Here is a 54,986-nt window from a genome sequence, read left to right as displayed (position 1 = left end):
CGAGCCGCGCCGCCGCCAGGACGCGGCCGTCGGCGTCCCCGCGCCGGCCCAGCTCGTCCAGCGCCTCGCCGAGCAGCCGCGCCGCCTCGTCGAACCGGCCGAGCCGGCGCAGCACGGCGCTGCGGTCGATGCGGGCCCGCGCGGAGTCGGCGGCCAGCGCGTCGAGCCGGTCGGTGAGTTCGGCGTAGTAGCGGTCGGCCGTGTCGTTGGCGTAGAGGGCCGCCGCCCGCTCGGCGGCCTGCCGCAGATAGCCGGTGGCGCGCGGGTCGTCCGCCCGGGTCAGATGGGCGGCCAGCGTGTCCACGGCCTCCGGGCGGCGGCGGAGCACCGCCTCCGCGTACGCCGAGTGCAGCAGCCGGCGCCGGGCTGCCGACAGGCCTTCGTAGCAGGTCAGCCGGACCAGCGGGTGACGGAAGGCGAGCCCGGCGACGGGCCGGCCCTCGGAGACCACCTGGCGCTCCTCGACCACCGAGGCGGCGACGGCCGCCTCCACGGCCTCCGTGGCCTCGGCCGCCGAGAGCCGCGGATGCCCGCCGCGCCGGGCCACGTCGAGGACCTCGGTGAGGGCCGCGTCCTGACCGGCGACGGCGACCGCGTCGACCACCCGGCGGGCCGCGGGCGCGAGCCGGGCCAGCCGCTCGGCCACCAGCTGGCGCACGCCCTCAGGGGCGCCGGCCGGGCCGTCCCCGTCCCGGACCGCACGCGCCAGTTCGAGGGCGAACAGCGGATTGCCGAGGGACAGTTCCCAGACCCGCTCGGGGGCGGGACTCTCGGTGCCCAGGGCGTCGGCCGTCAGTGCCAGACAGGCCTCGCGGGACAGCCGGGGGAGTTCGACCGCGGCCGCGAGCGACTGGCGGAGCAGCAGGTCGAGGACCTGGCGGCGCGGGTCGGCGGCCGGAAGTTCCTCCGGGCGCACAGTGGCGAGAAATCGCCAGGCCCTTCCGGACTCCCCGGCCCGCCGGGCAAGATGGCCGAGGAGCTGGAACGAGCCCGCGTCCCCCGCGTGGAGGTCGTCCAGCACCACCATCACGGGCCGCTCCGCAGCCAGTTCACCGAGCAGCCCCGCCGTCGCCCGGAACAGCCGGTCCCGCTCCTCCTCGGGACTCCGCCCACTCCCGGCGGGCACCCGCCCCAAGGACGGCAGGAGCGCCGCCAGTTCGGGATACTCCGTCCCGGTCCTGGCCCGCTCCGCCGTCGGCCGGCCGGCAAGCCAGCCGTCCAGCGCCTCGGCGAACGGGCCGTACGGCGTGTGCCCCTCCGCGTCGTGGCCCGCCCCCCATAGCACGGCCGTGCCCTCGGCGGCCGCCCGCCGGGCCACCTCCCCGGCCAGCCGGGTCTTGCCGAGCCCGGCCTCCCCGGTGAGCAGCAGTACGGGCGGGGAGCCGGCGGCGAGCAGCCGGGCGAGGAGCTCGTCCCGGCCGCGCAGCGGAGTGCCGGGCGGCCGGCGCACCACGGCCGGCAGCGTGGGCCCCACCGACCGGGAGGCCGGCGGGGTGGTGGCGAGCGCCGCCCGGTGCAGCCGCTCGGTCTCCGGTCCGGGCCGCACGCCGAACTCCGCGTCCAGTGCCTCCCGGCACAGGTGGTACTGGGCGACCGCCCGCCGGCGCAGCCCCTGCCGGACGTACGCCTCGATCAGGAGCCGGTGCGCCTCCTCCTCGGCGGGAGCCGCCACCAGGACCTGCTCGGCCGCCGCCACCGCCTCCTCCGGGCAGTCGGCCGCCAGATGGGCGGCGGCCAGGGCGACCAGGGTGCGTTCCCGCAGGGCGGTCAGCCGCTCGCGGCGGGCCTCCGCCCAGGGCGCGTACCGGTCCTCGGGCAGCAGGTCGCCCGTGAACGCCTCCACGGCGGCCGCGAGTCCGGCGCGCCCGCCGTCGGCGAGCGCCGCCTCCGCGAGGGCCTCGGCCTCGTCGGCGTCGATCCGTACCGTCCGAGGATCGAGGCGCAGCAGCGCGCCCTCGCCCGTCAGATAGGAGGACGCCGCCCGGGGCGCCAGCTCGGGTTCGATCGCCCGGCGGGCCGCGTGGAGCGCCACCCGCAGACTGCCCAGCGCGGCCTGCGGGTCCGCGTCCGGCCAGCAGATCTCCAGCGCCTGCTCACGGTGGAGACGGTGCCCGGGGGAGACCGCGAGCAGCTTCACCAGCGTCCGGGCGCTCGGGCGCGGCCACCGCTCGGAGAGCGGCGGCCCGCCGTCCCGGTCCACCCGGAACCCGCCGAGGAGGTGCACCCGCAGCACCGGAGGTGCGCCCGCTGGTATGTCTGCGCTCATGAGGGCGCCCACTGTAATGGGTGCCCCGTGCACCGGAATGGCGCGGTCCAGAAAACGCGGGGACCCCCGCCCGGCGGTGCGGACGGGGGTCTCGGGCCGGGGGGTCAGCCCGCCGTCAGGCGGCCCGTCACCATGCCGTGCATCGCGTCGTCCTGGAGCAGATAGCGGCCGCCGGACAGTTCGATCGTCCGGTCGAAGCCCGTGTCGTCCTTGCCGAGGCCGACGACCTCGTCCACCCCGTCGCCGTCGAGGTCCGCGACGACCAGGTTCTGCTGCGCGTAGCCGACCAGCTTGGTCAGGTGGTCGGGGTAGTTCCGGCCGGCGGTGAGCACCGCCGGGTCCCACACGTACGTGGCGCCCTCGGTGCCGCCGATGATGAGCCGCCGGCCGCCGGGGCCCGTGGCGAACTCCGCCCGGTGCAGGGTCGGCAGGGTGTAGACCCCGTACTCCTGGCCGTCCTTGGCGAAGGTCCGCAGCGAGGCCGTGCCGGCGAGGACGAGGCCCTCGTCGCCGGTGAACCAGTTGCCGATCGTCCAGGACCCGCCGCCGGTCCCGGTACGGACGACCTTGCCCGTACGGAGGTCGCGGAACTCGAAGTAGGTGCTCCAGAACTGGCCCTCCCGCACGATCCACGAGTACACGACCGCGTGCCCGTCGGCGTACGGGATGCCGGGCGAGGCGTACACCCCGTGGTAGAGCTGCGCCGCGTAGACCTTCGTGTCCACGTCGCCGGTCCACGTCGGGTCCGCCGACCAGAGGACCTCGCCCGTACGGGCGTCGAGCGCCGTCCCGCCGACCCGGCCGGTCCCGTCGAGCGCACCGCGCGTCTGGTACGAGCCGAGGACCTTGCCCTCGGCGACGGCGAGGTCGGAGAAGACCAGGCCGGCCGCGGGCGCGTACTCCCAGAGCTGGTGTCCGTCGCCGGCGTACGCGCGCACCGCGTCCGTCGGCACGAGGATCTCGTCGTCGCCGTTCCCGTCGACGTCCCCGACCGACACGGAGCGGACGAACTGCCCCTTGCCGTCGATGGTCCTGCGGACCCGGCCGGTGGCGGAGTCGACGACCACCGCCGCCGTGTCGGCCGCGACGACCAGCTCGTCACGCCGCCCGTCGCCGTCGGTGTCGGCGATCCGGATGTCGCCCTGCACGGAGCCCGGCAGGGTCGTCCGCCACAGCATCCGGGGCTTCCCGGCGGCGAGCGACGGGCCGTCGTAGGCCCACAGGCCCTGGGACTGGCCGCCGACGACCACGTCCTTGTGCCCGTCGCCGTTCACGTCGGCCGCGAGGCCCGTGCTCAGGTTCGCCTGGAGCGGGATCACGGAGGTCTGGTGCCCGCTGCCGAGCGTGTACGAGCGGATGTTCTGCTCGTTGTCGACGGTCCTGACCCGCCACTCGTCGCCCTCCCGGTACGGCTGGGCGTAGATCGGGGAGGCGTCCGCGCCCTTGTGCTGCCAGCGCACCTTTCCGTCCTGACCGTTGAACGCGGTCAGGGTGCCGAAGCGGGTGCCGCCCGGGTTGGCGGCGGTCTCCTTGCCCTCGGTGGTGAAGTACGAGGCGAGGACCTTGCCGTCGACGATCTTCAGACCGAGCGCGGAGTCGCCGTCCTTGAAGTTGTCCGCGCCGCGCTTCACCGTCTGGGACCACAGCTCGGCCCCGTCGGCGCCGTCCAGGGCGCGGACGGTCGCGGTGTTGACGTACTGGTACTCGTCGAGCGTCGACTCGCTGATCGCGTACTCCGGCGCCTCGTCCCCGCGCAGCTGGCCGATCCGCAGCCCGGTTCCGAGCGCGTTGACCCGGGTGTCGAGGGGGGTGCGGGTGCCGTCGGCCGGGTCGTAGCCGGCGAGTTCGTACCGCACGCCGTCCCGGTAGTCCGCCTGCTCCAGGGCGACCAGACGCCGGCGGACCGGGTCGTAGGCCAGCTGACGGGAGTACAGGTCGTTGTCGGTCCGCCACACGACCGAGCCGTCGGCCGTGTCGAGGACCAGGGTGCGGCCCGTGGCGGGGGCCGTCGCGGTCTTCTTCACGTACCAGGAGACCGCGACGCGGCCGTCCCCGAGGGGAACGGTGGAGCCCCACCGGCCGTTGCGCTGCCCCGTCTCGTACGTCCAGGCCGCCGACGGGGAGAGCCTCGTGCCGTCGTACGAGAAGCGGTAGGCCTGGAGCGACGCGGTGGCGTCCTTCGCCGCGTTGAGGTTGGTCGACGGCTGGTCGCCGACGAGCAGGACGCCGCCGACGAGCGTGACCTGCTGGGCGTCCGCGAAGAGCTTCGACCACAGCGTGCGGCCGGTGGCACCGTCGAGGACGGTGACGAAGGTGCCCGTGCTGAGCGGTGAGCCCGGGGAGGTGAAGGGGCGGTACGGGCTGGTGCCGACATCGGCGGTGAAGACGATGTCCGCGACGCCGTCGCCCGTGAGGTCGCCCTGCGCCCAGCCCCGGTCGGAGGTGTCCGCGAAGGGGCTGTTGGCGTGGAACCCGGTGGTGATCCGCGCCGGGTACGGCTCGGACTGCCAGGGGCGGATGTTCTTGACCTGCCAGTCGGCGTAGAGCGAGGCGTTGTCCCGCTTCCAGACCGTGCGGCCGTCCGCGGCGAGCCGGGTGACGGTGCCGAGGCTGTGCACGGCGAGGAAGTCGCCGTGCCCGCCGTCGAGCTGGGCGGTGTCCGCCTGGCCCCGGTAGGTCTCCAGGGCCGAGGCCGCGGTGAGGCTCACACCCGAGGCCGACGTGTCCTGCGTCTCGGCCGCCGCGGCCGCGGTGGGCTGCTCGGTCTGCGGGGTGACGTCGAGGGGCTCCGGGGCCTCGGCGCGCCGCTCCAGGGCGTCGGCCTGGGCGTCGGTGAGGATGCGGGCGCCGTCGGGGGTGACGGGTTCGCCGGCCGCGATGGCGGTGGTCGCGGGGAGCGCGGTGAGGGCGAGGCCCGCCGCGACGAGGGCGGAGGCGAGGCGTACGCCGCGCCGGGAACGGTGGGTCATCACGCCGCCTTCGGGAAGATGCGGAGGGCCGAACGGTCCGTCAGGACCGGCTCGCTGAAGGAGTACTGCAGGGCGTCCGTCCCGGCCTGGTTCTCGATGCCGACGGTCGCGCCGCCGCCGGCCTCCAGGGAGTCGGTGCCGATCGACTGGTACTGGAGGACGATCGCGCCGGTCGCCTCCTCGAAGACGGCCTCGAAGGTGACGCGCTTGGTGGTGTCGGCGGCGAAGGCCGCGTTCTCCCAGAGGATCGTGAACCTGCGCTGCCCGGCGGTCCCGCTGGTCCCGGTCCTGACCGCCGACTTGGCGTCCAGGGTCAGGTCGTCCCAGTAGGCGGCGAGGATGCCGTTCGGCTGGCCCGGGGACGGCAGCGCGGTGTTGGCGTAGTCGCCGAGCCGCGGGGCCAGGAAGTTGACCAGGCCGTTGGTGGTGACGCTCGCCTGGTCGTAGGTGACGCCGTAGAAGGAGACGGGGAACGGCAGGGCGATCGTCTTCGCGTTCTCGTCGCCGGAGAGCGCGAGCTTCGTCGACGCGGTGCTCCAGGCGTACGGGGCGGGCAGGCAGCCGTTGCCGGAGGCGTCGGTACGGGCGGGCAGCGCGGCCGTCACGTTCTCGTCGCCGTCCACCGTGAGGACGCTCGTGGAGACGCCGTTGCACAGGACGGGCGCGGCCGGGGTCGCGGTGAGGGTGAAGGAGCCCTCGGCGACGGCCGGGAAGCGGAAGGCGCCGGAGGCGTCGGTGACGACGGCGGCGAGCGGCGCGTCCGTGAAGCGGACGGTGGCGCCCTTCAGGGGCTTGCCGGTGACGTCGAGGACGGTGCCGGTGACGGCGTGCGTGGGGACCGCGTCCAGGGCGAGGTCGTGGGAGAGGGCCTGGCCCGTGGTGACGGTGAGGCCGTTCTCGGTGAGGTTCCGGTAGCCGTACCCGCCGGCGGTGAGGGTGTACGTGCCGGCGGGGAGCGTCAGCCGGTAGGCGCCGGCCGCGTCGGTGGTCACCGTGCGCCGGGTCCCCTCGGCGGCCGCCGTGACCGTGACTCCGGCGAGCGGGGCGCCGGTGGCCCGGTCGGTGGCCGTGCCGGTGACGGTGGCCGCGCTGTGCGGGGCGCGGTCGACGGCGGCGAGGATGTCCAGCTTGCCCTCGCCCCACACGTTGTTGGCGGCCGCGGTGCCGCCGCAGTGGGTGTCGTCGACGTCACGGGCGGAGCCGTTCAGAGCCGCCCGGGTGGCCTCGATGTCGCCGATGAGGGAGGGCGCCGAGGACCAGAGCAGGGCGACGGCGCCCGCGACGTGCGGGGTCGCCATCGACGTACCGGAGATCGCGCGGTAGAGGCCGCCGGGCCAGGAGGAGCGGACGTTCACGCCCGGGGCCGAGATGTTCGGCTTCATCGAGCCGTCGACGAGGGAGGGGCCGAAACCGGAGAAGTCGGCGATCTTCCCGTTCGCGTCGTAGGCGCCGACGCCGTAGGCCGGGGCCTGGGCGCCGGGGGCCTCGGTGGTGGAGCAGCTGACGCCGTTGCCGGCGTTGCCCGCCGCGAAGGCCTCGAAGATCCCGGCGGCGTTCCAGGAGGTGATGATGTCCTGGTAGAAGGTGGTGTTCCCGCCGCCCCAGGAGTTGTTGACGATGTCCGGGGCCAGGTCCGGGCGCGGGTTCTGCCCGTTGCGGTCGGTCGGCGCCAGGATCCACTGGCCCGACTTGAGGAGCGAGGAGTCGGAGCAGCTGCGGGCCTCGCAGCCCTTGGCCGCGATCCACTTCGCGCCGGGGGCGACGCCGATGCCGCCCGCGCCGGCGATGGTGCCCATGGTGTGGGTGCCGTGGCCGTTGTTGTCGCAGGGCGTGCCGCCGGTGCACTGGCCGGTCGGGTCGTACCAGTTGTAGTCGTGGCTGAAGGTGCCGTCGCCGAGGTTGCCCCGGTAGTTGCCCTTCAGGGCGGGGTGGTCGAACTGCACGCCCGAGTCGACGTTCGCGACGACGATGCCCTCGCCGCGGTTGTCGTACTGCGACCAGACCTGGTCGGCCTTGATGTCCTTGACGCCCCACTCGGGCGTCACGGCCTCCTCGGCGGCCGTGGAGGCCTGCTCGACGGCGTCGAGCGTGTAGTGCCGCTCCTGGCGGAGGGCCGCCACGTCGGGGCGGGCGGCGAGCTGCTCGACGAGGGCCTTGCCGCCGGTGACCTTGACGGCGTTGGCGATCCAGTACGACTCGTAGCCGACCCTGGCCCGGTCGAGGAAGCGCGTGAGCGGGGCCTGGCTGCGGCCGGCCTCGGCGCGCAGGGCCTCGAAGGCGGTCCGGGCCTTGTTCTCGTGGCCGTGCTGGGCGCGGGCCCGGGAGAGGTCGGCGCGCTCGGCGAGGACCACGAAGAACGTCGCCTCGCCGCCCGCGTCGACGGTCGCGGTGACCGCGGGGTCGACGGTGGCGTGGGGGGCGGGTGCGGAGGTCGGTGTGGACGCCGGTGCCGCCGTCGCGGCGGGCGCCGCGAGGAGGGCCGCGGCGGTGGCGGCGGCCGCGGCCCAGGCGGTGGTTCCGCGCCGGAGGGGGGACCGGAGCGGCGAGCGGGGCGGGTGCATGTGGGTGGCTCCTCCATCGCTGGTACGGGGGAAGCCGGCGCCCCGCCGCCTCCAGGGCCCGGGGGCGGCGGGGCGGGCTCGGTCGGCGACGCTAGGGGCGGGGCGTTACTGGGGAATTACTGGGGCCCCGCGCCGTTGTGGGCCGCGCTTCCGACCCGTTGTGGGCAGGCGTTCCGCAAGGGGCGATGGGGGTCCCCCCTGCTCGAGCGAAGCCGAGAGCTTGGGGGAGGGTGGGCACAACGGAACGGCGCCCTTGCCGGCGCCTGAGGCTCCCGCGCCTGGACCCGCACCCCGTGTGCGCCGTCCCGGGTGGTGCGGGTCCAGGCCCGGAACGCGGAGGCGCCGCTGGAGCGCGCCGTCCCGTGTGCCCACCCGTCCCTCCCTCTAGAACTTCGTCCTGGGGGGACCCCCATGCGGGACGATTGCCCACACGGGCGGTGGCGACCGCCCCGTCGCGGGCGCGGGCCCACACGGGCGGTGGCGACGGCCCCGTCGCGGGCGCGGGCCCACACGGGCGGTGGCGACCGCCCCGTCGCGGGCGCGGGTCCACACGGCAACGGACCGGCGCTCCGCCCAGCACGGGCGCGGCCCCGGGCCGGCCGTGAGGCGGCGCACCCCGGCGGACCCTGGCGCCGGAAAACTAACAGCGCTAGTTTGGGGCGGACGAGGAAGCCGCCACGTGAGGAGAGACAGCGGATGAAGGCCCACGACGCGATGTACATCGGCGGGGAGTGGCGTCCCGCCTCCTCCACGGAGACCATCCCGGTGATCAACCCGGCGGACGAGCAGGTCATCGGCCACGTCCCGGCCGGCACCGCCGAGGACGTCGACGCCGCCGTCCGCGCCGCCCGCGCCGCGCTCCCCGGCTGGGCCGCGACCCCGCCCGCCGAGCGCGGGGCCCGGATCGCCGCGCTGCGTGACGCGCTCGCGGCCCGCGCGGAGGAGATCGCCGCCACCGTCACCGCCGAGCTCGGCGCCCCGCCGCAGCTCGCCGCCGCCGTCCATGCCGGACTGCCGATCGCGGTCGCCGGCTCGTACGCCGAACTCGCCGCCACCCACCCCTTCGAGGAGAAGGTCGGCAACTCCACCGTCTACGCCGAGCCCGTCGGCGTCGTCGCCGCGATCACCCCCTGGAACTACCCGCTCCACCAGATCGTCGCCAAGGTCGCCCCGGCCCTCGCCGCCGGCTGCACCACCGTCCTCAAGCCCGCCGAGGACACCCCGCTCACCGCCCAGCTCTTCGCGGAGGCCGTCCACGAGGCCGCCCTGCCCGCCGGCGTCTTCAACCTGGTCACCGGTCTCGGCCCGGTCGCCGGACAGGCGCTCGCCGAGCACCCGGACGTGGACCTCGTCTCCTTCACCGGCTCCACGGCGGTGGGCAGGAGGATCGGCGCGCTCGCGGGCGGCGCGGTCAAGCGGGTCGCCCTCGAACTCGGCGGCAAGTCCGCCAACGTGATCCTGCCGAGCGCCGACCTCCCCAGGGCCGTCGCCGTCGGCATCGCCAACGTCATGTCCAACTCCGGCCAGACGTGCAGCGCCTGGACCCGGATGCTGATCCCCGCCGACCGGTACGAGGAGGCGGTGGCGCTCGCCGCCGAGGCCGTCGCCAAGTACGTCCCCGGCGAGCGGGTCGGCCCCCTCGTCAACGCCAAGCAGCAGCAGCGCGTGCGCGGCTACATCGAGAAGGGGATCGAGGAGGGCGCCCGGCTCGTCGCCGGCGGCCCGGAGGCCCCGCGCGAGACCGGCTACTACGTCTCGCCGACCGTCTTCGCCGACGTCACGCCCGAGATGACCATCGCGCAGGAGGAGATCTTCGGCCCGGTGGTCTCGCTCCTCCGGTACGAGGACGAGGACGAGGCCCTCGCCATCGCCAACGGCACCGTCTACGGCCTCGCCGGAGCCGTCTGGGGCGAGCAGTCCGAGGCCATCGCCTTCGCGCGCCGCATGGACACCGGCCAGGTCGACATCAACGGCGGCCGCTTCAACCCGCTGGCCCCCTTCGGCGGGTACAAGCAGTCCGGTGTCGGCCGGGAGCTCGGCGCGCACGGCCTCGCCGAGTACCTCCAGACCAAGTCCCTGCAGTTCTGACAGTCCTGAGCGCAGAAGGAGCGAACAGCGTGATCCGCGCCGCCGTCCTGCCCGCCGTGGGCTCTCCGCTGGAGATCACCGGCATCGAACTCCCCGAGCCCGGACCCGGCCAGGTCCGGGTCCGGCTCGCCGCCGCCGGGGTCTGCCACTCCGACCTCTCCCTCTCCAACGGCACCATGCGCGTGCCCGTCCCGGCCGTCCTCGGCCACGAGGGCGCGGGCACGGTGGTCTCCGTCGGGGAAGGCGTCACGCACGTCGCCCCGGGCGACGGCGTCGTCCTCAACTGGGCGCCGTCCTGCGGCAGCTGCCACCCCTGCTCGCTCGGCGAGGTCTGGCTCTGCGCGAACGCCCTGACCGGCACCGCGAACATCCACGCCCGCACCGAGGACGGCACCGAGCTCCACCCCGGGCTCAACGTCGCCGCCTTCGCCGAGGAGACGGTCGTCGCCGCGAACTGCGTCCTGCCCGTCCCCGACGGCGTGCCGCTCACCGACGCGGCCCTGCTCGGCTGCGCCGTCCTCACCGGCTGGGGCGCGGTCCACCACTCGGCCCGGGTCCGGAAGAACGAGACCGTCGCCGTCTTCGGCGTCGGCGGGGTGGGACTCGCGACGCTCCAGGCCGCCCGGATCGCGGGTGCCTCGACGATCGTCGCCGTGGACGTGTCCCCGGAGAAGGAGGCGCTCGCGAGGGCGGCGGGCGCCACCGAGTACGTCGTGGCCTCCGAGACCACGGCCAAGGACATCCGGAAGCTGACCGGGGGCCACGGCGTCGACGTGGCCGTCGAGTGCGTCGGCCGCGCCGTCACCATCCGGACCGCCTGGGAGTCCACCCGGCGCGGCGGCCGCACCACGGTCGTCGGCATCGGAGGCAAGGACCAGCAGGTCACGTTCAACGCCCTGGAACTCTTCCACTGGGGCCGCACCCTGGCCGGCTGCGTCTACGGCAACTCGAACCCGGCCGAGGACCTGCCGGTGCTCGCCGGGCACATCCGGGCCGGCCGGCTCGACCTCGGCGCGCTGGTCACCGAGCGGATCACCCTGGACGGCATCCCGGGCGCCTTCGAGAACATGCTCGCGGGCAAGGGCGGCCGCGCGCTGGTCGTCTTCCCCTGACGGAACGCGGAAGCCCGTACCGGCGAGGCATGCCGGTACGGGCTTGCGCACGTCACAGATCCAGGACGAGACGCGTGCCGCGCGAGCGCCCCACGCAGATCATCATCGTCGTCCCCGAGGCCTTCTCGTCCTCGCCGAGGACGGAGTCGTGGTGCTCGGGCGTCCCGGCGATCACCTTCGTCTCACAGGTGCCGCACCAGCCCTCCTCACAGGAGTACGCGACACCCGGCACCACCTCCCGGACGGTGTCGAGCAGGCTCCGCCCGGCCTCCACGCGCAGCACCCGCCCGGTCCGCCGGAGCTCGACCTCGAAACCGCCCTCGCCGGGCGACTCCCCGACAGCCTCCGCCGCCCCGAACCGCTCCACATGCAGCGGTCCGTCCCACCGCTCCTGCACCGCCCGCAGCAGCCCCTCGGGGCCGCAGCAGTACACGGCCGTCCCGGCGGGCTGTCCGGCCAGGACGGCGTCCAGGTCGGGCAGCCCCTCCGTGTCCTGCGGGACGAGCGTGACCCCCGGGAGCGCGGAGAGCTCCTCGCGGTACGCCATGGAGGCCAGGCTGCGCCCGCCGTACAGCAGCGACCACGAGCCCGTGGGCAGGGAGCGGACCATCGGAAGCAGCGGGGTGATGCCGATGCCGCCCGCGACGAAGAGATACCGCTCGGCGGGCACCAGCGGGAACCGGTTGAGCGGGCCCCGCACCCCCAGCACCGTGCCCTCGCCGACCGCGGTGTGGAGCTCCTCGGAGCCTCCCCGGCCCGCCGGTTCGCGCAGCACCCCGATCCGGTACGTGCCGCGGTCCGCCGGGTCGCCGCAGAGCGAGTAGTGCCGGACCGTCCCGGACGGCAGCGTCACCTCCAGGTGCGCGCCGGGCTCCCAGGGCGGGAGTTCGGCGCCCGTGGGATCCGCCAGGAGCAGCCCCCGTACGCCCTCGGCCTCCTCGACGACCGACCGGACCGTCAGCCGACCCGTGGGCACAGACATGGCATCACCTCGAAGCTCGTGACGGCGGAAGCAGCGGCTCGGGCCAGACCCGGCACAGCGCCGCGTACAGCACGGCGGCGACCACGAAGGACGCCGGCAGGCTCAGGTCCACCCCGGCCGTGAGACCCGTCAAAGGGCCCGTGTACAGCGGGTTGTTGACCCACAGGACGCCCACGACGGAGCCGACCGCGAAGGCCGCGACCGCTCTCGGGTTGACCCCGCCCGCGTACCAGTACCGACCGCCGCCGCCCGTGGCGAACGCCCGCAGCGCCTCCGCGTCGTACCGGCCCCGGTGGAACACGTACCCGACGGAGAGCACCGCCGCCCACGGGGCCACGACCGTGAGCAGCAGCGTCACGAAGGCCGACATGGCGTCCATGGCGTCGTAGACCACCGCCCCCAGGTACAGCACGGCCGCCGCGAGCAGCGCGACCACGGTGGTCACGGCGGCCCGCGAGGAGCGCCAGAACACCGAGTTGGCGGAGAGCCCGGCCGCGTACAGACAGAGCCCGGCCTGCGGCAGGGTGCCCGCGAAGCCGAAGACGACCACCGCCACCGCGAACCAGCCCGGCACCGCGTCCGTCAGGCCCTGCAGCCACGGCTCGTCGGGCACGGGGAACAGCGTCGTCACGTACGCGCCGGTGAGCAGCGCCGCGAGACTGCTGAGGAACATCGAGATGCCGCTCGCCCGCACGACCCGGCCGGTGGGGGTGGTGGCCGGCATGTAGCGGGTGTAGTCGCCCTGGAACGTGGCGTACGACAGGGGCACGGTCGCGGACGCGGTCGCCGCGAGCAGCCAGGTGTGCAGGGTGCTGTCGAGGGCGAGGGGCCCACCGGCGTACCCCGCGTCGAACCGCGGGGCGAGCACGAGGGCGGTGCCGAGCAGGACCGCCCCGCCGGTGACCGCGGTGATCCGGTACGTGCGGACCAGCGTCTCGTGGCCCCGCACGGCGACCAGCGCGACCGCCGCCGCCGTCACGAACATCGCGACGGTCAGCGCGCCGGGACCCGTCGGCGTGGACAGCAGCCGGTGCCCCGCGACCATCACGGCCGTGCCGCCCGTCCACACCGCGATCGCGAAGAAGCCGAGCGCCGTCACCACCGTGATGAGGTTGCCGACGACCCTGCCCCGCACGCCGAAGTGCGCCCCGCTCGCCACCGGGTCGTTGGTGCCGGTGCGGACGCCGAACCGGGCGAGCGGCGCGAGCAGCGCCGTCCCGACCGCGACGCCGGCCGCGATCGCGCTCGCCGAGGCCCACCAGCCCAGACCGAAGACCACGGGCAGCGCGCCCAGCACCACCGTGCCGAACGAGAACTGCGCGGAGGGCCAGATCCAGCCGAAGTCGCCCGGCGTCGAGGTGCGCTCGGCCTCCGGCACCGGCGCGATGCCGTCGTGGTCGACCGCCGCACGGGGCGGCGTCACGGTGGACGCCGCCCCGGTCGGTGTGGTGGTCATGAGGCGCCCCCGGCGAAATCCTCGGGACCGTCCTGCCCGGGCAGCACGTCGACCACCCGGAGGGCGGCGCAGGCCGCCCCCGAGGTGCGCTCGCCGCTGGTCAGGTCGAAGGTCGTGTGGTGCAGGGGGCAGGTGATCCGCAGCCTGTCCCCGTCGACCCTGCCGTACTTGAGCCGGCCCCCGCGGTGGGGGCAGACGGCGGCCGCGAGGACCTTGCGGCCGCCGACCTCGACCAGGACCAGGTCCTCGGTCACCTGGCGGACGACGGGCTCGCCGGAGCCCCGCCGCCCGGCGGGCACGGCCGTCATGCGACGGTCTCCCGCGCCCGCGCGATCGCCGTCTCCTGGGCCTCGCCGACGATGTCGGAGGCCAGCCGCACACCCGCCCAGATCTTCGCGAAGTCCGGCTCTTCGAGCGCGCGGATCGCCGTCCGCATGTGGTTGCTGTGGTACGAGTCGATGTACAGGTGCTCGGTGTAGTAGGCGTCGTGGACGATCCCGAGCCGGCGCGCCGCGCGGGCGAAGCTCTGGAAGGCGTACAGGACGCTGGTCTCGAAGTAGGCGTAGGCCCCCAGGAAGTACTGCGGGGACGGAGCCCGGCTCGCCAGCCAGTGGAACATGTTGACGTACGCGTAGCACTCCGGCGACGTGTCGTCGAGGTAGTCGTCGAGGTCCAGGCTCATGCCGAGCTCGGTGAGCAGGTCCCGGTAGAGCTGGGAGTGCGCCTGCTCTTCGTTGCCGCAGCCGAGTTCGTCGATGAGGACCCGGAAGACCGCCATCGCCGAGCGGTACGGCAGCCGGGGGACGACCGGGAGCAGCGACTCGGACTCGGTGAGCCCGTCGAGCGCGAACTCCCGCACGATCACCTTGAACTGGTCGAGCGTGGCGTGTTCGGCGAGGAAGGTCGCGCTCTCGGGGAGCGCGGCCTCCTCCTCGGCGAGGAACTCCTTGAGCGCCTGGAGCAGTTCGCCGGCCGAGCCGAAGTTCGGCGCGGAGGCCTCGTAGGCGCGTGCCTTCGGCAGGATCCACCGCTCCTCGATCGCGGTCATCGAGCCGTAGTCGCCGAGGTTGGGCACCCGCCGGTAGAGGGCGTGGAGTTCGCGCTGGGCGGTCGCGGCCGGGGCCGCGATCGAGTGCGCGGCCACCGGGACGGAGGAGGCGGTGGGGGAGGCGGGGGTGGTGCTCATGCCGCCTTCGCCTCCTCGTGGGTGGTGGGGGAGCTGATCACGCCGCGCTGGTGGAGTTCCTTCTTGACCCAGCGGTACCAGTCGTCCTTGAAGACGCCGTACTTCTCGCAGACGGTGTTGATCTCGGCCTGGCGGTCCGGGGTCGGGTCGACGAGCATCGCGTTGCACAGACCCGGTTCGAGGTTGGCCAGCGGGCCGATGAAGCCCTGGATGCCACGGGCGTCGACGAGGAGGTTCTCCCAGCCCTCGAAGACCGGGATGCCGGTGCCGGCCTCGGCCATCCGGCGGGTGAAGGCGGCGTCGCCGCTCGATTCCTTGATGCCGACGATCCCGGGGATCTCCTTGCAGATCCGGATCAGGGTCTCGAACTCGATGCGATTGCCCGACAGCGCCTCCTCGTTGTAGAGGAAGATCGGTATGTCGAGGGCCGCGCGGATCGCCCGGTAGTGCTCGACGATCTGGTCCTGCGTCACGTCGGCGCCGAAGGGCGTGGTGACGACGACGGCGTCGGCGCCGATCTCGGCGGCCGTGCGGGCCCGGTCGACCACCGAGGCGGTGTCGGGGAGCTGGATCCCGGCGAGCACCGGCAGGCCGCCGGCGTGCTTGACGGTGTACGTGACGACGTCCTGCCACTGCCGGGCGTCGAGCTTCCAGCCCTCGCCGGAGGTCAGGGCCGGCATGAGGCCCGTGACCTCGGCCCGGATGTGGTCGAGGAGCCGGACGACGCTCTGCTCGTCGACGGTGCCGTGCTCGTCGAGGGGGGTGATCAGCGGGACGACGGTCCCGGAGTAGGTGTCAGGCATGAGTGGAGTGCCCTTCGGAATGTGTTCAGAGGGTGTCGGAGTCGACCGTCAGCACCAGCGAGCGCCGGTAGAGGTCCTCCAGGTACGCGGGGAACGAGGGCTCCGCGCCGGCGCCGAGCGGGACGACGGGCAGACCGTCGGCCGCCTTGAGCAGCCGGGGGCTCGCCGTGTGCAGCACGCCCCCTCGGCCGATGACCTGGGCGAGCAGCAGGCGCTCGTGCGCGGGCAGTCCGTCGAGCGCCGGGTCGGTGAAGGCGCGCCGGACGTCGGCCTCGTCGTACGGGATCCGGTCGATGGCCAGGTCGGTGTGGAGGACGTCCATGAACGGGTAGTAGTCGTCCTGGACGCCCCGCTCGTATCCCCACACGAGGTCGTCGCAGCGGCCGACCTGCTCCCAGTTCATGACGACCCGGCCGGCCTCCCCGGCGGCGAGCCGGGCCGCGAAGAAGGACTTGGCGGCGACGCGGACGGTGTCGTCCTTGCTGTGCATGCCCATGAAGAGGGTGGCGTCGATGAACACCGTGGGGGCGTGCTCGACGGCCTCGGGGGCGGCGTCAGCCGGCATAGCGCTCGAGCACCTTCCGCATCCGCTCCATCGCGCCGGCGAACACCTCGGGCTCGCGGGCCAGGGCGAGGCGGACGAAGCGCTCGCCCTTCTCCTTGGTGTTCCAGTAGAAGAAGGTGCCGGGCAGGACGTACACCTCCTCGTCGAAGAGGACGGCCTGGAGCTGGGTGGCGGTCAGGTTCTCGTCCGTGATGCGGAACCAGGCGACGCTGGTGCCGACGACCGGCTCCTGGAACTCCAGGATGGTGCCGCTGAGGGCGGCGCGGGCGGCCTCGCCGTTGGTCCTGATGATGTCGCGGACCGAGGCGAAGCCGTCCTCGATGGAGTCCTCGACGTACTGCGTGACCATGTTGAGGACGAAGGGCGACACGTTCAGGAGGACGCTGGTGTGGAGGTTGTAGACCTCCTCCTGGATGTCCCGGCTGGCGGTGATCATGGCGCACTTGGCGTCCTGGATCGGCCAGGTCTTGCCGGTGTCCTCCATGACCATGTAGGTGACGCCGGACTCCTCCAGGAGCTTGTAGATGTCGACGCGGCCGATGCCCTCGTCGCACAGCGCGAAGGAGGCGAAGCAGAAGTCCATCACCAGGACCTTGTCGTGGTCCACGCAGTAGCGCACGACCTCGGCGAAGCCCTCCAGCTTCTCGGCGAGCAGGGTGAACCCGGTCGGGTTGTTGGGGTCGACCAGGTAGATCGCGTCCGCGTCGATCGACTCGGCCAGGCGCTCGTAGATGGTGTCCTTGTCGTGCAGCACCGACTCGTCGACGGGTCCGAGCGGCACCTGCATGTTGCGCAGCAGGTCGACCAGGTTGTCGAAGCAGGGCTCCACCAGCTGCACGGACATGCCGCGCTGCTTGAGGAACATGCCGGCCACCATCGTGGAGACGCTGGCCGAGTACGAAAGGAGCGTGCGGTCCATCGCCCGGGCGGTGGGCTGCTGGTGCAGGCGGAAGAAGGCGTCGATGAACTGGCGCTCGAAGTGGGCCTGCTGCTTCGACTCGGACTCGTGCCAGAGCTCGGGAAGCCGCGAGACGATCCGCTCCTGCGAGGCGGACTGACGCTGGTGGGTGTGGGCGTCGGCCAGGTTGAACCGGGTCTTCAGGGCCTCGATCTCGTGCTGCGTGAGGTCGACGAAGGTGCTGACGTCTGCCTTGTCGGTCAACGACATGAAGAACTCCTGATGTCGATACGAAACCCGTCCGGAATTCCGGCGGCGCAATCGACTGTAGGAGGTTCGAGCGGCCTTGCGAATAACGGCCGGGTCACGCAATTAATAATCACCGCGATGTTCTGCGGAAGGAAAAAGGGAACGACGGCCAGGCATTCCTCGAATAGGAATGCCTGACCGTCGTTCCTTTTATGCGGCCGCTTTCGGCGGCTTGTCGGACTATTCGGTGGCGGCCCGCAGCAGGATGTCCTCGTACACCTTCGGGTCGTCCGAGGCGATGACCGGCCAGCCGATGCCGTACGAGCCCTCCCAGCCCACGTCGATGCCGGGGTTGGCGTGGTCGGAGCCGTCGGGCAGGAACAGGTGGGGGCTGCAGTTCACGCGGTCGCTCTTCGACAGCGCCGCCTGGTCGGCCAGGGACCGGCGGGCACGCCCGTCGTCCAGCGCCTCGGTGAGGGCGTCGACGTCGACGGCGCCCGTCTCCGCGGCCACGTCCAGGATCACCTTGCGGTGGCTGATGCAGCGGGACTCGGCCCAGAAGGCCCGGCGGAGCCCCAGGTCGAGCTGCTCGGAGGCGTTCAGGCTCTGCTCCTTCGCGGCGAGCACCGCCTCCAGGGCGGGCAGCGTCGTCGAGGGGTACAGCCAGTCCTTGGCCTGCCACAGCTGCCAGCCGGCGGCCGGCTCCAGGCTGGCCATCCGGGCGACCTCGCTGTCCGTGCCGGGGCGCGGGCTCGGGGCGTCGTTCAGGAGTTCCAGGGGGAAGGCGCGCAGGTCGAAGGAGACCTGCTCCTCCAGGCCGAGGCGGGCCCGGGTGGTGTGCAGCCGGTGGATGGCGATGTGCGCGAAGGAACACCAGATGTCGGAGAAGACGGTGACGACTCCGCGCGGCGGGGTCAGATCGGCGGTGGTCGGGTCGGACATGGTTCTCCTCGGTTCGGGGGCGCGGGCCGGAGGGTGCTCAGCCGGCGGTGGACTCGTGGGCGTCCAGTGCCGCCTCGAGGTCGAGGTCGGCGCCGGGCAGCCAGGCGGGCAGGGACGGGATGCGGGCCATCGCGTCGAAGAGACGGGGTACGGCGGCCTCCTCGACGGTCGGCCCGTGCGCGCTGAGCAGCCGCGCGGGGCGCAGGGCGGCCAGCTCGTGCACGGGGCGGAGGAACTTCGCCTCGTCGACCAGGGCGGTCCACGGGGCGATAGCACGGTTCAGTACCTCGAAGCCGTGGAAGAATTCCTCCTCGGAAAGCTCGGTGAAGTCCTGGCGAATTTCTTCGACGACGGTGCCGAAGCTGTCGGAGCTGTAGAGCGTGCCATCGGAATGGTCGAACACGGCGAGGGTGCCGGGTGAATCGAAGGTGGGTGGCCGGTGAAAACTCAGCTCGCGATCTCCGACTTTCACGCGACTTCCCGGGTTCGCGGTCACCACCCGATCCTGCGGAATGCTGAACTCTTCCGATATTCGCGTCACTGATATCGCGTTGGCGAGCACCTTCGCGTGCGGCGCCTCCGCCAGGATGCGGGCGAGGGAGCCCGTGTGGTCGCGGTCGTCGTGGGTGACGACGACCCAGCGCAGGTCGGCCGGGTCGATCAGCGACCAGAGGGAGTCCAGGAAGCCCTCACGGTCGACGGGCATGCCGGTGTCCACGAGGAGCGGCTGTCCGGACCGTACGAGGAAGGCGTTCACCGGCTGGTCGCCGAGACCGGGGATGGGCAGGGCCGAGGGGAGGACGTGGATGTCCGGCCCGGCGGTGTAGGACGTCTTCACGAGCAGCCTTTCATGAGGCACCGAGCGGGCCGGGGGGTCCCCCGGGCGGGGCCCGGGGGAGGCGCCGGCCCCGGTCAGACGAGCTGGATGGTCAGGGAGCCGGCGATCAGCAGGGCGAGGCCCAGGGCGCGCGGCTTGGTCAGGGAGCGCTGCGGGAGCTTGAACAGGCCCTTGTGGTCGATCAGCGCCGAGGTCAGCTGCTGGCCGGTCACGGTCAGGGCGATGGTCACGGCCGCGCCGATGGTGGGGATGAGCAGGAAGGTGCCGGTGACGTACGCGGCGGCGCAGGCGCCACCGAGCCAGCCCCACCAGGGCATCTTCTTCAGCGGGGCGATCTTGGGCTTCGGGGTCTTGCGGGTCGCGTAGAGCACGAGCAGGACGACGGCGATGGTGAAGGTCGCCACGGCGAAGCTGATCACGGCGACGGTGATGGGCTCCTTGAGCTGGGCGCGCAGCTGGGCGTTGACCGCGCCCTGCACCGGCAGCACACCGCCCGCGACGATGCCGAGGGCGAGCCAGCCGATGCGGCCGGCGCTCGACATCTTGGGGGCGCCGGGAGGGGCCGCGGCCTTCATGCCCCGGATGATCACGACGATGCCCGCGAGGACGGCGAGGGCGCCGAGGACGATGCCGACGCTCAGGTCCTTCTGCTTCAGGCCGAGGAGGCCGAAGAGGTCGAGGGCGAGCGAGGCGAACATCTGGCCGGTGACGAAGAGTCCGACGGCGGCGAGGGCGCCGAGCCGTGGGAACAGCAGGATGCCGCTGGTGATGTAGAGCGGGCTGGCCAGACCACCGAGGAGCTGCCAGGGCTCCACGTCGGGCAGCTTGCCGAGCGCGCCGAGCGCGCCGGCCGCCACCGCGAGCACGACGAGCAGGGTGGTCGCGACGCCGAGCTGGATGGTGGAGGCGCCGTACGGGGTGCCGACGGCCGAGTTGAGCTGGAGGTTCACCGAGGCCTGGACGGCCAGGAGGCAGCCGACCAGCAGGGCCGCGGCGAGGAGCGCGGTGTGCATCTGGATCTCCCTGGGGCGGGATGGCGAGCGGATAAGTGGACACTGAGTCCGTTTAGCATGCCACGGAAGATGGCAAACGGACAAGGTGTCCACTTAGCCCCGGGGGAAGTAAGGTCTGATCCATGAGCGAGGAAGAGCAGCGAGGTCGGGGAGCCGCCTCCGTGCACCGGGTCGGCGGACTCCTCGGTGATCTTCAGGCCGCGGACGAGCAGCCGGTCGCGCCGCGCAGACGCGCGGACGCGGAGCGCAACCGTGCCCAGATCCTGACCGCGGCCGAGCGGCTCTTCGCCGAGCAGGACCCGCGGTCGGTCACCATGGACCGGATCGCCAAGGCCGCGGGCGTGGGCCGCGCCACGCTCTACCGGAGCTTCCCCGATCCGTCCTCGGTCGCCGTGGCGCTGCTCGACGAGCACGAGCGCCGGCTGCAGGGGCAGCTCATCTACGGGCCGCCGCCGCTGGGCCCCGGCGCGCCGGCGGGGGAGCGGCTCGCCGCGTTCTACCTCGCGATGCTGGATCTGCTCGAACGGCATCTGCCGCTGGCCCTGGGGGCGGAGACCGGCCCCGCGCGGTTCCGGACGGGCGCCTACGGCTTCTGGCGCGTCCACGTCCGGACGCTGCTGGTCGACCACGGGGTCGAGGACCCCGACCCCCTGATCGACATCGCGCTCAGTCCGCTGTCGCCCGAGCTCTTCCAGTTCCAGCGGCATCAACTCGGGCTGTCGGCCGAGCGCATCGGGCGTTCACTGACGGCGTTCGCCCGTCAGCTGCTGGAGTCAGGAGGCGGTCGCTGACCGCCCCTTCGAGGTCGTCTTCGGCGCGGGCGTCGAGATCGCCTGCGAGGCCGCCTGTGACGTCGTCCGGGCCGTCTGCGCGGACGGGTGCACGAGCCCCGGCAGGATCAACTCCCAGATGCGGCCCAGCCGTTCCTCGGCCGGCTGGTGCAGGCGGGCCGGGGGGTACGGGCCGGCCGGGTTGTGCTCGGCGGGCGCGGGCCAGAGCTCGTCGGCCGGCGCGCTCGGGACGCGCATCTCCAGCTCCACGCCGGTGATCACGTAACCGATCAGCGCCGCGACGGCCGTCGCGTCCACGCCGGGCCGCAGGGCCTTCTCCGCCGCCGCGAACCGCGCGAGCCGGCCCACCTCGCGCCGCCAGGGGCACTCCTGCCCGGGCCCGGGGTCCGTCGACTGCAGCTCGCGGGCGAGCCGTTCACCGGCGCGCGCCATGGAGTCGGTCTCGAAGAGCCGGATGAGCGCATGGGTGGTGATGACCAGCTTGTCGATGGCGGTGCCGCCGACGCCGTCCATGGATAAGCACGCCGACTCGACCGTGACCCGGGTGACCGCGCGGGCCCGCCCGCGCACCGCGGTCGCCAGGTCCGACTTGGTCGCGAAGTGGAAGACCAGGGCGCCGGTCGTCACCCGGGCCTCTCCGGCGATCCGGGCCAGGGAGGCCCGTTCGTAGCCCACTCTGTCGAAGACTCGCGCGGCTGACGACAGGATCTCCTGTCTCGTCCGTTCCGCCCGCTGCTGAATCGCCATAGCTCCCCCGTGGGCTTGCGAGAAGGGGCCGGAGCGGTCTGTTCCGGCCCGCGCCTGTGACCGACTCGAAACTATCCGGCCGAGGGGCGGCGAAACGTGTCTTCTTGTTCGTCAGGCCGGAACTGGGGCTTGACGTCCGTCTTCCCCCCAGGTCGCGGGCGCCCGTCCCGCACGGATCGCCCGCGAACTGACCGGAACCGGGGGTATGCCCTGTCAGGTGGATTCAGCCGTTCCGGCGGTCACGGAAGCCCGCGCCCGGGAGCGGGATACGGCCACGCCCGCGAGGCACAGCGCACCCCCGCCGAGCGTGAGCAGGCCCGGCAGTTCACCCAGGAACACCCACGCGAGGATCACGACGAGGGCGGGCACGGCGTACGTGGTGGCGCCCATCCGTCCCGCGGTCGTACGGGCCAGGGCGTAGGCCCAGGTCGTGAACGCGAGCGCCGTCGGGAACACGCCCAGGTAGACCATGTTCAGGGTCGCCGACAGCGGCGCCCGCCCCGCCTCCTCGACCAGCTGCCCCGCGAACGGCAGACAGACCGCCGCCCCCACCAGGCACCCGAAGGCCGTCACCTGGAGCGCGCTGCCGTGCGCGAGCGCCGGCTTCTGGGCGACGACCCCGCCCGCGTACGCCATCGCCGCGAGCAGGCAGAGGACCACCCCGAGCACCGAGGCGTGCCCGCCGGAGCCGCCGCCGGACATCGACAGGCCGACGGTCACCGCCCCCGCGAAGGAGACCGCCATGCCGGCGAGCAGCCGGGGCGGCAGCGACTCCTTGAGGAACCGCGCGCCGAGCAGGGCGATCAGGACCGGCCCTATGTTCACGACCATCGCCGCCGTGCCCGCGTCGACCTCCTGCTCGCCCCAGTTCAGGACCACCATGTACACCCCGAACCAGAGCAGACCCGAGACCAGGATCCCCGGCCAGGCCGCCCGCGGCGGCAGCCCCTCGCGCCGCACCAGGAGCACGGCCCCGAGGACCAGCGACCCGGCGAGCAGCCGGCCGAGCGCGAGCGCGCCGGGGGAGTAGGCCGCCCCGGCGCTGCGGATGGAGACGAAGGCGGAGGCCCACAGGACGACGGTGACACCGGCGGCGGCGAGCGCGAGCCGGGAGGATTGCTTCTGCATGCCCCGACCGTAGGGCGCGAACCCTTCGGCGCTCACCGCAATATCGCGGGGTGGGGACGGGGACGAGTCAGGGACTTCCACCGCAGGACGCCAAAGAATGCCGGGGCATTCCCCGAAAAACCCTTACCGCAGCGCCGCCGCCGCGATGCCGAGCCCCGCCGCGAGGGCCGTCTCGCCCTCCGCCGTCACCTTCACCGCCCGCTCCGACCCGATCCGTACGCACCACCCGGCGTCGAGCGCGTGCCGGCACAGCGCGGCGCCCGCGATCCCCGCGAGGTGCGGGCGGCGCTCCGTCCAGTCGAGGCAGCCGCGCGCGACGGGCCGCCGCCCCTTCCGTACGAGGGCGATGCCCTGCTCGTCGAACCAGGCGAGGCCCCCGTCCGTGAGCGCGAACCCGGTGTCCTGGCGGAGCAGTCCGCGCTCCGTCATCGCCTCGGTGATCGCGATGCCGAGCCGTCCCGCGAGGTGGTCGTAGCAGGTCCGGCCGCGCGCCATCGCCTGCCCCGCGCTCGCGGCCCGCAGCGAGCGCGGCGGCACGGGCACCTCGGGCTCGGAGCGGGCGGCCAGGTCCTCGACGAGGTGCGCGATCCCGGGGTCCGCGAGGCGTACGTACCGGTGTCTGCCCTGCCGTTCCTCGGCGAGCACCCCGCCCGCGACGAGCTTGCCGAGGTGCTCGCTGGCGGTGGAGGGCGCCACCCCGGCGTGCCGGGCGAGCTCCCCGGCGGTCCAGGCCCGCCCGTCGAGCAGGGCGAGCAGGAAAGCGGCGCGGCTCTCGTCCGCGAAGAGCGCCGCGAGCGCGGCGAGATCACTGGCTGCCATACGGCAAGCCTGCCCCACTCACGCTTCGGCGCCGGCCGAACTGTGAGCAGTCCTCGCGGGGGTCGCCTCGTACTGGAGCCGCAGCCCGTCGAGCAGCGCCCGCAGGCCCGTCTCGAAGGCGCCCTCGTCGACCTTCTGGCGGTGTTCCGCGAGGAGGTGGGCCTGGCCGAGGTGGGGGTAGTCGGCCGGGTCGTAGGCCGTCTCGTCGTCGACGAAGCCGCGCGCGAAGGAGCCGAGGGCGGAGCCGGTGACGAAGTACCGCATCAGCGCGCCGATGGAGGTCGCCTGGGCCGGCGGCCAGCCCGCGCGGACCATCGCGCCGAAGACCGCGTCGGCGACCTTCAGGCCCGCCGGGCGGCGGCCGGGCCCCTGGGCGAGGACCGGGACGATGTGCGGGTGGTCGGCGAGGGCGGCGCGGTAGGAGACGGCCCAGTCGTGCAGCGCGGTCCGCCAGTCCCGGCCGTCGTCCTCCGCGAACATCGACAGGTCGATCTTCGCGCTCACCGCGTCCGCGACCGCGTCGAGGATCTCGTCCTTCGTCCGGAAGTGGTTGTAGAGCGAGGGTCCGCTCACCCCGAGTTCCGCGGCGAGCCGCCGGGTGGAGAGCGCGGCGAGCCCTTCCGCGTCCACGAGCGCGCTCGCCGTCTCGACGATGCGTTCTCGGCTGAGCAGGGGCTTGCGCGGTCGGGCCATGGCGCACATAGTAGGCCCGCGCACAGAAAACTAGCAGTGGTAATTAAATGGCCGAGTGGGGTGGCACCGCATGAATCTGGAACTGAGCGAGGAGCAGGAGGCCGTACGGCGGCTCGCCGAGGACTTCGTGGCACGCGAGGTCACCCCGCACGCGACCGCGTGGGACCGCGCCGAGGAGGTCGACCGGGGCATCGTCGAGAAGCTCGGCGCCGTCGGCTTCCTCGGGCTCACCATCCCGGAGGAGTACGGCGGGTCCGGCGGCGACCACCTCGCGTACTGCCTCGTCACCGAGGAGCTGGGGCGCGGGGACTCCTCCGTGCGCGGCATCGTCTCCGTCTCCCTCGGCCTGGTCGCCAAGACCATCGCCTCCTGGGGCAGCGAGGAGCAGAAGCGGGAGTGGCTGCCCCGGCTCGCGGCCGGCGAGGCGCTCGGCTGCTTCGGGCTGACCGAGCCCGGCACCGGCTCCGACGCGGGGAACCTGGCCACCCGCGCCGTGCGGGACGGCGACGCGTACGTCGTCAACGGCAGCAAGATGTTCATCACCAACGGCACCTGGGCCGACGTCGTCCTGCTCTTCGCCCGCACGAACGACACCCCCGGCCACAAGGGCGTCTCGGCCTTCCTCGTCCCCACCGACACCCCCGGCCTCACCCGCCGCCCCGTCCACGGCAAGCTCGGGCTGCGCGGTCAGGCCACCGCCGAACTGGTCCTCGAGGACGTCCGCGTCCCCGCCGCCGCCCTGCTCGGCCCCGAGGGCAAGGGCTTCGCCGTCGCCATGTCCGCCCTCGCCAAGGGGCGCATGTCGGTCGCCGCCGGCTGCGTCGGGATCGCCCAGGCCGCCCTCGACGCCGCCGTGCGGTACGCGGGGGAGCGCGAGCAGTTCGGAAAGCCCATCGCCTCGTACCAGCTGGTCCAGGAGCTCCTCAGCGACATCGCCGTCGACGTGGACGCCGCCCGGCTGCTCACCTGGCGGGTCGCCGACCTCGTCGACCGCGGCCAGGAGTTCGCCACCGCCGCCTCCCAGGCCAAGCTGTTCGCCTCCGAGGCCGCCGTCCGCGCCGCGAACAACGCCCTCCAGGTCTTCGGCGGCTACGGCTACATCGACGAGTACCCGGTCGGGAAGCTGGTCCGCGACGCCCGCGTCATGACCCTGTACGAGGGCACCAGCCAGATCCAGAAGCTCATCATCGGCCGGGCGCTGACAGGGGTCTCGGCCTTCTGAGTACCTCGCTGAGTACGCGGACGGATGTGGCGCCCGCCACATCCGTCCGATGCTGTGCGGCATGAGCGACACACCGGTCAAGCAGCAGAACACCGCCGCCTACTACATGCAGGCCGTCATCTCCTTCGGGATCGCGATCGCGGCCGTGGCCATCGGGATCTACCAGCTCGACGCCAGCGGCTGGGTGCGCGCCTTCCTCGCGATCTCCGTCCTCTACCTCACGACCTCGGCCTTCACCCTCGCCAAGGTCGTCCGCGACCGCCAGGAGGCCGGCCAGATCGTCAGCCGGGTCGACCAGGCCCGCCTGGAGAAGCTCCTGGCCGAGCACGATCCCTTCCAGAAGCTGGGATGAGCACCCGAAGGATCTAAGCGCTTGCTCACCCTCGTTGTATGGTGTTCGTCCTGACGGGGTCCGAGAAGGAGTGTGGGATGAGCGCGGCGGAGGAGACGCCCGGGGCCGAGGACATGCCCTGGGGCGAGGTCACGCCCGAGGCGGCCCGGCGGCTGCTCGTGGCCGCCGTCGAGGCGTTCGCCGAGCGCGGCTACCACGCCACCACCACCCGCGACATCGCGGGCCGCGCCGGCATGAGCCCCGCCGCGCTCTACATCCACTACAAGACCAAGGAAGAGCTGCTCCACCGGATCAGCCGCATCGGCCACGACAAGGCCCTGGAGATCCTCCGGGCCGCGGCCGACGGCGACGGCACCGCCGCCGAGCGGCTCGCCGACGCCGTGCGCTCCTTCGTCCGCTGGCACGCCGAGCGCCACACGACCGCGCGCGTCGTCCAGTACGAGCTCGACGCCCTCGGCCCCGAGCACCGCGCCGAGATCATCGAGCTGCGCCGCGAGTCCGACGCGACCGTGCGCCGCATGCTCGAAGAGGGCGCGGCGGCGGGCGAGTTCGACGTGCTCGACGTGTCCGGCACCGCGGTCGCCGTGCTCTCCCTCTGCATCGACGTCTCGCGCTGGTTCAACACCGAGGGCCGCCGGACGGCCGACGAGATCGGCGTGCTCTACGCCGACCTCGTCCTCCGGATGGTCGGCGCTCAGAAGTAGTAGCGGGAGACCGACTCGGCGACGCAGACCGGCTTCTCGGAGCCCTCGCGCTCCACGGTCACCGCCGCCGTCACCTGAACGCCGCCGCCCGCCTCCTCGACCTTCGTCAGGACGGCGGTGGCGCGCAGCCGCGAGCCCACCGGGACCGGAGCGGGGAAACGCACCTTCTCCGTCCCGTAGTTGAGGCCCATCTTCATGCCCTCGACCCGCAGGACCTGCGGGACGAACAGCGGCAGCAGCGACAGGGTCAGATAACCGTGCGCGATCGTCGAGCCGAACGGGCCGTCGGCGGCGCGCTCCGGGTCCACGTGGATCCACTGGTGGTCCCCGGTCGCCTCCGCGAAGAGGTCGATCCGCTTCTGGTCGATCTCCAGCCAGTCGCTGTGCCCCAGCTGCTCCCCGACCCCCGCGCGCAGCTCCTCGGCGGAGGTGAAGATCCTCGGCTCGGCCATGTTCCTCGTCCCTTCTGGTACGGCATACCCAATGGTCGGTATCCAAGCGCTTGCTCAGCATGTGGGGTGCGGGGGCCGCTGTCAACGGCCGCAGGCGGTGGACCAGTAGGGTTCGACGGGTGCCGCAGATTCCAGAGAAGATCCACGAACTCACCGTCGGCCAGCTCTCCGCCCGTAGCGGGGCCGCGGTCTCCGCCCTGCACTTCTACGAGGCGAAGGGCCTCATCAGCAGCCGCCGCACCAGCGGCAACCAGCGCCGCTACGGCCGCGACACGCTCCGCCGGGTCGCCTTCGTCCGCGCCGCGCAGCGGGTCGGCATCCCGCTGGCCACGATCCGGGAGGCACTGGCGCAGCTCCCCGAGGAGCGCACCCCGACGAACGAGGACTGGGCCCGGCTCTCCGGGGCCTGGCGCACCGAACTCGACGAGCGCATCAAGCAGCTCGGCCGGCTCCGCGACCATCTGACGGACTGCATCGGCTGCGGGTGTCTCTCCCTGGAGACCTGCGTGCTGTCCAACCCGGACGACCGCTTCGGCGAGCAGATGGCGGGCTCCCGCCTGCTCCCGGTCCGCCGCCCGGCGGAAGACGCCACCGACTAGTTACGCGAGGGCCGCCGCGACCAGTTCGGCGTTGGAGCGCGCCCGGGTGCCGTCCGGCAGGAACAGGGTGTCCTCCAGACCGATCCGCGCATGGAGGCCCAGGCGGCGGGCGAGCCCCAGCACCGGCCAGGCGCCGTCGTCCACGCCGTGCAGGAGGACGGGGACCCCGGGAGGCACGGCGAGCTCCGCGAGCAGGGCGCGGGCGGCGTCGAGGGGATCACCGTGAGGGCTCGTCACCTGCGAGAGGGGGTCGGGACCGGTGGCCCTCGCGACGAGGTCGGGGCTCGGGGCCTTCGGCTCGGGGCCGGTGGCCCTCGCGACGAGGTCGGGGCCGGTCACCTTCGCCAGGACCCGCTCCACCTCCCGCGCCAGCGGCGAGCCCGCGAACCCGTCAGGGCCCGCCGTGCCGGACCACAGCGCCGCCTCCACCCCGATCCCGCGCTCCAGCAGGGCCCTCGCCACCTCCTCCGCGCCCGGCTCGTGCCAGTCGACCGACACCAGACCGGGAAGCACCGTCCAGGAGCGGATCCGCTCGACCCGGCGGTCCGGGTCCGGCTCGGCGGACGCCGCCGTCGTGACCCGCACCCGAGTGTCCACCGTCGCCCCGATCGCCGTCAGGACCGGACCGAGCACCAGGGGCGAGAGCGACGTGCCCCCACACGGTGTGCGGGGATGCGCCCGCACCTCCCGGGCCCCCGCCGCCACCGACCGCGCCGCGGACTCCGCCAGGGACTCCGGCGTCATCGGCACGGCCGCCGAGTCCCCGGGCCCCCGCGAGCCGTTGAGACACACCTGGAGCACCGCGCGTGCGGCGCTCACGCCGCCGAGGCCAGCGGCCGGCGCCGGTCCCCGCGCGCCCGGGCCAGCGCCCCCGGGGTCAGCACCGCCCGCGGGACGCTCACCCCGCAGTCCCCGCAGACCGGACCGAGCCACGGCTCGTACGGGTCACCCGGCCCCGGCCACTCGATCCGTGGCCCCGCGCACACCGGGCACGCCTCGCCCGGCCCGCGCTCCAGGGCGCCGATCAGCCGCCGCAGCACCTCGGGCAGCGGGTCCGAGGGGTGCACCGCCGGGTCGCCGCAGCGGACCACGCCGTTGCCGCCCCAGACCCGCCGGTGCCAGTCGTCGAGCGCGCCGAGCCCGCGCAGCCCCTCGCTCTTCTCGCGCCGCCGCCGGGCGGCGAACCGCTCCTCGTACGCGAGCCACACGACCCGCGCCTCCTCCAGCTCGTCGAGCGCCGCGACGAGGCGCCCGGGGTCGAGCTCCCGGTCCTCGGGACCGAACCTGTGCCGACGGCACAGATGGTCCCAGGTCGCGCGGTGCCCGTAGGGCGCGAACCTCTCCAGGCACTTGCGCAGTGAGTATCTGCGCAGCGCCGTGTCGCACCCCGGATCGCGCACCTGTCTCGCGAGACTCCGGAAACCGGCCATCCCTCGCCACCTCCGCCGCTGGTCCTTCCGCGCTATCAGAGGGACGAACGGGAACCCCGCCGTGTTCCATCGAAATTCCGATGGCAGCCATCAACGGGGTGGAAGAGACGTCCGTCACCCGGCGGAACCAGCGCGTCCGGTGGGTTCTACCGGCCCGCCCGGGCCGCCGAGACCACGAGCCGGGCCAGTTCGGCACGGAGGATGTCGCTGTGCGAGCGGACCACCTCGGCCGCGTCCACACTCACGCATCCGGAGTCCGGCACCCCGTCGCGCAGGGCCTCCGCGAGGCTCAGCCGCACGGCCCCGGGCACGGCCTGGACGCCGTCGTGCCCGATCGCGCCCCAGCGCGGATCGTCCGCGCCGAGCAGCCCCGCCGTCGCTCCGGCCAGCGACTCGGAGTCGTTCGCGAGCCGGGACGCCAGCGGGTACATCACCCCGAGCGCCGAGTCGTGCCGCGAGTAGCAGGCCACCACCGGCCCCCGCACCCGGAGCTGGAGGTCCCGCAGTGAACCCGACCGCCCGGGGTCGTGCGGCAGGCGCGAGGCGAACGCGTAGTGCGAGAAGGCACCCTGAAGCAGGGTCACGGAGGCGACGGGCCGGGCCCCGCCGGGGAGTCCCCGCAGCGCGTACGCGACGAGCCGCGCGCCCATGCTGTGGCCCACGAGGTGGACCCGGAGCCCGGGGGCGGCGCGCGCGACCTCGCCGAGCAGCGGCCCGAGCCCGTGCTCGCCGACCTTCCCGGCCCGCTTCTTCATCACGTAGTACGTTGCCTGCCGCAGCGCCTCCTTGGCGCCCTTCCAGTACTTCTTCAGGCCCACGCCGAAGCTCTCCACCGGGACCCCGTCGGCGGATTCGACGGCCTCGGTGAACAGGGCGCACACCGCCACCGGGTCCGCGACCAGGAACTCCGGCACCGGTTCCACGACGGCCAGGGACTCCAGGGCCTCCGGCCCCACAGCCACGGACTCCGCGCGCACGGGCTCCACGCCCACGTCCGTCAGCTCCCGCAGCAGCGCCCCGAACTCCTCGAACGCCGCCTCCGACTCCGGCGCCGCGGCGAGGAGCTCCGTGAGCCGCGCGATGACCGGCTCCTTCTCCGGGAGCACCGTCACCAGGGCCCGGTAGTCGGGCACCGGCTCGTCCGTGAACATCATCGAGGGCCAGACGAGCCCCGCGTACCCCGCCTCCACCCCGGGCGCGAGCAGCCCGGGGAAGGGCGCGAAGAAGTCGGAGCAGAGCCGGGTGGCGCCGGACGGGGAGTTGTTCCACCCGTGCGCGAACACCACCAGGTCGCCGACGCCCTGCCGGGCGAGCGCGGCGAGTTCCGAGGCCTGCCCCGGTGGCCCGTCGCCGTCCTTGTCGAAGGTGATCTCCCGGTACGGCTCCACACTCATCCCGGTCACGGCCAGACCCGTCCCTCCACGTCGAGGGGGCCGCAGCGCCGAGTGCGCCCCGTGCGCGGGCGGCGGCTCCTCAGCAAGGATGCCCGCGCGCGGCCCCGTCCAGACCTCCGACGGAGAGTCAGCGCAGCCGCGCCGCCGAGACCCGGGGGAAGTGGATCAGCAGGTCGTACGCGGTGGAGAGCCGTACGGGCACGACGTCGCCCGGCCAGGGGTGCACCGTCCCGATCTGCCGGAACGGCCGGGGGGAGGCCAGCCAGTCGCGCGCCGCCGGAGTCGTACGCCCGAGGTCCAGATAGAAGGGGGCGGAGGCGACCCGGTCCAGGGTGTGGGCGCTGCTGTCGGGGCCGAGCGGGCCGACCGTGAAGGGGCGGAGCGGCTCGCCGGGGGCGCCGGTGTCGTGGGCGTTGAAGGAGCCCTGCCCGAAGGAGGTGCCCACGCTCACGTAGTCCCGGCCGAGGGCGTCCCGCAGGAACGCGCCCTGGAGCCGCGGGTACTGCTCCGGGTTCGGCGTCTCGTAGCCGACGTGCCCGTTGTGCGCGGAGAGCACCATCCGGTCGCCGGTCCGCCGCTGCCACCACACGGTGTTCTCGGCCATGACGCGGTCGCGGTAGAGCATCGCGGCGGCGAGCCCCTCCGGCGTCGCCAGGTCGTGGGCGTACTCGGTGCCGACCTGGGCGATCGCGCGCGCGTGCTGCACCGCCCACAGGTGCGCCTCCCGCGCCCCGGGACCCTTGCCCGGGCTCTGCCGCTCCAGGAGGGCGAGGGCGCGGTTCACCTCGCCGGCCATCCGCTGACGCTCTGCGCGCGGCCGCTCCATGTACCCCTTCATCCAGGCCTCCACCTCGCCGGTGGGCCGGGAGTCCCGGTACAGCTCGCGGAAGCGGGGGAGGAGTTCCGGCTGGACGCGGGCGACGTGGGAGGTGACGGTGTCGAAGAGGTTCGGTCCCGCGTAGCCGAGGTCGTTCCCCACGAAGCGCACCGGGCGATCGGGGTGAAGCCGGTTGTACCCCCGCATCCACCGGAAGAGGTCGAGGTACTCCTCGGTGTTCCACAGGCGGTACGACTCCTGGAACTCGTCGCGCATGATCGCCCGGATGTCGCCCCTGCCGGTGCGGACCCACTCGTCGACGAGGAGCCCGGTGGACCAGGGGGCCTCCAGGGCGAAGGCGGTGAAGCCCTTGGACTCCACGAGGTGGGCGAAGACCTGGTGCTTGGCCTCGAAGAACTCCGCCGAGCTGTGGGTGGCCTCACCGATGCCGACGACCTTGGCCGGGCCGATCATCCGGTCGAGGGGGCGCAGATCGGTCAGGGGCCGGGCGGAGCGGGCGAGTTCCCGCGCGGGATCGGGTGCGGGCGGGGCGGTGGCGGCGCCCGCCGCGGGAGCGAGGGCGCCCAGGCAGGCGGCGAGCAGGAGGCCGACGAGCGGCAGCCGGCGCGAACGGCGTCGTAAGGAGGGGTTCATGGGTCCAGCGTGGTCGGCGGGACGCCCGGGGGGACATCCCGCCCGCACCCGTCTCGTACGGGGGCCAACCCCCCTCAGCGGTACAGCAGATACTCCTCGCGCACCGCACGGAAGGCCGTCAGGTCCGTCTCCCACGCCCCGACGACCTCGTCGACACCCGCGCCGGCATCGATGAGGGTGCGCACCCGGGTCGAACCGGTCAGCTTGTCGATCCAGTTGTCCGCCCGCCAGGCGAAGCCGGACCAGGAGCTCCGTGCGGTGATCAGGAGCCCGATGCCCGTCCGTACCGGGTCGAAGGACTCCCGGTCGTCGACGTGCAGCTGCACTCCGCCGACCGTCTTCCCCTGGAACTTGGAGAAGGTCGGGGCGAAGTACGCCTCGCGGAACCGGACCCCGGGCAGACCGAGGGCGTTCGCCGCCTCCGCCCACCGCCGGTCGATCCCCTCGGCGCCGAGCAGTTCGAAGGGGCGGGTGGTGCCCCGGCCCTCGGAGAGGTTCGTGCCCTCGAAGAGGCAGGTGCCGGAGTAGACGAGCGCGGTCTCCGGCGTCGGCATGTTCGGGCTGGGCGGCACCCACGGCAACCCGGTCGCGTCGAAGAACTCCGCCCGCCGCCACCCCGTCGTCCGTACGGTCTCCAGGGCGACGGGCGCCGCCAGGAACTCGCCGTTGAACAGCGCGGCCAGCTCCGCCACCGTCATGCCGTGCGCCTGCGCGATCGGCTCCCGGCCGACGAAGGTCGCGAACGCCCGGTCCAGGACGGGCCCGAGCGCCACCCGCCCGGTCACCGGGTTCGGCCGGTCCAGGACGACGAACCGCTTCCCGGCGAGGGCGGCGGCCGCCATGCAGTCGTACAGCGTCCAGATGTACGTGTAGAACCGGGCGCCCACGTCCTGGATGTCGAAGACGACCGTGTCCACCCCGGAGGCGGTGAAGACGTCCGCGAGCGGCCGCCCGCTCTTCAGGTACGTGTCGTAGACGGGCAGTCCGGTCGCGGGGTCGTCGTACCGGCCCTCGGAGCCGCCCGCCTGCGCGGTGCCCCGGAAGCCGTGCTCGGGGCCGAAGACGGCGACCAGGTCCACCCGCTCGTCGGCGTGCATCACGTCCACGATGTGACGCGCGTCGGGCGTGATGCCGGTCGGGTTGGTGACGATGCCGACCCGCTCGCCCGCGAGGAGCGCGTACCCGTCGGCCGCGAGCCGCTCGAAGCCGGTCCGCACCCGGCCGTGGCCCCCGGCGGCGGACGCGGGGGTGGCGGCGCCGGCCGTCACCGCCCCGAGGGCGCCGCCCCCGGCGGCCAGCAGACTCCGTCGCGACAGGCTCATGCGGGTCCTCCTCGCAGTGACATGGGCACGCACGCTAGCGCTCCTGACCGCCCCGGGGAACGAGGCGTGCGGAACGGGTCTTCCGCCCGTCCATACCGACCGGTTAGTCTGTCCGGGTCCTGACAGCTGACCAGCACGGCCGAGAGGTGCGTCCATGACCGCGGACACGAACGGACTCCGGGACGCCGGCGTCGTCGTCACCGGAGCGGGCGGCGGCATCGGCGCCGCCCTCGCACGCCGCTTCGCCGCCGAGGGCGCCCGGGTCGTCGTCAACGACCTCGACCCCGGGCGCACCAAGGCCGTCGCCGAGGAGATCGGCGCCCTCGCCGTCCCCGGCGACGCCTCCGCCGTCGTCGACGCGGCCCGTGAGGCCCTCGGCGGCACCGTCGACATCTGGTGCGCCAACGCCGGACTCTCCTCGCCCGGCGACGCCTTCGCCGACGAGGACGTCTGGGCCGCCGCCTGGGACGTCAACGTCATGGCCCACGTCCGCGCGGCCCGCGCCCTCCTCCCGGACTGGCTGGAACGCGGCAGCGGCCGCTTCGTCTCCACCGTCTCCGCCGCCGGACTGCTCACCATGATCGGCGCCGCGCCGTACAGCGTCTCCAAGCACGGCGCCTACGCCTTCGCCGAATGGCTCTCCCTCACCTACCGCCACCGCGGCCTGAAGGTCCACGCGATCTGCCCCCAGGGCGTGCGTACGGACATGCTCACCGCCGCCGGATCCGCCGGCGAGCTCGTCCTCGCCCCCACGGCCATCGAGCCCGAGGCCGTCGCCGACGCCCTGCTCGACGCCATCGCGGCCGACCGCTTCCTCGTCCTGCCCCACCCCGAGGTCGCCGGCTACTACCGCAATCGCGCCACCGACCCCGAACGGTGGCTGACCACGATGAACCACGTCCAGCAGACCTGGGAGACGGACACCCGTCAGCCGTAGTCCCGGGCAGATGGGAAGATCTACGCACGGGAACGCGTTCCCGTGACCGAAAACGATCAGCGAGGAAGGCGGCGGAGCATGGCCAGGACGACCGACGGGAGCGGCACCCCCGTCCCGCAGCGACTCCTCGCCGCCGCCACCCGGCTCTTCGCCGAGCAGGGCTACGACCGCACCTCCGTCCAGGAGATCGTCGAGGCCGCCGGGGTCACCAAGGGCGCGCTCTACCACTACTTCGGCTCCAAGGAGGACCTCCTCCAGGAGGTCTACTCCCGTGTCCTGCGCCTCCAGCAGGAGCGCCTCGACGCCTTCGCGGACGCCGACGAGCCCATCGGGGACCGGCTGCGCGCCGCCGCCGCCGACGTCGTCGTCACCACCATCGAGAACCTCGACGACGCCGCCATCTTCTTCCGCTCCATGCACCACCTGAGCCCCGAGAAGAACAAGCAGGTGCGGTCCGAGCGGCGCCACTACCACGAGCGGTTCCGGGCCCTGATCGAGGAAGGCCAGCGGGCGGGCGTCTTCTCCTCCGCCACGCCCGCCGACCTCGTCGTGGACTACCACTTCGGCTCCGTGCACCACCTGTCCACCTGGTACCGCCCGGACGGCCCGCTGACCCCGCAGCAGGTGGCCGACCACCTCGCCGACCTCCTGCTGCGGGCCCTGCGCCCGTAGGCTCCGGCCTAGAGGTACTTCTTCAGCTCCCGTCGCGCCAGCGACCGCTGGTGCACCTCGTCCGGCCCGTCCGCGAGCTTCAGCGTCCGCGCCGCCGCCCACAGTTCGGCCAGCGGGAAGTCCTGCGAGACACCGCCCGCCCCGTGCGCCTGCACCGCCTTGTCGATGATGTCGACGACGGCGCGCGGGGTCGCGATCTTGATGGCCTGGATCTCGGTGTGCGCGCCCCGGTTGCCGACGGTGTCCATCAGCCAGGCCGTCTTGAGGACGAGGAGCCGCAGCTGCTCGATGGTCACCCGGGCGTCGGCGATCCAGTTCTGCACGACGCCCTGCTGGGCGAGCGGCTTGCCGAAGGCCGTACGGGAGACGGCGCGCCGGCACATCAGCTCGACCGCCCGCTCGGCCATGCCGATGAGCCGCATGCAGTGGTGGATGCGGCCGGGGCCGAGCCGGGCCTGCGCGATGGCGAAGCCGCCGCCCTCCTCGCCGACGATGTTCGCGGCCGGGACGCGGACCCCGTCGAAGATCACCTCGGCGTGGCCGCCGTGGTAGTGGTCCTCGTACCCGTACACCTGCATCGCGCGCCGGACCTCGACGCCCGGGGTGTCGCGCGGGACGAGGATCATCGACTGCTGGCGGCGGGGGTCGGGCCCGTCGGGGTCGGTCTTGCCCATGACGATGAAGATCCTGCAGTCGGGGTTCATCGCCCCGGAGATGTACCACTTGCGGCCGTCGACGACGTACGAGTCCCCGTCCCGCCGGATCCGGGTCTCGATGTTCGTCGCGTCGGAGGAGGCGACCTCCGGCTCGGTCATCGCGAAGGCCGAGCGGATCTCGCCGGCGAGGAGCGGCTCCAGCCACTGCTTCTTCTGCGTCTCGTCGCCGAACTGGGCGAGCAGCTCCATGTTCCCGGTGTCCGGGGCCGCGCAGTTGAGGGCCGTCGGGGCGAGCTGGGGGCTGCGGCCGGTGATCTCGGCGAGCGGCGCGTACTGGAGGTTGGTCAGCCCGGCCCCGTACTCCGCATCGGGAAGGAAGAGGTTCCACAGTCCCTGCCGCTTGGCCTCGGCCTTGAGCTCCTCCACGACCGGTGGGGTGTCCCACGGGGAGGCGAGCCGGGCGCGCTGCTCCTCGGCGACGGCCTCGGCCGGGTAGACGTGCTCGTCCATGAAGGCGAGCAGCTTCTCGCGCAGCTCGACCGTGCGGGCGTCGTAGGCGAAGTCCATGGTGGTTCAGCCCTCCTGAAGGGTGGTCAGGCCGTGTTCGATGAAGACGGGGACGAGTTCGCCGATGCGGTCGAAGCCGGCGCCGACCGTCTGCCCGAGGGTCCAGCGGTAGTGGATGCCCTCCAGGATCACGGCGAGCTTGAACCAGGCGAAGGCCGTGTACCAGGCGAGTCCTGAGGTGTCGCGGCCCGAGCGGGCGGCGTAGCGCTCGACCAGCTCGGCGGGGCTCGGATGTCCGGGGGCCGTGGCGGTCGTGGAGACGGGGGAGTCCGGCACGTCGAGCGGCGTGCTGTACATGACGAGGAGGCCGAGGTCGGTGAGCGGATCGCCGAGCGTGGACATCTCCCAGTCGAGCACGGCCCGGATCCGGTCGTCCTCGCCGACCAGGACGTTGTCGAGGCGGTAGTCGCCGTGGATCACGGTCGGCGGGGGAGAGGCGGGCAGCGCCCGCCCGAGGGCGGCGTGCAGCTCGTCGATGCCGGGCAGCTCGCGGCCGCGCGAGGCGTCGAGCTGCTTGCCCCACCGGCGCAGCTGCCGGTCCAGGAAGCCCTCGGGGCGCCCGAAGTCGCCGAGACCGACGGCCTCCGGGTCGACGGCGTGCAGGTCGACGAGCGTGTCGACGAGGCCGAGGACGGCCGCGCGGGTGCGCTCGGGGCCGAGCGGGGCGAGCTGGCGGGCCGAGCGGTACGGCGTCCCGTCGACGAACTCCATGACGTAGAACGGGGCGCCGAGCACGGACTCGTCCTCACAGAGCAGCACGGTCCCGGGGACGGGCACGCCCGTCCCGGCCAGGGCGCTGATGACGCGGTGCTCGCGCCGCATGTCGTGGGCCGTGGCGAGGACGTGGCCGAGCGGGGGGCGGCGGACCACCCAGCGGCCGCTGCCGTCGCTCACGACGTACGTCAGGTTCGACCGGCCGCCCTCGATCAACCGGGCTTCGAGGGGGCCGGACACAAGGCCGGGCCGCTCGCGGTCGAGGAATCGGCGCAGCTGCTCGGGGTCGAGTCCTGGCGGCGGGGCGGAGCTCATACGTGCGTACCTCCGGATCGGCTTCGGTCGGCGTTCATGATGACCGACCAGTCGGTATGTCGTCCAGGGGGTACGGGGAAAGGCGCGGTCGGCCCCCTGGCTCCGGGTCGCATCCATGAATACAGTCCACATATGGACGCGAAGCTGATCGTCGACGAAGTCCGGCTGACCCCGATCCTCATCTCCGACCCGCCCCTCCTCAACAACCAGGGCGTCCACCAGCCCTACACGCCCCGGCTCGTGGTGGAGGTCGTCACCAGGGGAGGGGTGAGCGGCCTGGGCGAGACGTACGGGGACACGGTCTATCTGGACCTCGCCCGCCCCCTGGCCGAGGCGCTCCCGGGTCGCTCGATCACGGATGTGAACAGCCTCTTCGCGCTGGCGGAGGAGGCCGGGGGCGCGCCGCACTCCGACACCGACGAGGGAGTCGACGCGAGCGGCCTGCGCGGGGTCCGTACCGCCGAGAAGCTCCGCCTCTCCGTCGTCTCCGCCTTCGAGACCGCCTGCCTCGACGCGCTCGGCAAGACCCTCGGCCTGCCCGTCCACGCCCTCCTCGGCGGCAAGGTCCGGGACGAGGTCGAGTACAGCGCGTACCTCTTCCACAAATGGGCCGGTACGGACGAGTGGGGCGCGGCCCTCGACCCGGCCGGCATCGTGGCCCAGGCACGCCGCTTCGACCGCGCGTACGGCTTCCGCTCCTTCAAGCTCAAGGGCGGGGTCTTCGCGCCCGAGCGGGAGATCGCCGCGATCCGGGCGCTCGCCGAGGCGTTCCCCGGCCGGCCGCTGCGCCTCGACCCCAACGGCGCCTGGTCCGTGGAGACCTCGCTCGCCGTCGCGCGCGAGCTCGAGGACGTCCTGGAGTACCTGGAGGACCCGGCGAGCGGCACGGCGGAGATGGCGGCGGTCGCCGCCGGGACGGACGTTCCGCTCGCCACCAACATGTGCGTGACCACCTTCGAGGAGGTCCCGGAGGCCTTCGCCAAGGGGGCGGTACGGATCGTCCTGTGCGACCACCACTACTGGGGCGGGCTCCACCGCACCCGCGAACTGGCCGCGCTCTGCCGGACGTACGGGGTCGGGCTCTCCATGCACTCCAACACCCACCTGGGCATCAGCCTGGCGGCGATGACCCAGGTGGCGGCGACTCTGCCGGGCCTGCACCACGCGTGCGACACCCACTACCCGTGGCAGACGGAGGACGTGGTGACGCGGCGCCCGGTCTTCCAGGAGGGTCGCGTCAGGGTCTCCGACGGGCCGGGACTGGGGGTGGAGCTGGACCGTGGTGCCCTGTCGGCCCTCCACCGGCGCTGGCTGGAGGACGACGGGACGCACCGCGACAGGGACGACACGGCGGCGATGCGAGCCACCAACCCCACCTGGACCAGAGACCACTGGTAGCCCCCGCCCCGTGTGGGACCCGCGCCCGCGCCCGGGCGGCGCCCCGGTCCGCCGCCGTGTGGGCAATCGTCCCGCTGGGGCGATGGGGGTCCCCCCTGCTCGAGCGAAGCCGAGAGCTTGGGGGAGGGTGGGCACACGGGACGGCGCCCTCAGCGGCGCCTCCGCGTTCCGCGCCTGGACCCGCGCCCCCTGTGCACCGAGCTGGTGGTGCGGGTTCAGGCTCGGGAGCCTCTGGCGCCGGCAAGGGCGCCGTCCGTTGTGCCCACCCGTTCCGCCCTGGGGGCACCTCCCGGACGAAGTCTGGGGGAGGAACGATTGCCCACAACGGGGCGGAAGGCCCGCCGCAACGGGGCCCTACGCGTGGCAAGCCACCGGCACCCCGCCGTTCATCACCGCCATGTCCCCGAAAACGGCCACAGGATCCAGCGGCGACCCCTCCGGCAGCCCCGCCAGCTCCGCGTACGCCCGGTGCAGGTTCGCCACCAGCCGCTCGCTCTCCCGCCACGCGGCGAACTCCCCGAGGTCCGCCGCCCGGGCGGTCTCCAGGGGCGTGTCCCCCTTCGCGTACCCCTCGGCCGCGAGCGCCGCCACCCACCGCAGGTACCGCTCCGTGGTGTCGTACGCCGAGGGGTCGGTGACCCGCCCGTGCCCCGGCACGACCGTCGGCGCGTCGAGGGACCGCAGCAGGTCGAGCGCGCGCAGCGAACCGGAGAGGGAGCCCATCGGCAGGAACGGCGTCCCGCCGTGGAAGACCAGGTCACCGGTGAAGACGACGCCCTGCTCGGGGAGATGGACGATCGAGTCGCCGGTGGTGTGCGCGGCGCCCGGGTGGAGCAGTCGCACCTCGATGCCGCCGACGTACAGGGTGAGCCGCTCGCTGTAGGTGACGGACGGCGGCAGGATGTCGACGCGCCCGAAGTCGGTCTGCGGCCACAGCAGATGGAGCTGGTGTCCGGCCGCGAGCTGCTCGGACCGGCAGTTCTCGTGGCCGACGATCCGCGCCTCGGGACGGAACACCCCGTTGCCGTAGGTGTGGTCGCCGTGGTGGTGGGTGGAGACGATGGTCCGCGGCAGCGGCAGCCCCTCGGCGAGCACCGCCTCGCGCAGCAGCAGGGCCCGGCGCTCGGTGGCGGCGGTGTCGACGAGCAGCGACTCCTCGGCGTCGCCGAGGAACCCGGCGTTGTTCAGGCACCAGCCGCCGTCGGGCTGGACGAAGGCGTGCACGTGCGGAGCGAGCGTGACCACATAGGGATCGGTGGCAGACAAAGGGATTCCCCCGGATGAGAGCCCGACTGGACAGGGGAAGAGTGCCAGCCGCCGCCCACCACTGAAAACCCGGAACGGCTCACTCCTCCTCGTCCCACCCCTGCGCCGCGACGAACGCGTCCCCGTACTCGGCCGACCACCGCCCCAGCGCCTCGAGCGGCCCGAGCAGCGAACGCCCCAGTGCCGTCAGCGCGTACTCGACCCGGGGCGGGGTCTCCTCGTACGACCGCCGTTCCACCAGGGCGTACCCCTCGAGGCGCCGCAGCGTCTGAGTCAGCACCTTCGCGCTGATCCCGCCGATCGCCGTCCGCAGCTCCCCGGGCCGGCGCGGCCCGTCCGCGAGCGCGTACAGGACGACCCCGTTCCAGGTGTTCGCCAGCAGGTCGAAGCCGAGCCGCGCCCGGCAGTCCGCGAGGACCCGGTCGGTAACCATGTGGTAAGTCGCCCCCTGTCTATGGTCGTTCACGACAGCACGCACAACGCTACGTGAGGGAGGACGCCCATGCGGGTGGGAGTACTGGGTACGGGAGCGATGGCACGGGCGCTCGGCGGAAGGTGGGCCGCGGCGGGCCACGAGGTGCTCGTCGGCGGCCGGGACGCGCGACGGACGGCGGCGCTCGCCGCGAGCAGCGGGGCCCGTGCCGGCACCCTCGCCGAGGCGGCCCGCTTCGGGGAGGCGACCCTGCTGGCCCTGCCGTACGACGCCGTCCTGCCGGCCCTCGAAGCGGCGGGCCCCGTCGGTTCGTTCGCCGGCCGGATCCTGATCGACTGCACCAACGCGGTGGGCCCCGGCCCGGTCCTCACCACCGGCGAGGGCCCCGGCGCCGCCCGTACCCTCGCCGCCGCGACCGGCGCCCGGGTGGTCAAGGCCTTCAACCACGTCACGCCCGCCGTGTGGAGCCGTACCCCGCCCGTCTTCGCGGACGGCCCGGTCGCCGTCCCGCTCTGCGGGGACGACGAGGAGGCCCTCGCGCTCGTCGCCGGTCTCGCAGCCGACCTGGGCTGCGCCCCCTTCGTCGCGGGCCCGCTGGCCCACGCGGACCTCCTGGAGGCGACGACGGCCTTCCTCATCGGCCTGTGGACCTCGGGGCGCGACCCGCGGGAGATGCTCCCGCCGCCGGCGGCCCTCGGCGGCTGACGGCCCCCCGGCTTGCGGGCCGGCCCCGTCGCACCGAGGGTCGGGGATATGAAGGCGATCAGCTACAGCCGGTACGGCGGTCCCGAGGTCCTGGAGTACGGCGAGCTTCCCGAGCCCAAGGTCGGACCGGACGGGGTCCTGATCCAGGTGCGGGCGGCCTCCGTCAACCCGGTCGACTGGAAGTGCCAGGCCGGATACCTCGACGGCCTGATGGACGCGGTCTTCCCGGTCGTCCCCGGCTGGGACGTCTCCGGTGTCGTCGTCCGGCTCGGTCTCTGCGTCCCCGAGTTCGCCGTGGGTGACGAGGTCATGGGGTACGTCCGCGAGGACTTCCTCTCCCGTGGCACCTTCGCCGAGTACGTCGCCGCCCCCGTCCGCACCCTCGCCCGCAAGCCCCGCACCTTCGGCTTCGAGGAGGCCGCGGCCCTCCCGCTCGTCGGCCTCACCGCGTACCAGGCGCTCCACCGGGCCCTCGCGGTACGGCCCGGGGACACCGTCCTCGTCCACGCGGCGGCCGGCGGGGTCGGCTCGGTGGCCGTGCAGATCGCCCGCCACCTCGGCTGCCGGGTCATCGGCGCGGCCAGGGACGCGGGCCAGGAGCGGGTGGCGGAGCTCGGCGCCGAACCCGTCCGCTTCGACGAGGAGACCTTCACCGACCAGGTCCGCGCCCTCGCCCCGCAGGGCGTGGACGCCGTCCTCGACACCATCGGCGGGCCGTTCCTGAAGCTCTCCGCCCGGCTCCTCGCCCCGCGGGGCCGCCTGGCGTCGATCGCCGACGGCGAGGTCCTCGCCCTGGGCGGCACCTACTTCTGGACCCGCCCGGACGCGGCCGACCTCGCGGCCCTCGCCGACCTGGCCGACGCGGGCGTCCTCACCGTACGGGTGGCCAGGTCCTTCCCCCTGGAACAGGCGGCCGAGGCCCAGCGCGCCAACGCGGCGGGCGGCCTCAACGGCAAGGTCGTGGTGACCGTCCCGTAGCAGCGTCGCGCCTCACCAGATCACCGCCGCCCCCAGGACGGCGAGCGCGATCGTGCACCCCGCAGCGAGCAGCGCGGCCCGGTGGGAGAGCGGCAGCGGCCGCGCCGCGCCCAGGGAACGGATCCGCCGGTGGGCCACCACCAGGAACGCCACCCACACCAGGGACGACAGCGCGAGCCCGGTCAGCTCCCTCGCCGTGACCTCGTCGCTGACGGTCAGCTTCACGGCGAGGACCGCGACGACCGTGCACGACAGAGTCGTACGCCGCCACGCGAGCCGGGTCCGCTCCGGCTGGAGCCCGGGATCCCGGGTCTCGGCGGCCTGGCTCACCGCCCGGCCCAGCCGAAGACGACGAGCACCACCATCGCCAGCGCCACCCCGGCCACCGCGAGGCTGAGCACCGCGGGGAACCGGGAGGCCGGCAGGTCCTCGCCGCGCCGCATCGCCCGCTCGCAGCGCACCCAGTGGTTCACCGCCCGCAGGGCGCACAGCACACCGGCGGCGAGCAGCGCGAGCGCGAGCCCGACGCGCACGCCCCAGCGCAGGTCCGGCAGGAACTGGTCGACGGCGAAGCCGCCACCCACCAGGGCGAGTGCGGTCCGGATCCAGGCGAGGAAGGTCCGCTCGTTGGCGAGGGAGAAGCGGTAGTCGGGGGTCTCGCCCTCGTCCCGGATCCGCTGCGGCGCGAACCACAGCCGCAGACTCTGCACGAATTCCCTCACCCGTGCACCCTAACGGCCGGATGATCGGACCGCCGGACAGCGGCTCCCGCGCCGGAGGGTCGGCCCGCCGTCTACCCGCTCAGGGCCCGCAGCGGCCGGACCGTCAGGCCGCCGTATGCCCGCTCCGGGCCCGCAGCGGCCGTGCGGTCAGCCCGCCGTCTACCCGCTCAGGGCCCGCAGCAGCCGGACCGTCAGGCCGCCGTCTACCCGCTCCGGGCCCGCAGCAGCCGGACCGTCAGGCCGCCGTATGCCCGCTCCGGGCCCGCAGCGGCCGCACGGTCGGCCCGCCGTCTACCCGCTCAGGGCCCGCAGCGGCCGGACCGTCAGCCCTCCGTGCGCCCGCTCCGGGCCCGCAGCAGCTCGTACGCGGCGAGGCCGTCCGGCACCCACTCCCAGGTGCCGAGGCGTTCCTCCAGCTCCCCGTCCGTCAGGAACGTGTGCCAGGCGACCTCCTCCACCTGCGGGTCGACCGGCAGGTCGCAGCGGACCTCGTAGACCGCCGACCACCACTTCCCGTCCCCGTCCCCGGCGTCGAACAGGAACGTCAGGACCGGCTCCGGCCGGGGGAGTCCGGAGACCCCGAGCTCCTCCTCGGCCTCGCGCAGCGCGGCCTCGTCGTAGGTCTCGCCAGCGCCGACGACACCGCCGACGAACATGTCGTACAGCGAGGGGTACGACAGCTTCGTCGCCGTCCTGCGGTGCACGAAGGTCCGGCCCTCGGCGTCCCTGACCCGGATGAAGACGCAGCGATGGGTCAGGCCCCGCGCGTGCACCTCGGCGCGCGGGGCCTGACCGATCACCCGGTCGTTGTCGTCGACGACGTCCACGATCTCTTCAGCGCTCATGCGCCCATGAAATCACCGCGGCACGGGGCACAGGACGGGTCTCACTGCCCCATGACGTACTTGACGGTCGGACCGGTCGTCCAGCCGCCGTCCACGGCGAGCTCCGCGCCCGTCACGTACGAGGCGGCGTCCGAAAGGAGGAAGACGACCGCGCCCGCGATCTCGTCGGCCTCGCCGACCCGGCCCATCGGCGTGTTCGGGTACTTGCCCTCGCCGCGCTCGATGCCGACGGAGGCCGTCATCGGGGTGTAGGTCATGCCGGGGTGGACGGAGTTGACGCGGATCTTCGCCGTGCCGAGCTCGACCGCGCCGATCTTCGTCAGGCCGCGCACGCCCCACTTCGAGGCGCCGTACCCGGCGGTCAGCGCCAGGCCCATCAGGCCCGCCGCCGAGGAGATGTTGACGATCGAGCCGCCGCCGGCCTCCTTCATCGCCGGGATCGCGGCCTTCATGCCGATGAAGACACCGGTCAGGTTGATGTCGAGGACCCTGCGGAAGTGCTCGACGGACTCGGTCTCCAGGAACGCGCCGGTGGAGATGCCGGCGTTGTTCACCAGACCGTGCAGCCCGCCGAACTCGGCCACCGCGAAGGCGACGGCCGCCGCCCACTCCTCCTCGGAGGTCACGTCGTGGTGGAGGAACCGGGCCCGCTCGCCGAGCGCCTCGGCGGTGGCCTTGCCGTCCTCGTCGAGGACGTCGGTGATCACGACGTTCGCGCCGGAGGCCACGGCAAGCCGGGCGGCCTCGGCGCCCAGGCCGCGGGCGCCGCCAGTGATGAGCACGGTCTTGCCGGTGAGGTCGTTCATGAGAGAGGTCCCTTCGGGGTCTTCGGGGTGCTGTTCAGACGCTCCGGGGCTGTGCGGCCCGGAGAAGCGCGGTGGTGGTCTCGACGAGGTCGGCGAGGAAGAGGGGCTCGTCCGTGAGCGGCTCGGTGCCGTCGAGGTACTGCCGGGCTCGGTCGGCCATGGCCGCGCCCACCACGGTCAGCGCCAGGTCGAGGCGCTCCAGGAGCAGCGGCTCGGGGAGCCCACCGGAGGCGAGGCGGTCCGCGATCCGCTCGATGAGGCGCCAGTAGACGGTGCCGGCGAGCGTGGGGTGGGGCGTGCGGGTGCGGACGCCGCTCTCGTGGCTGAGCTGCGCGGAGATCCGCAGGCAGCGGCGGCCACGGTCGGTGCGCAGCTCGCTGGCCTCGGCGGTGACGAGGGCGGCGATCAGCTGCTTCAGGTCGTCGCCCGCCTCCTCGAACAGCGGGGCCAGCACCCCTTCCGTACGGATCTGACGGCCGGCCATGACCGCGTCGAGCAGTCCGGCGCGCGAGCCGAAGTGGTACTGCACCGCCGAGGGGTTGGCCTGTCCGGCCAGCGCCACGACGTCCCGCAGCTGCGCCCCGTCGACGCCCTGTGCGGCGAAGAGCTCCTCCGCCGCGCGGATCAGTTTCTCCCGGGTCTCGGTGCCTGACGTCCTTGCCATGCGGTCATATTAATGCTCGGCATTAGAAAACGGAAAGGCCGCGACCGGGCCCGGACGGTTGACTCGATACATCCGTGTATCCAAGATGCGGTCCATGTCCTACGACGCTGACGTGATCGTGATCGGGGCGGGCCTCGCCGGCCTCGTCGCCACAGCCGAACTGGTCGATGCCGGCCGCACCGTGATCCTCCTCGACCAGGAACCCGAGCCGTCCCTCGGCGGCCAGGCCCACTGGTCCTTCGGCGGCCTGTTCCTCGTCGACTCGCCCGAGCAGCGCAGGATGCGCGTCAAGGACAGCCATGCCCTCGCCCTCCAGGACTGGTTCGGCACCGCGGGCTTCGACCGCAGCGAGGACCACTGGCCGAGGAAGTGGGCCGAGGCGTACGTCGACTTCGCCGCGGGCGAGAAGCGCGCCTGGCTCCACGCGCGCGGGGTGCGCTTCTTCCCCGTCGTCGGCTGGGCCGAGCGCGGCGGCTACGACGCCAACGGCCACGGCAACTCCGTACCCCGCTTCCACATCACCTGGGGCACGGGACCCGGCCTCGTCGCCCCCTTCGAGCGCAAGGTCTGCGAGGGCGCCGCCCGCGGCCTCGTCGACCTCCGCTTCCGCCACCGCGTCACCGGCCTCGGCCGCACCGCCGGAGCCGTCGACACGGTCTCCGGCGAGATCCTGGCCCCCTCCACGGCGGCCCGCGGCACCGCGTCGAGCCGCGAGGTCACGGGCGCCTTCGAACTCCGGGCCCAGGCCGTGATCGTCACCTCCGGCGGCATCGGCGGCAACCACGACCTCGTCCGCGCGCAGTGGCCCGCCCGGCTCGGCACCCCGCCGGCCAAACTGCTCTCCGGCGTCCCCGCCCACGTGGACGGACTGATGCTCGGCGTCGCCGAGAAGGCGGGCGCCCGCCACATCAACCGCGACCGGATGTGGCACTACACCGAGGGCATCGAGAACTGGAACCCCATCTGGGCCCGCCACGGCATCCGCATCCTGCCCGGCCCGTCCAGCCTCTGGCTCGACGCCACGGGCAAGCGGCTCCCCGTCCCGCTCTTCCCCGGCTTCGACACCCTGGGCACCCTCGAACACATCATGCGGACCGGACACGACCACACCTGGTTCGTCCTCGACAAGCGCATCATCGGCAAGGAGTTCGCGCTCTCCGGCTCCGAACAGAACCCCGACCTCACCGGCAAGTCCGTCCGCGACGTCCTCGGCCGCGCCCGCGCCGACGTACCCGCCCCCGTGCAGGCCTTCATGGACCACGGCGTCGACTTCGTCGTCGAGAACGACCTCTCCGCCCTCGTCCGCGGCATGAACGCGCTCACCGGCGAACCCCTCATCGACGAGGCCGCGCTGCGCCGCGAGATCACCGCACGCGACCGGGAGATCGCCAACCCCTTCACCAAGGACCTCCAGGTCACGGCGATCCGGGGCGCCCGCAGGTACCTGGGCGACAAACTGATCCGCACGGCGCCCCCGCACCGCATCCTCGACCCGAAGGCGGGCCCGCTGATCGCCGTGCGCCTCAACATCCTCACCCGCAAGTCCCTCGGCGGCCTGGAGACCGACCTCGACTCCCGGGTCCTGACGGAGGGCGGCGAACCGCTGGACGGCCTGTACGCGGCGGGCGAGGCGGCGGGCTTCGGCGGCGGCGGAGTCCACGGCTACCGCTCCCTCGAAGGCACCTTCCTCGGCGGCTGCATCTTCTCGGGCCGCGCGGCGGGCCGGGCGGCGGCGAAGGCGGTGAACTGACGGACCCCGCCCGGCGCGACGTACAGCTCCCACGCGAGCGGTGTGGTACGGGTCACACGCCGAGACCTTCGTGTCGCGGGGCGCCCCCCGGCCCAGGATGAGGCCATGGAGATAGGCATCGCACTGCCCCAGTACGGCACCCACGCCCGCGCGGACCGCATCGCGGCCTTCGCGCGGGACGCCGAGGACGCCGGGTTCGACTCGTTCTGGGTCGGCGACCGCGCCCTGACCCCGGTCGCCCCCAGCGACCTCTATCCGGGCCACACCCCGGAGAACCCGTACCCCCGCCAGTACAAGACCTTCCTGGACCCGCTGACCGTGCTCACCGTCGCCGCCGGCGCGACCGCCCGCGCCCGGCTCGGCATGAGCACCCTCAACGGCCCCTGGTACCCGCCGGCCCTCCTCGCCCGCTCGCTGACCTCGCTCGACCAGGTCAGCGGCGGACGCCTGGACGTCGGTCTCGGCATCGGCTGGCTGCGCGACGAGTACACCGCCGTCGGCGCCGACTTCGGCCGGCGCGGCGCCCTCCTCGACGAGCTGCTCGACGTCCTGCACGGCTTCTGGACCCAGGAGGAGTTCGGCCACGAGGGACCCCGCTGGACGATCCCGGCCTCGTACGTGGGCCTCCGCCCCGTCCAGCCGGCCGGACCGCCCGTCTACCTCGGCGGCTTCAGCCCGGCCGCCCTGCGCCGGGTCGGCCGCCGGGCCGCCGGCTGGGTCGGCGCCGTCCTGCCGCCCGGGGCGGCCGAGGGCCTGTGGGACGTGGCCCGGCGCGCCGCCGAGGAGGCGGGCCGCGACCCGGAGGCGCTGCGCCGGCAGATCCGCCACAACCCCGCCCCGGGCGCCACGGCGGACGCGATCGCCGCCGTGCTCGAGGGCGTCCGTGACACCGGCGCCGACGGCTGCTTCGTCGACCTCCAGCAGTCGGTCGACTCGCCCGACGAGGCCCTGGAGCTCGGAGCGAAGGTCCTGGACCTGTTGCGGGGCTGAGCACGACGGAGGGGCCCCGGACGTTCCGGGGCCCCTCCGCGCGTACGGGACCGGCTAGATCACCAGCGACAGCAGCAGCACGAACACGATGCCGACGACCGAGATGATCGTCTCCATCACCGACCAGGTCTTGATCGTCTGGCCGACGTTCATGCCGAAGTACTCCTTCACCAGCCAGAAACCGGCGTCGTTGACGTGGCTGAAGAAGAGCGAACCGGCGCCGATGGCGAGGACGAGGAGCGACATCTCACCGGTGGACATGCCCTCGGCGAGCGGGGCCACCAGGCCGGCCGCCGAGATCGTCGCCACCGTGGCCGAGCCGGTCGCGAGCCGGATCGCGACCGCGATCAGCCAGGCGAGCAGCAGGGCCGGGATCGACCAGTCCTTCGAGAAGTCGAGGATCATCTGACCGACGCCGATGTCGATCAGGGTCTGCTTGAAGCCGCCGCCCGCGCCGACGATCAACAGGATGCCGGCGATCGGCGCCAGGGACTTCTCGACGGTCGAGTTCAGCCGCTCCTTGGTGAAGCCGGCCGCGCGGCCCAGCGTGAACATGCCGACTATGACGGCCGCGAGCAGGGCGATCAGCGGGGAGCCGATGACGTCGGTGACCTTCTGCACGCCGTTCTCGGGGTCGTCGACCACGATGTCGACGAGCGCCTTGACCAGCATCAGGACGACGGGCAGCAGGATGGTCGCGACCGTGGCGCCGAAACCGGGGCGCTTCTCCAGGTCCTCGGAGGGACGCGGCGGGATCATCTTCTCCGGGGCCTGGATGTCCACCCAGCGGGCGGCGTACTTGGAGAAGAGCGGACCCGCGATGATCACGGTGGGGATGGCGACGACCAGGCCGAGCGCGAGGGTCACGCCCAGGTTGGCGCCGATCGCGTCGATCGCGACGAGCGGGCCGGGGTGCGGCGGGATGAGGCCGTGCATCACGGACAGGCCGGCCAGGGCCGGGATGCCGATCCGCATCAGCGAGTAGTTGCCGCGCTTGGCGACCATGAGCACGACCGGGATCAGCAGCACGATGCCGACCTCGAAGAAGAGCGGCAGACCGATCACGGAGGCGATCAGGACCATCGCCCACGGCATGGCCTTCTTGCCGGTCTTCGCCAGGATCGTGTCCACGATCTGGTCGGCGCCGCCGGAGTCGGCGAGCAGCTTGCCGAGGATCGCGCCGAGCGCGATGAGCACGCCCACGCCGGCCACGGTGTTGCCGAGTCCGGTGCTGAACGACTTGATGGTGTCCGCGAGCGGGGCACCCGCGAACGCGCCGAGCGCCAGCGACCCGATGGTCAGGGCCAGGAACGCGTGCAGCTTGAACTTGGTGATGAGCAGGACGATGACGGCGATGCCGGCGAGCACGGCGATCCCGAGCTGGGCGTTGCCTGCCGAGGTGATCGGTTCGGCGGCGTCCGCTGCCAGAACCTCGACGCTGAGACTGGTCACGGTGGTGTCCTTCGTACGGGCAGGAAGGGGGACGGGGATGCGGGGGTACGGGCGAGAGGTCAGCCGGCCACGCCGCGCAGGGCGGCGACGGCGCGGGCGGTGATCTCCTCCGGGGTGCCGGAGACGTCGACGGCGACGCCGGCCTCGTCCTCCTGCAGCGGCTGCAGGGCGGCGAACTGGGAGTCGAGGAGCGCCGTGGGCATGAAATGGCCCTTGCGTGCGGCCATCCGCCCCTCGATCAGCTCCCGGTCACCGGTCAGATGCAGGAAGACGACCCCGGGCGCGGCCGCACGCAGCCGGTCCCGGTAGATCCGCTTGAGCGCGGAGCTGCTCACGACCCCGCCGAGTCCGGCCCGGCCGTGCGCCCACTCCCCGATGGCGTCGAGCCACGGCCCCCGGTCCGAGTCGTCCAGCGGGACGCCGGCCGACATCTTGGCGACGTTGGCCGCCGGGTGGAAGTCGTCGCCCTCGGCATACGGCAGACCGAGCGCCTCCGCGACCAGCGGACCGATCGTGGTCTTGCCGGTCCCGGCGACGCCCATCACGACGACGACCGGGGGAGCGGAGAGGGGGGTGGTGCTCATGGGGGGTGCCTCGCTGTCTTCTTCGACATCGATTCGGTGAATCCGTCGCGCTCATGAAACCCATTGGGTACGACGTATTCAAGAGTCTGTGACGTAAAAGTCGTACTTTTAATTCCCGGGTGTGATCACACGCGCCCGCGCGCATAGGCTGATCGGCATGACGACACCGGCCCAGGGGCTCCACTCACACGTCCTGGCCACCCTGGGTCTCGCGATCACCGCCGGGGAGTACCCGCCCGGCACCGTGCTGCGCACCGACGAGCTCGCCCAGCGCTTCGACGTCTCCCGGACCGTCGTCCGCGAGGTCGTCCGGGTCCTGGAGTCCATGCACCTCGTCGAGTCCCGCCGCCGGGTCGGCGTGACCGTGCTCCCCACGGCCAGCTGGAACGTGTACGACCCCCAGGTCATCCGCTGGCGGCTCGCCGGCGCCGACCGCCCCCGCCAGCTCCGCTCGCTCACCGTGCTGCGCTCGGCCGTCGAACCGGTCGCCGCGGGCCTGGCCGCCCTGAACGCCACCCCCGAGCAGTGCCGCGAGCTCACCGAGCAGGCCCTCGGCATGGTCGCCACCTCACGCGGCCGGCGCCTGGAGGAGTACCTCGTCCACGACATCGCCTTCCACCGGGTCGTGCTCAACGCCTCGGGGAACGAGATGTTCGCCCGCCTCGGCGACGTCGTCGCCGAGGTCCTCACCGGCCGCACCCACCACCACGTGATGTTCGAGGATCCCGACCCGGCCGCCGTCACCCTCCACGTCCAGGTCGCCGAGGCGGTACGCGAGCGGGACGCGGCCCGCGCCGAGGAGCTCACCCGTCAGATCGCCGTCGGCGCACTGCAGGAACTGGACGTCCTCGCTCCGTGAGTGGCCGTAAACCCCCCGTTACTTTCCGGTAAGTTCTGCGTAAAGCTCTGAACTAGCTCAAATCTGGGCTTTCAGTGACATGCGCCACAGTCAGTCGGCCTCGTTGCCGTGAGGATGTCCGCTGGCCGTGCCGGGGACACCTCCCCTTCATGGGGACACCCCCCACCAGGTACGGCCGGGCCCGCACAGCTCCCCCTCACGAAGGCGAACAACTCCATGACTGACCGCGTCACCGCGGCCGAGCCGCTGTCCGCCGCTCCGGCGAACCCGGCCGCCGCCCCCCACGTCGACGCAGGCGACGCCGGCTACCGCAAGGACCTCAAGTCCCGGCACATCAACATGATCGCCATCGGCGGCGCCATCGGCACCGGCCTCTTCCTGGGCGCCGGCGGCCGCATGCACAACGCCGGACCGTCGCTCTTCATCGCGTACGCGGTCTGCGGCCTCTTCGCCTTCTTCGTCGTGCGCGCGCTCGGCGAGCTCGTGCTCTACCGCCCGTCCTCCGGCGCCTTCGTCTCGTACGCCCGGGAGTTCATGGGCGAGAAGGGTGCCTACACGGCCGGCTGGCTCTACTTCCTCAACTGGTCGACCACCGCCGTCGCCGACATCACCGCGGCCGCCACCTACGCCCACTTCTGGGCCATGTTCAGCGACATCCCGCAGTGGGTCCTCGCGCTGATCGCCCTCGCGGTCGTCCTCGCCGCCAACCTCATCTCCGTGAAGTACTTCGGCGAGATGGAGTTCTGGTTCGCGATCATCAAGGTCGCCGCCCTGGTCGCCTTCATGATCGTCGGCATCTTCCTCGTCGTCACCTCGCACGACGTCGGCGGCCACACCCCCGGCCTGCACAACATCACCGAGAACGGCGGCATCTTCCCGAACGGCGTCATGCCGATGCTGCTGCTGATCCAGGGCGTCGTCTTCGCCTACGCCTCCGTCGAGCTGTGCGGCGTCGCCGCCGGTGAGACCGAGAACCCCGAGAAGATCATGCCGAAGGCGATCAACTCGATCATGTGGCGCGTCGGCCTCTTCTACGTCGGCTCGGTCGTGCTGCTCGCGCTGATCCTCCCGTTCACCGCGTACACCGGCGACCAGAGCCCCTTCGTCACCGTCTTCGACAAGCTCGGCATCCCCGGCGCCGCCGGCGTGATGAACCTCGTCGTCCTCACCGCCGCGCTCTCCAGCCTCAACTCGGGCCTCTACTCCACCGGCCGCATCCTGCGCTCGATGTCGCTGTCCGGCTCCGCGCCCAAGTTCACCGGCGTCATGAACAAGGGCGGCGTCCCCTACGGCGGCATCCTGCTCACCGCGGGCTTCGGCATCGCCGGTGTCGTCCTCAACTTCCTGATGCCGGGCGAGGCCTTCGAGCTCGTCCTCAACTTCGCCTCCATCGGCATCATCGGCACCTGGGCGATGATCATGATCTGCTCGCTGCTCTTCGTGCGCCGCGCCGAGCAGGGCAAGCTCGTCCGGCCCGCGTACCGGCTGCCCTGGGCCCCGTACACCCAGATCATCACCCTGGGCTTCCTCGCCTCCGTCCTCGTCCTGATGTGGATGGACGGCGGCGTCGGCCGCACCACCGTGAACTGTCTGCCGCTCATCGCGGCCGCGCTCACCGGCGGCTGGTTCCTGGTCCGCCGCCGCGTCCGCGAGACCGCCGCGGCCCAGCAGAACTGACGACTTCCCCCAGGGAGAGGGCGGGACCCCCACAGGCATGGCCTGCGGGGGTCTCGCCTTTTGTCAGGAGATAGTGGTACGCAAGAGCCTTACAAGATCCGTTCGGAGAAAAGGAAGTTCGCGATGCCGCAGCACGTCCAGGGGGTCATCGCCCCCGGCAAGAACGAACCCGTACGGGTCGAGACGATCGTCATCCCCGACCCCGGCCCCGGCGAGGCCGTCGTGAAGATCCAGGCCTGCGGCGTCTGTCACACCGATCTCCACTACAAGCAGGGCGCGATCAACGACGAGTTCCCCTTCCTGCTCGGCCACGAGGCCGCCGGCATCGTCGAGTCCGTCGGCGAGGGCGTCACCGACGTCACCCCCGGCGACTTCGTGATCCTCAACTGGCGCGCCGTCTGCGGCACCTGTCGCGCCTGCGAGCGGGGCCGCCCCTGGTACTGCTTCGCCACCCACAACGCGAAGCAGAAGATGACGCTCCTCGACGGCACGGAGCTCTCCCCGGCCCTCGGCATCGGCGCCTTCGCCGAGAAGACCCTCGTCGCCGCCGGCCAGTGCACCAAGGTCGACCCGGCCGTCGCCCCCGAGGTCGCGGGCCTCCTCGGCTGCGGCGTGATGGCCGGCATCGGCGCCGCCATCAACACCGGCAACGTCGGCCGCGGCGACACCGTCGCCGTCATCGGCTGCGGCGGCGTCGGCGACGCGGCCGTCGTCGGCTCCCGCCTCGCCGGAGCCGCGAAGATCATCGCCGTGGACATCGACGACCGGAAACTGGCCAAGGCCAAGGAGATGGGCGCCACCCACACCGTCAACTCCCGCACCGCCGACGCCGTCGAGGCGATCCGCGAGCTCACCGGAGGCTTCGGCGCCGACGTCGTCATCGAGGCCGTCGGCCGCCCCGAGACGTACGAGCAGGCCTTCTACGCCCGCGACCTCGCCGGCACCGTCGTCCTGGTCGGCGTCCCCAGCCCGGAGATGCGCCTCGACCTGCCCCTCCTCGACGTCTTCGGCCGCGGCGGCGCGCTCAAGTCCTCCTGGTACGGGGACTGCCTGCCGTCCCGCGACTTCCCGATGCTCATCGACCTGCACCAGCAGGGCCGCATCGACCTCGCCGCCTTCGTCACCGAGACCATCGGCCTCGGCGACGTCGAGAAGGCCTTCGCCCGCATGCACGAGGGCGACGTGCTCCGCTCGGTGGTGGTCCTCTGATGACCGCCCGCATCGACCACCTGGTCACCTCCGGCACCTTCAGCCTCGACGGCGGCACCTGGGACGTCGACAACAACGTCTGGATCGTCGGCGACGACACCGAGGCCATCGTCATCGACGCCGCCCACGACGCCGAGGCCATCCTCGCGGCGCTCGACGGCCGCGCGCTGCGCGCCATCGTCTGCACCCACGCGCACGACGACCACATCGACGCCGCCCCGGCCCTCGCGGCCGCCACCGGCGCCCGCATCCTGCTCCACCCGGCCGACCAGCCGCTGTGGAAGCTGACCCACCCCGACCACACCCCGGACGGCGACCTCGCCGAAGGCCAGGTCCTCACCATCGCGGGCACGGACCTCAAGGTCCTCCACACCCCGGGCCACGCCCCCGGCGCGGTCTGCCTCCACGCCCCCGACCTGGGCACCGTCTTCACCGGCGACACCCTCTTCCAGGGCGGCCCGGGCGCGACCGGCCGGTCCTACTCGGACTTCCCGACGATCGTCGACTCGATCCGCGAGAAGCTCCTCACCCTGCCGCCGGAGACGGTGGTCCGCACGGGCCACGGCGACACGACGACGATCGGCGCGGAGGCCCCGCACCTGGAGGAGTGGATCAAGCGGGGCCACTGAGGACGGAGGGACTCTCGAAGACCCTCGGCACGCCCGTGAACGGGTCGGTGAACTTCAGCGTCCGCGCCAGCAGCTGCAAGGGACGCGAGAAGTCCTCCGGCCCGTCCTCACGAACGACGGGATAGAGGGGATCGCCGAGGATCGGCACCCCCAGCCGGTTCATGTGAACCCGCAACTGATGGGTCCTCCCGGTGACGGGAACGAGCCGGTACGAGGCGACCCCACCCGCGTGCCTCACCAGCTCCACCCGGCTCTCGGCATTCGGCTCACCCGGCACCTCCCGGGCGGCCATCACCCCACGCTCCTTCTCGATCCGGCTGCGCACGGTGACGGGCAGCTCGACGGCCGGATCGTACGGCGCCACCGCCTCGTACTCCTTGCGCACGACCCGGTCCCGGAACAGCGTCTGGTACGCCCCCCGGTCCTCCGGCCGCACGACGAACAGCACGAGCCCCGCCGTCAGCCGGTCGAGCCGGTGCGCGGGCTGAAGGAACGGCAACCCCAGATCCCGCCGCAACCGCGCGAGCGCGGTCTCCGTCACATGCCGCCCGCGAGGCATGGTCGCCAGAAAATGCGGCTTGTCGGCCACCACGATCCGCTCGTCCCGGTACACGACCCCGACCTCGAAGGGCACGGGCGTCTCGGCGGGAAGATCCCGATGGAACCAGAGATACCGCCCCGGAACATACGGCTCGTCTCCGCCGACGGGCCCGTCGACCCCGACGAACCGCTCCTCCCGCAACATCCCCTCGACCCGCCCGACCCCGACGGCACCCCCGTACCGCCCGACCAGATACTCCCGAACGGTCGCCCAGGCTCCCTCGGGGTCCTCCGGCAACCTCACCCGTACGGGGTCGATCCCGTGTCGCTGGGGGAGGGGCGAAGAAGGGGCCTTCGTTCTGCGTCGCACCGGGTCCTACCGCCGTGAATCGTGTCGCCGTGAGTCCTGCCGCCGTGAGTTCTGCAGCGTAACGAGAAAGGCCCCACAAAATGTGGGGCCTTTCGCTGGTGTCCGAGGGGGGACTTGAACCCCCACGCCCGATAAAGGGCACTAGCACCTCAAGCTAGCGCGTCTGCCATTCCGCCACCCGGACAAGGTGTCTGTC

General features: G+C 72.9%; 53 protein-coding genes and 1 tRNA gene (1 of these 54 running past the window's edge). 18 read left to right on the top strand and 36 right to left on the bottom strand.

Going from position 1 to position 54,986, the window contains the following annotated elements:
- From ABT041_RS30480 to ABT041_RS30470, 3 genes are all read right to left on the bottom strand, one after another.
- Positions 1-2,266, bottom strand: partial view of an ATP-binding protein gene (locus tag ABT041_RS30480; protein WP_351190484.1) — the 5' portion only. The gene continues 1,082 nt to the left of window position 1, outside the view; 2,266 of the gene's 3,348 nt are visible here — the first part of the coding sequence; its start codon is at positions 2,264-2,266; its stop codon lies off the left edge, out of view.
- A gap of 104 nt (positions 2,267-2,370) precedes the next feature.
- Positions 2,371-5,235 carry an FG-GAP-like repeat-containing protein gene (locus ABT041_RS30475; protein ID WP_351190482.1) on the bottom strand — a complete coding sequence of 955 codons (2,865 nt, stop codon included), beginning with the start codon at positions 5,233-5,235 and terminating at the stop codon, positions 2,371-2,373.
- Positions 5,235-7,796, bottom strand: coding sequence for a S8 family serine peptidase (locus ABT041_RS30470; RefSeq protein ID WP_351190480.1), 2,562 nt, complete (start codon positions 7,794-7,796; stop codon positions 5,235-5,237). Before ABT041_RS30470 ends, ABT041_RS30475 begins: the two co-directional genes overlap by 1 nt.
- A gap of 696 nt (positions 7,797-8,492) precedes the next feature.
- On the opposite strand from ABT041_RS30470, the gene ABT041_RS30465 reads away from it, so the two are divergent.
- Positions 8,493-9,884, top strand: a complete 1,392-nt coding sequence (locus ABT041_RS30465) for an aldehyde dehydrogenase family protein (RefSeq protein ID WP_351190478.1) — start codon at positions 8,493-8,495, stop codon at positions 9,882-9,884.
- 29 nt (positions 9,885-9,913) lie between these two features.
- On the top strand, positions 9,914-10,996 hold the full coding sequence (locus tag ABT041_RS30460) for a Zn-dependent alcohol dehydrogenase (protein WP_351190476.1): 1,083 nt from the start codon (positions 9,914-9,916) through the stop codon (positions 10,994-10,996).
- Positions 10,997-11,048: 52 nt separating this feature from the next.
- Here ABT041_RS30460 and ABT041_RS30455 read toward each other — a convergent pair whose 3' ends face one another.
- The 10 genes from ABT041_RS30455 to ABT041_RS30410 form a co-directional block, all read right to left on the bottom strand.
- Positions 11,049-11,978, bottom strand: coding sequence for a PDR/VanB family oxidoreductase (locus ABT041_RS30455; RefSeq protein WP_351190474.1), 930 nt, complete (start codon positions 11,976-11,978; stop codon positions 11,049-11,051).
- A gap of 4 nt (positions 11,979-11,982) precedes the next feature.
- Positions 11,983-13,434: a purine-cytosine permease family protein gene (locus tag ABT041_RS30450; RefSeq protein WP_351190472.1), complete on the bottom strand. Its 1,452-nt coding sequence runs from the start codon at positions 13,432-13,434 to the stop codon at positions 11,983-11,985.
- Positions 13,431-13,742, bottom strand: coding sequence for a Rieske (2Fe-2S) protein (locus tag ABT041_RS30445; RefSeq protein ID WP_351190470.1), 312 nt, complete (start codon positions 13,740-13,742; stop codon positions 13,431-13,433). Before ABT041_RS30445 ends, ABT041_RS30450 begins: the two co-directional genes overlap by 4 nt.
- Complete coding sequence (locus ABT041_RS30440) at positions 13,739-14,620, bottom strand: iron-containing redox enzyme family protein (RefSeq protein ID WP_351190468.1); 882 nt, start codon at positions 14,618-14,620, stop codon at positions 13,739-13,741. The genes ABT041_RS30445 and ABT041_RS30440 overlap by 4 nt, the downstream gene beginning before the upstream one ends.
- On the bottom strand, positions 14,617-15,423 hold the full coding sequence (locus tag ABT041_RS30435) for a dihydrodipicolinate synthase family protein (protein ID WP_351190466.1): 807 nt from the start codon (positions 15,421-15,423) through the stop codon (positions 14,617-14,619). Before ABT041_RS30435 ends, ABT041_RS30440 begins: the two co-directional genes overlap by 4 nt.
- A gap of 25 nt (positions 15,424-15,448) precedes the next feature.
- A complete protein-coding gene (locus tag ABT041_RS30430) occupies positions 15,449-15,988 on the bottom strand; it encodes a DUF6190 family protein (RefSeq protein ID WP_351190464.1) in 540 nt (179 codons plus the stop codon).
- Entirely contained in the window at positions 15,978-17,156 is a 1,179-nt protein-coding gene (locus tag ABT041_RS30425; protein WP_351190462.1) for an aminotransferase class I/II-fold pyridoxal phosphate-dependent enzyme, read from the bottom strand. Before ABT041_RS30425 ends, ABT041_RS30430 begins: the two co-directional genes overlap by 11 nt.
- Positions 17,157-17,375: 219 nt before the next feature.
- Entirely contained in the window at positions 17,376-18,077 is a 702-nt protein-coding gene (locus ABT041_RS30420) for a DsbA family oxidoreductase (RefSeq protein ID WP_351190460.1), read from the bottom strand.
- A gap of 37 nt (positions 18,078-18,114) precedes the next feature.
- Positions 18,115-18,915, bottom strand: coding sequence for an MBL fold metallo-hydrolase (locus tag ABT041_RS30415; protein ID WP_351190458.1), 801 nt, complete (start codon positions 18,913-18,915; stop codon positions 18,115-18,117).
- Between the two features lie 74 nt (positions 18,916-18,989).
- Positions 18,990-19,928 carry a DMT family transporter gene (locus tag ABT041_RS30410; RefSeq protein WP_030691204.1) on the bottom strand — a complete coding sequence of 313 codons (939 nt, stop codon included), beginning with the start codon at positions 19,926-19,928 and terminating at the stop codon, positions 18,990-18,992.
- 122 nt (positions 19,929-20,050) lie between these two features.
- Here ABT041_RS30410 and ABT041_RS30405 point away from each other — a divergent pair, with 122 nt between their 5' ends.
- Positions 20,051-20,719 carry a TetR/AcrR family transcriptional regulator gene (locus tag ABT041_RS30405; protein ID WP_351190456.1) on the top strand — a complete coding sequence of 223 codons (669 nt, stop codon included), beginning with the start codon at positions 20,051-20,053 and terminating at the stop codon, positions 20,717-20,719.
- Here ABT041_RS30405 and ABT041_RS30400 read toward each other — a convergent pair.
- The 4 genes from ABT041_RS30400 to ABT041_RS30385 form a co-directional block, all read right to left on the bottom strand.
- On the bottom strand, positions 20,702-21,466 hold the full coding sequence (locus ABT041_RS30400; protein WP_351190454.1) for a TetR family transcriptional regulator: 765 nt from the start codon (positions 21,464-21,466) through the stop codon (positions 20,702-20,704). The genes ABT041_RS30405 and ABT041_RS30400 overlap by 18 nt on opposite strands.
- Positions 21,467-21,679: 213 nt before the next feature.
- The gene (locus tag ABT041_RS30395; protein WP_351190452.1) at positions 21,680-22,594 is read right to left on the bottom strand and encodes a DMT family transporter; all 915 of its coding nucleotides are present in this window, start codon (positions 22,592-22,594) and stop codon (positions 21,680-21,682) included.
- Positions 22,595-22,717: 123 nt separating this feature from the next.
- Positions 22,718-23,413 carry an ArsR/SmtB family transcription factor gene (locus ABT041_RS30390; protein WP_351190450.1) on the bottom strand — a complete coding sequence of 232 codons (696 nt, stop codon included), beginning with the start codon at positions 23,411-23,413 and terminating at the stop codon, positions 22,718-22,720.
- Between the two features lie 18 nt (positions 23,414-23,431).
- Positions 23,432-24,106, bottom strand: a complete 675-nt coding sequence (locus ABT041_RS30385; RefSeq protein WP_351190448.1) for a TetR/AcrR family transcriptional regulator — start codon at positions 24,104-24,106, stop codon at positions 23,432-23,434.
- Between the two features lie 70 nt (positions 24,107-24,176).
- Between ABT041_RS30385 and ABT041_RS30380 the strand changes: the two genes are divergently transcribed.
- From ABT041_RS30380 to ABT041_RS30370, 3 genes are all read left to right on the top strand, one after another.
- On the top strand, positions 24,177-25,328 hold the full coding sequence (locus tag ABT041_RS30380) for an acyl-CoA dehydrogenase family protein (RefSeq protein WP_351190446.1): 1,152 nt from the start codon (positions 24,177-24,179) through the stop codon (positions 25,326-25,328).
- A 61-nt stretch (positions 25,329-25,389) separates the two neighbouring features.
- A complete protein-coding gene (locus ABT041_RS30375; protein ID WP_351190444.1) occupies positions 25,390-25,680 on the top strand; it encodes a YiaA/YiaB family inner membrane protein in 291 nt (96 codons plus the stop codon).
- A 77-nt stretch (positions 25,681-25,757) separates the two neighbouring features.
- The gene (locus ABT041_RS30370; RefSeq protein ID WP_351190442.1) at positions 25,758-26,384 is read left to right on the top strand and encodes a TetR/AcrR family transcriptional regulator; all 627 of its coding nucleotides are present in this window, start codon (positions 25,758-25,760) and stop codon (positions 26,382-26,384) included.
- On the opposite strand, the gene ABT041_RS30365 is transcribed toward ABT041_RS30370, so the two are convergent.
- Complete coding sequence (locus ABT041_RS30365; RefSeq protein WP_351190440.1) at positions 26,375-26,836, bottom strand: MaoC family dehydratase; 462 nt, start codon at positions 26,834-26,836, stop codon at positions 26,375-26,377. The two genes, ABT041_RS30370 and ABT041_RS30365, sit on opposite strands and share 10 nt — an antisense overlap.
- Before the next feature lie 119 nt (positions 26,837-26,955).
- On the opposite strand from ABT041_RS30365, the gene soxR reads away from it, so the two are divergent.
- Positions 26,956-27,435 (top strand): redox-sensitive transcriptional activator SoxR, encoded by a 480-nt coding sequence (gene soxR / locus ABT041_RS30360; RefSeq protein ID WP_351190438.1) that lies wholly within the window; start codon positions 26,956-26,958, stop codon positions 27,433-27,435.
- Here the strand turns inward: soxR and ABT041_RS30355 are convergent, their stop codons facing one another.
- From ABT041_RS30355 to ABT041_RS30335, 5 genes are all read right to left on the bottom strand, one after another.
- Complete coding sequence (locus tag ABT041_RS30355) at positions 27,436-28,236, bottom strand: 3-keto-5-aminohexanoate cleavage protein (RefSeq protein ID WP_351190584.1); 801 nt, start codon at positions 28,234-28,236, stop codon at positions 27,436-27,438.
- Between the two features lie 14 nt (positions 28,237-28,250).
- Complete coding sequence (locus tag ABT041_RS30350; RefSeq protein ID WP_351190436.1) at positions 28,251-28,865, bottom strand: hypothetical protein; 615 nt, start codon at positions 28,863-28,865, stop codon at positions 28,251-28,253.
- Positions 28,866-29,011: 146 nt separating this feature from the next.
- The gene (locus tag ABT041_RS30345; RefSeq protein ID WP_351190582.1) at positions 29,012-30,259 is read right to left on the bottom strand and encodes an alpha/beta hydrolase family protein; all 1,248 of its coding nucleotides are present in this window, start codon (positions 30,257-30,259) and stop codon (positions 29,012-29,014) included.
- A 127-nt stretch (positions 30,260-30,386) separates the two neighbouring features.
- Positions 30,387-31,730, bottom strand: coding sequence for an erythromycin esterase family protein (locus ABT041_RS30340; protein ID WP_351190434.1), 1,344 nt, complete (start codon positions 31,728-31,730; stop codon positions 30,387-30,389).
- Positions 31,731-31,804: 74 nt separating this feature from the next.
- Complete coding sequence (locus ABT041_RS30335) at positions 31,805-33,052, bottom strand: exo-beta-N-acetylmuramidase NamZ family protein (protein WP_351190432.1); 1,248 nt, start codon at positions 33,050-33,052, stop codon at positions 31,805-31,807.
- Positions 33,053-33,206: 154 nt separating this feature from the next.
- Between ABT041_RS30335 and ABT041_RS30330 the strand changes: the two genes are divergently transcribed.
- Entirely contained in the window at positions 33,207-33,989 is a 783-nt protein-coding gene (locus ABT041_RS30330) for an SDR family oxidoreductase (protein WP_351190430.1), read from the top strand.
- 78 nt (positions 33,990-34,067) lie between these two features.
- Positions 34,068-34,661 (top strand): TetR/AcrR family transcriptional regulator, encoded by a 594-nt coding sequence (locus ABT041_RS30325; RefSeq protein WP_351190428.1) that lies wholly within the window; start codon positions 34,068-34,070, stop codon positions 34,659-34,661.
- An 8-nt stretch (positions 34,662-34,669) separates the two neighbouring features.
- On the opposite strand, the gene ABT041_RS30320 is transcribed toward ABT041_RS30325, so the two are convergent.
- Both ABT041_RS30320 and ABT041_RS30315 read right to left on the bottom strand, forming a co-directional pair.
- Positions 34,670-35,884, bottom strand: coding sequence for an acyl-CoA dehydrogenase family protein (locus ABT041_RS30320; protein WP_351190426.1), 1,215 nt, complete (start codon positions 35,882-35,884; stop codon positions 34,670-34,672).
- Between the two features lie 6 nt (positions 35,885-35,890).
- A complete protein-coding gene (locus ABT041_RS30315) occupies positions 35,891-36,913 on the bottom strand; it encodes a phosphotransferase family protein (protein WP_351190424.1) in 1,023 nt (340 codons plus the stop codon).
- A 132-nt stretch (positions 36,914-37,045) separates the two neighbouring features.
- On the opposite strand from ABT041_RS30315, the gene ABT041_RS30310 reads away from it, so the two are divergent.
- A complete protein-coding gene (locus tag ABT041_RS30310) occupies positions 37,046-38,311 on the top strand; it encodes an enolase C-terminal domain-like protein (protein ID WP_351190422.1) in 1,266 nt (421 codons plus the stop codon).
- Between the two features lie 354 nt (positions 38,312-38,665).
- On the opposite strand, the gene ABT041_RS30305 is transcribed toward ABT041_RS30310, so the two are convergent.
- Positions 38,666-39,577, bottom strand: a complete 912-nt coding sequence (locus ABT041_RS30305; protein ID WP_351190419.1) for an MBL fold metallo-hydrolase — start codon at positions 39,575-39,577, stop codon at positions 38,666-38,668.
- Between the two features lie 79 nt (positions 39,578-39,656).
- Entirely contained in the window at positions 39,657-40,010 is a 354-nt protein-coding gene (locus tag ABT041_RS30300; RefSeq protein WP_351190417.1) for a winged helix-turn-helix transcriptional regulator, read from the bottom strand.
- 69 nt (positions 40,011-40,079) lie between these two features.
- Between ABT041_RS30300 and ABT041_RS30295 the strand changes: the two genes are divergently transcribed.
- Complete coding sequence (locus ABT041_RS30295) at positions 40,080-40,715, top strand: NADPH-dependent F420 reductase (RefSeq protein ID WP_351190415.1); 636 nt, start codon at positions 40,080-40,082, stop codon at positions 40,713-40,715.
- A 48-nt stretch (positions 40,716-40,763) separates the two neighbouring features.
- Positions 40,764-41,693, top strand: a complete 930-nt coding sequence (locus tag ABT041_RS30290) for an NADP-dependent oxidoreductase (protein WP_351190413.1) — start codon at positions 40,764-40,766, stop codon at positions 41,691-41,693.
- A 12-nt stretch (positions 41,694-41,705) separates the two neighbouring features.
- On the opposite strand, the gene ABT041_RS30285 is transcribed toward ABT041_RS30290, so the two are convergent.
- The 5 genes from ABT041_RS30285 to ABT041_RS30265 form a co-directional block, all read right to left on the bottom strand.
- A complete protein-coding gene (locus ABT041_RS30285; RefSeq protein WP_351190411.1) occupies positions 41,706-42,023 on the bottom strand; it encodes a DUF202 domain-containing protein in 318 nt (105 codons plus the stop codon).
- Entirely contained in the window at positions 42,020-42,415 is a 396-nt protein-coding gene (locus tag ABT041_RS30280; protein WP_351190409.1) for a YidH family protein, read from the bottom strand. The genes ABT041_RS30285 and ABT041_RS30280 overlap by 4 nt, the downstream gene beginning before the upstream one ends.
- A 323-nt stretch (positions 42,416-42,738) precedes the next feature.
- A complete protein-coding gene (locus ABT041_RS30275) occupies positions 42,739-43,260 on the bottom strand; it encodes an NUDIX domain-containing protein (protein ID WP_351190407.1) in 522 nt (173 codons plus the stop codon).
- A 41-nt stretch (positions 43,261-43,301) separates the two neighbouring features.
- Positions 43,302-44,066: a glucose 1-dehydrogenase gene (locus ABT041_RS30270; RefSeq protein ID WP_351190405.1), complete on the bottom strand. Its 765-nt coding sequence runs from the start codon at positions 44,064-44,066 to the stop codon at positions 43,302-43,304.
- A gap of 34 nt (positions 44,067-44,100) precedes the next feature.
- A complete protein-coding gene (locus tag ABT041_RS30265) occupies positions 44,101-44,730 on the bottom strand; it encodes a TetR/AcrR family transcriptional regulator (protein ID WP_351190403.1) in 630 nt (209 codons plus the stop codon).
- A 94-nt stretch (positions 44,731-44,824) separates the two neighbouring features.
- On the opposite strand from ABT041_RS30265, the gene ABT041_RS30260 reads away from it, so the two are divergent.
- Positions 44,825-46,480, top strand: a complete 1,656-nt coding sequence (locus ABT041_RS30260) for an FAD-binding dehydrogenase (RefSeq protein WP_351190401.1) — start codon at positions 44,825-44,827, stop codon at positions 46,478-46,480.
- A 105-nt stretch (positions 46,481-46,585) separates the two neighbouring features.
- Positions 46,586-47,470, top strand: a complete 885-nt coding sequence (locus tag ABT041_RS30255; protein ID WP_351190399.1) for a TIGR03619 family F420-dependent LLM class oxidoreductase — start codon at positions 46,586-46,588, stop codon at positions 47,468-47,470.
- A gap of 54 nt (positions 47,471-47,524) precedes the next feature.
- On the opposite strand, the gene ABT041_RS30250 is transcribed toward ABT041_RS30255, so the two are convergent.
- Both ABT041_RS30250 and ABT041_RS30245 read right to left on the bottom strand, forming a co-directional pair.
- A complete protein-coding gene (locus ABT041_RS30250) occupies positions 47,525-48,922 on the bottom strand; it encodes a GntP family permease (protein ID WP_351190397.1) in 1,398 nt (465 codons plus the stop codon).
- A gap of 59 nt (positions 48,923-48,981) precedes the next feature.
- Positions 48,982-49,506, bottom strand: a complete 525-nt coding sequence (locus ABT041_RS30245) for a gluconokinase (RefSeq protein WP_351190395.1) — start codon at positions 49,504-49,506, stop codon at positions 48,982-48,984.
- A gap of 157 nt (positions 49,507-49,663) precedes the next feature.
- On the opposite strand from ABT041_RS30245, the gene ABT041_RS30240 reads away from it, so the two are divergent.
- The 4 genes from ABT041_RS30240 (at position 49,664) to ABT041_RS30225 (ending at position 53,880) form a co-directional block, all read left to right on the top strand.
- Positions 49,664-50,365 (top strand): FadR/GntR family transcriptional regulator, encoded by a 702-nt coding sequence (locus ABT041_RS30240; protein WP_041128413.1) that lies wholly within the window; start codon positions 49,664-49,666, stop codon positions 50,363-50,365.
- A gap of 216 nt (positions 50,366-50,581) precedes the next feature.
- Positions 50,582-52,042 carry an amino acid permease gene (locus tag ABT041_RS30235; RefSeq protein WP_351190392.1) on the top strand — a complete coding sequence of 487 codons (1,461 nt, stop codon included), beginning with the start codon at positions 50,582-50,584 and terminating at the stop codon, positions 52,040-52,042.
- A gap of 123 nt (positions 52,043-52,165) precedes the next feature.
- Positions 52,166-53,251 (top strand): S-(hydroxymethyl)mycothiol dehydrogenase, encoded by a 1,086-nt coding sequence (locus ABT041_RS30230; RefSeq protein ID WP_351190390.1) that lies wholly within the window; start codon positions 52,166-52,168, stop codon positions 53,249-53,251.
- Positions 53,251-53,880 carry an MBL fold metallo-hydrolase gene (locus tag ABT041_RS30225; protein WP_351190388.1) on the top strand — a complete coding sequence of 210 codons (630 nt, stop codon included), beginning with the start codon at positions 53,251-53,253 and terminating at the stop codon, positions 53,878-53,880. The genes ABT041_RS30230 and ABT041_RS30225 overlap by 1 nt, the downstream gene beginning before the upstream one ends.
- On the opposite strand, the gene ABT041_RS30220 is transcribed toward ABT041_RS30225, so the two are convergent.
- Together ABT041_RS30220 and ABT041_RS30215 are read right to left on the bottom strand one after the other, a co-directional pair.
- The gene (locus ABT041_RS30220; protein WP_351190386.1) at positions 53,864-54,790 is read right to left on the bottom strand and encodes a pseudouridine synthase; all 927 of its coding nucleotides are present in this window, start codon (positions 54,788-54,790) and stop codon (positions 53,864-53,866) included. The genes ABT041_RS30225 and ABT041_RS30220 overlap by 17 nt on opposite strands.
- Before the next feature lie 96 nt (positions 54,791-54,886).
- Positions 54,887-54,974, bottom strand: a tRNA-Leu gene (locus ABT041_RS30215).
- Positions 54,975-54,986 lie beyond the last annotated feature (12 nt).

The organism is Streptomyces sp. NPDC002825 (assembly GCF_040295385.1).
Taxonomy (GTDB): domain Bacteria; phylum Actinomycetota; class Actinomycetes; order Streptomycetales; family Streptomycetaceae; genus Streptomyces.
This window is presented reverse-complemented; position numbering and strand designations above follow the sequence as displayed.

Excerpts from the sequence above, each read along its gene's own strand:
- ABT041_RS30265 (WP_351190403.1), bottom strand. The coding sequence starts at position 44,730 with ATGGCAAGGACGTCAGGCACCGAGACCCGGGAGAAACTGATCCGCGCG.
- ABT041_RS30230 (WP_351190390.1), top strand. The coding sequence starts at position 52,166 with ATGCCGCAGCACGTCCAGGGGGTCATCGCCCCCGGCAAGAACGAACCC.
- ABT041_RS30390 (WP_351190450.1), bottom strand. The coding sequence starts at position 23,413 with ATGGCAGCCAGTGATCTCGCCGCGCTCGCGGCGCTCTTCGCGGACGAG.
- ABT041_RS30410 (WP_030691204.1), bottom strand. The coding sequence starts at position 19,928 with ATGCACACCGCGCTCCTCGCCGCGGCCCTGCTGGTCGGCTGCCTCCTG.
- ABT041_RS30450 (WP_351190472.1), bottom strand. The coding sequence starts at position 13,434 with ATGACCACCACACCGACCGGGGCGGCGTCCACCGTGACGCCGCCCCGT.
- ABT041_RS30240 (WP_041128413.1), top strand. The coding sequence starts at position 49,664 with ATGACGACACCGGCCCAGGGGCTCCACTCACACGTCCTGGCCACCCTG.
- ABT041_RS30400 (WP_351190454.1), bottom strand. The coding sequence starts at position 21,466 with ATGGCGATTCAGCAGCGGGCGGAACGGACGAGACAGGAGATCCTGTCG.
- ABT041_RS30255 (WP_351190399.1), top strand. The coding sequence starts at position 46,586 with ATGGAGATAGGCATCGCACTGCCCCAGTACGGCACCCACGCCCGCGCG.
- ABT041_RS30315 (WP_351190424.1), bottom strand. The coding sequence starts at position 36,913 with ATGAGCTCCGCCCCGCCGCCAGGACTCGACCCCGAGCAGCTGCGCCGA.
- ABT041_RS30350 (WP_351190436.1), bottom strand. The coding sequence starts at position 28,865 with ATGGCCGGTTTCCGGAGTCTCGCGAGACAGGTGCGCGATCCGGGGTGC.
- ABT041_RS30425 (WP_351190462.1), bottom strand. The coding sequence starts at position 17,156 with ATGTCGTTGACCGACAAGGCAGACGTCAGCACCTTCGTCGACCTCACG.
- ABT041_RS30295 (WP_351190415.1), top strand. The coding sequence starts at position 40,080 with ATGCGGGTGGGAGTACTGGGTACGGGAGCGATGGCACGGGCGCTCGGC.
- ABT041_RS30330 (WP_351190430.1), top strand. The coding sequence starts at position 33,207 with ATGACCGCGGACACGAACGGACTCCGGGACGCCGGCGTCGTCGTCACC.
- ABT041_RS30325 (WP_351190428.1), top strand. The coding sequence starts at position 34,068 with ATGGCCAGGACGACCGACGGGAGCGGCACCCCCGTCCCGCAGCGACTC.
- ABT041_RS30470 (WP_351190480.1), bottom strand. The coding sequence starts at position 7,796 with ATGCACCCGCCCCGCTCGCCGCTCCGGTCCCCCCTCCGGCGCGGAACC.
- ABT041_RS30290 (WP_351190413.1), top strand. The coding sequence starts at position 40,764 with ATGAAGGCGATCAGCTACAGCCGGTACGGCGGTCCCGAGGTCCTGGAG.
- ABT041_RS30340 (WP_351190434.1), bottom strand. The coding sequence starts at position 31,730 with ATGAACCCCTCCTTACGACGCCGTTCGCGCCGGCTGCCGCTCGTCGGC.
- ABT041_RS30440 (WP_351190468.1), bottom strand. The coding sequence starts at position 14,620 with ATGAGCACCACCCCCGCCTCCCCCACCGCCTCCTCCGTCCCGGTGGCC.
- ABT041_RS30345 (WP_351190582.1), bottom strand. The coding sequence starts at position 30,259 with ATGAGTGTGGAGCCGTACCGGGAGATCACCTTCGACAAGGACGGCGAC.
- ABT041_RS30420 (WP_351190460.1), bottom strand. The coding sequence starts at position 18,077 with ATGTCCGACCCGACCACCGCCGATCTGACCCCGCCGCGCGGAGTCGTC.
- ABT041_RS30310 (WP_351190422.1), top strand. The coding sequence starts at position 37,046 with ATGGACGCGAAGCTGATCGTCGACGAAGTCCGGCTGACCCCGATCCTC.
- ABT041_RS30435 (WP_351190466.1), bottom strand. The coding sequence starts at position 15,423 with ATGCCTGACACCTACTCCGGGACCGTCGTCCCGCTGATCACCCCCCTC.
- ABT041_RS30395 (WP_351190452.1), bottom strand. The coding sequence starts at position 22,594 with ATGCAGAAGCAATCCTCCCGGCTCGCGCTCGCCGCCGCCGGTGTCACC.
- ABT041_RS30300 (WP_351190417.1), bottom strand. The coding sequence starts at position 40,010 with ATGGTTACCGACCGGGTCCTCGCGGACTGCCGGGCGCGGCTCGGCTTC.
- ABT041_RS30380 (WP_351190446.1), top strand. The coding sequence starts at position 24,177 with ATGAATCTGGAACTGAGCGAGGAGCAGGAGGCCGTACGGCGGCTCGCC.
- ABT041_RS30370 (WP_351190442.1), top strand. The coding sequence starts at position 25,758 with ATGAGCGCGGCGGAGGAGACGCCCGGGGCCGAGGACATGCCCTGGGGC.
- ABT041_RS30225 (WP_351190388.1), top strand. The coding sequence starts at position 53,251 with ATGACCGCCCGCATCGACCACCTGGTCACCTCCGGCACCTTCAGCCTC.
- ABT041_RS30405 (WP_351190456.1), top strand. The coding sequence starts at position 20,051 with ATGAGCGAGGAAGAGCAGCGAGGTCGGGGAGCCGCCTCCGTGCACCGG.
- ABT041_RS30475 (WP_351190482.1), bottom strand. The coding sequence starts at position 5,235 with ATGACCCACCGTTCCCGGCGCGGCGTACGCCTCGCCTCCGCCCTCGTC.
- ABT041_RS30275 (WP_351190407.1), bottom strand. The coding sequence starts at position 43,260 with ATGAGCGCTGAAGAGATCGTGGACGTCGTCGACGACAACGACCGGGTG.
- ABT041_RS30445 (WP_351190470.1), bottom strand. The coding sequence starts at position 13,742 with ATGACGGCCGTGCCCGCCGGGCGGCGGGGCTCCGGCGAGCCCGTCGTC.
- ABT041_RS30455 (WP_351190474.1), bottom strand. The coding sequence starts at position 11,978 with ATGTCTGTGCCCACGGGTCGGCTGACGGTCCGGTCGGTCGTCGAGGAG.
- ABT041_RS30235 (WP_351190392.1), top strand. The coding sequence starts at position 50,582 with ATGACTGACCGCGTCACCGCGGCCGAGCCGCTGTCCGCCGCTCCGGCG.
- ABT041_RS30365 (WP_351190440.1), bottom strand. The coding sequence starts at position 26,836 with ATGGCCGAGCCGAGGATCTTCACCTCCGCCGAGGAGCTGCGCGCGGGG.
- ABT041_RS30320 (WP_351190426.1), bottom strand. The coding sequence starts at position 35,884 with ATGGACTTCGCCTACGACGCCCGCACGGTCGAGCTGCGCGAGAAGCTG.
- ABT041_RS30335 (WP_351190432.1), bottom strand. The coding sequence starts at position 33,052 with ATGAGCCTGTCGCGACGGAGTCTGCTGGCCGCCGGGGGCGGCGCCCTC.
- ABT041_RS30375 (WP_351190444.1), top strand. The coding sequence starts at position 25,390 with ATGAGCGACACACCGGTCAAGCAGCAGAACACCGCCGCCTACTACATG.
- ABT041_RS30430 (WP_351190464.1), bottom strand. The coding sequence starts at position 15,988 with ATGCCGGCTGACGCCGCCCCCGAGGCCGTCGAGCACGCCCCCACGGTG.
- ABT041_RS30260 (WP_351190401.1), top strand. The coding sequence starts at position 44,825 with ATGTCCTACGACGCTGACGTGATCGTGATCGGGGCGGGCCTCGCCGGC.
- ABT041_RS30270 (WP_351190405.1), bottom strand. The coding sequence starts at position 44,066 with ATGAACGACCTCACCGGCAAGACCGTGCTCATCACTGGCGGCGCCCGC.
- ABT041_RS30465 (WP_351190478.1), top strand. The coding sequence starts at position 8,493 with ATGAAGGCCCACGACGCGATGTACATCGGCGGGGAGTGGCGTCCCGCC.
- ABT041_RS30385 (WP_351190448.1), bottom strand. The coding sequence starts at position 24,106 with ATGGCCCGACCGCGCAAGCCCCTGCTCAGCCGAGAACGCATCGTCGAG.
- ABT041_RS30245 (WP_351190395.1), bottom strand. The coding sequence starts at position 49,506 with ATGAGCACCACCCCCCTCTCCGCTCCCCCGGTCGTCGTCGTGATGGGC.